The following is a 57,671-nucleotide window of genomic DNA, read 5'->3' on the forward strand; positions in this document are numbered from 1 at the left end:
TATAGCGTCCAAGTTTCGGGGCGCAGTTCAAAAACTCAACGGGGGCTTTTTGTATATATTTGGCCTTTCAGAAGCCTATTGGCTCACCGGCTTCCGAGCTGGCAACATACCGATTACTGACCGGGAATCAGACCGCCGGGAGTAATCAGGAACGGCGGGTTGTGGTTAACAGCCGGGTTGGTCACGTAACCAACACGTGCCGCACGGGTCGGGTGCTTGGGTGCACGCTTCGGCCAGGGCTTCGCAACAGGGTTCGGGTCCTTCTTGCCCTGCACCATAGCCAGCGCGCTCGCCGCGTTCACAATGCCGGAGCCGCAAGCGTTCACATCGCAGGTGAGCGGCTTGGAGCTCTGCTTCAGAATCTGCTTTGCACGCTCAGCGGTCAGCGAGGGATCCACCGACTTCATCAGCGCAATCACGCCAGCAACCTGGGGTGCAGCCATGGAGGTGCCGTCGTACTCGGTGTAGCCTGCGCCGGTGGACACGGTGGTGCCCAGATCCACGGTGGACATGATGCCGCTACCGGGGGCGCTCACATCAACGAGCTTGCCGTAGTTGGAGAAGTCGCTACGCTTACCGTCCTGGTCGGTAGCACCCACCACGATCGAACCGCCACAGTTAGCCGGAGCAACCTTGGAGGTGTCCTGACCGTCGTTGCCGGCAGCGACAACGAGAATCGCGCCGCGCTTGTTCACCTCAGCAATAGCCTTGGAGTAGGTAGCGGGGCAGGTGCCCTCGCCACCGAGGGAGAGGTTAATGATCTTGGCGGGGTTGGAGTTCGCGGGAACGCCCTCAACGGTGCCGCCGGCTGCCCAAACCATTGCATCCGCAATGTCGGAGTCGTAGCCGCCGCACATGCCCAGGGCACGCACCGGCAGAATCTTGGTGGAGGGCGCCACGCCGACGATACCGCGCTTATTGTTCATAATCGCCGCGATGGATCCTGCAACGTGGGTGCCGTGCCAGTTCGACTCGCTTGCCTCAGAGTAGGCATCGCAGACGCCCGCTTCTTCCCAGTTGCCCTGGTCGGTCGGGTCGGAGTCGCGGCCGTTACCGTCGCGTGCGATGGAGGGCTCGGTGATGAAGTCGTAGCCGGGCAGAACGTTAGCGTCCAGGTCGGGGTGCTTGACGATGCCGGAGTCAATCACGGCAACGGTCACGCCAGCGCCCTGGGCGGTCTTCCACGCCTCGGGGGCTGCCAGGCCCTTGGTGCCGTGCAGGTTCCACTGCTGCGGGTAGAGGGTGTCGTTCGGTGCCACAACCTGGTCCGATGCCTGCGCAGCCTTGGCAACCTGAGCCACCTTGGAGGTAGCGGCGCCACGAGCGCGTGCGTTCGAGCGGCGCAGCAGGTCGGGCTCAACCGATGCGACGGAGGGGTTGGAGCTCAGAGTCGCCATGTACTTCTCCGCCTGCTCTGCGGTGAGCTTGGAGGAGACGGTCACCACGGTCGCCTTCTGGGCGGTGGTGCGTACGTAGCTGGTCTTGACCTTCAGCAGCTCGTCGATGCTCTTCACATCGGAGCTGATGCCCGCATAGAGAGCATCGCTCCAGGTGGCGACCTGGGTGCCTGCGGGGCTTGCCCAGTTGATGCCACCGGCATTCAGGGCGCTGTCGGTGTAGGTGATGACGAAGCGGTTGAAGCCTGCCTTCTGCTGCTCGGAGCTGAGGGAGGATATGGTGGTGTGTGCCTTGGCACGTTCGGCGCCGTTAGCCTTGGCGGGTGCCGCGAAGGATGCGGGGGTGCCCAGGGTCGCGACGAGTGCTGCGGCGGTGCCCAGGCTCAGCGCGGCGCGAGCGATGCGGCGCGGTGAGGGGTGAGTGGTAAAAGACATCGGGGTCCTTTGCGTATGTGAGTGCCGGAAGCGGCAAGTGGGTTGGTCATCCACTCACATAAATGCACCTTTGAGAAAATATTTGTATTCTTTTGTGTATTTGCTTGTGAGGAGCGAATAGAAAAAGAAAATGCACATCACTGCATTGATGTGTATTTTTCTCTAAACTCCCGTGCGGGAGCTCTTCGGAAGTGGTTTATGTGGTGAGATATCGCTATCCTAGCACCTTTTCCTATGTTTGGCGGGGCTAAAACTCGATAGTGTGGCGTAAATAATGAGATTTTTCTTTCATGTAAATGCAGATAAAGAAATGCCTAGTCGGAATATTCTCGCGACTTAAAGTAGTGATTTAAGTTTTACTCATCTATGCATAAAATGACCTGCATCACAAAGGTTATTTTATTCATAAAGTAACTGAAAAAGGGTGCTAGAGTATCTCACGGTGCGTACCCGTGCACGCACATTGTGGAACCACTTCACAGCACACACAATGCACCAACACCTCACTCTTCCGTATTCACTCGTACCGAGCACACGCCCTCAACGCGAGACGGCAACGCTACGCCGCATCGTGCGCACCCGGTACCACTCACCTCAAGGACGTCCATGCTTCGCATTGCTCGCCCCTCGCAGGCACGCTCCTCACAGCGTTCCCTGCTGAGCTTCGTCACCGCAACCTGCCTGCTCTCGGCAAGCGTGATCCCCGCCGTGGCGGCACCCACCGCGCAGGCCACCCACGCAACCCAGGCTTCTGCGGCGGCACAGGCTTCTAACACCACCCAGTCCGCGCCCGTGGCATACAACCGCTTCATCATCACTTACACCGATGAGGCGAAGAACGCCGCCTCCACCGATGCCACCGCAGATCAGATTGACTGGTCCGCAGCCGCCGGTACCCAGCAGGCAACCTGGAACGACGCACTCTACGCGGGCATCACCTCCGAGGTGCAGAGCATTGACGAGCTGCTGAACATTAAGACCAGCTACGTCCGCTCCACCGCGCTGGACGCCAGCGTGGTCACCACCTCCGCAGAGCTCACCCCCGCTCAGGCCCAGCAGTACATGGACGCCCTGAGCGCGAACTCCAAGGTCGCCTCCGTGTCGCCCGATATGCGCCGCTACGCTACCGTGGATAACACCTCGGAGACCGTCAAAATCAACGACCCGAAGATGAACCGCATGTGGTCCCTCACCGGTGAGAAGGGCGTCTCCGCGCTGGAGGCGTGGGGCACCACCCGCGGCAAGGGTGTGACCGTGGCGGTGCTGGACTCCGGCATTACCGCCCACCCGGACCTGGACGCTAACGTGCTGCCCGGCTACGACTTTATTGCCGAGTCGGCGTTCTCCAACGATGGTAACGGCCGCGACTCCGACCCGACCGATGCCGGCAACTGGACCGTAGATAACCAGTGCTTCACCGGTTCGAAGGCGACCGCCTCCGACTGGCACGGCACCCACGTGGCGGGCACCATTGCCGCTATCGCGAACAATAACGAGGGCATTGCCGGCGTGGCACCCGAGGCGAAGATCGTGCCCGTGCGCGTTCTGGGCGCCTGCGGCGGCTTCGACTCGGACATCACCGACGGCATTATTTGGGCTGCCGGTGGTAGTGTGCGCGGTGTCCCCGCAAACCAGAACCCCGCCCAGGTCATTAACATGTCCATCGGTAGCGAGGGCACTTGCACCACCCCGTACCGCCAGGCGATTGCTCAGGCGAATAAGCGCGGCTCCATCGTGGTCGTCGCAGCGGGTAACAACAACTTTGATGCCTCGAAGTCCAGCCCCGGCAACTGCGAGGACGTCATTAACGTGGGCGCAACCGATAAGAACGGCAAGCGCTCCTACTTCTCCAACTACGGCTCCCGCGTGGACGTGAGCGCGCCCGGTGGCGACCGCCGCTACTGGGGTGGCGGTATTCTCTCCACCCTGAACGCCGGTAAGACTGCTCCCGGTAAGGCTGATTACGCCGAGTACCAGGGCACTTCCATGGCGGCACCGCATGTTGCCGGTATTGTGGCGCTCATGAAGTCGGTCGACCCGAAGCTGACGTACGCTCAGGCGAAGAAGGCCCTGCAGTCCACCTCTCAGGGCGTTGAGTGCGACCAGTCCGCGTGCGGTTCCGGCATTGTGAATGCGGCACGCGCGGTTCAGCAGGTCCGCTCCGACCGTGAGGCTGCGGATGCTGCCGCGGCACGCAAGAAGGCTGAGGAGGAAGCCGCACGTAAGAAGGCGGCTGAAGAGGCGGCACGCAAGAAGGCTGAGGAGGACGCTAAGCGTCAGCAGGCCCCCGCACCGAAGGTAACCCCTGCACCGAAGGTGACCCCGGCTCCGAAGGCCAGGACCCGCCCGTCCCGCCCGGTGACTCGCCCCTCCTACCCGTCGCGTCCGCGTCACGGCCACACCCCGCGTTACCGCTCCTGGTACGGTGCATCTGCGAACACCTACCCGAGCAGTACTTACCCGAACAATGGCTACCTGAACAATGGTTACTTGGGCTTCGCGACCGGTAATCACCGCTAGTCAAAACTGATTTTAGATACGAAAAGCCCCCGATGAGTTCTTTCATCGGGGGCTTCGCTCTGCCCGTGAACCGGGTCTGGCTACGCTATGGGTAGCTTAGTGCTGCTCGTCTGCCTCGCGGGGCTTCTGCGCGGGGTTGGTGACCAGCGGTTCGTCCTGGGTGACGGGCTCGGCGTCACCGTTCAAGTCGTAGACCTGGGCATCTTCGGGGATTTCCATGGCGGGCGCGCCGGGAATTCGGTCGTAGTCGCCGGTGAGGCTCTCGCCGTTGGCTCCTGCCGTGAGAGCTTCTGCTGTCGCCTCGGCTGCCTCGTCGGTGGCGGCCCTGTCTGCAATCTTGGTGTTGGACGCTCCGGCGCTCAGGCCCTTAGAAATAATCTTGCGCGGTCGCAGGTAGGTCACCCTACCGTTCGCGTCCAGGTTTCCAGCCTTTTTAGCCAGGTTGAAGCTGTTGATAATACCTCGGCTGCAGAAATACTTATCGCACTTGATGCGGTTTCCCCCCGCGAGGGTGAACGCCTCCTCGACCTGCTTAGTGGTCATGGAGGTGCCGTTGACCAGCTGCTGCGCCAGCAGAGCGGAGACGTGCGGTGCCGACATGGAGGTGCCGCTCTCATAGTCGTAGCTGAACTTAGTGTTATCAGGGCGGTCGAGGCTGTTCATGGACAGGGTGAGGATGTTTTCACCCGGTGCCGAGATGTTAACCCTCGTGCCGTAGTTCGAGAATGATGCTCGCGTGCCAGCCTTGGTGGTTGCACCAACCGTGATGACGCCCATGCAGTTGGCGGGCGCGTACTTGGACGCCTCCGTGTTGCCGTTACCTGCCGCAGCGACCACGATTGCGCCCTTGGAGCGTGCAATGTTGATGGCGCGCTGGTAAGCGGCGGGGCACGTGGTTACGGTGCCGATGGACATATTGATGATCTTGGCGGGGTAGGCGTTGTCCGGTACTCCGTCAACGTGTCCGCCGGCAGCCCAGATGATGGCGTCGGCAATGTCTGAGGTGCGGCCACCGCATCGGCCCAGTACGCGCACAGGCTGCACGCGGGCGAGGTCGGCAACGCCGACGATGCCCATGCGGTTATTGCCTCGGGCACCGATAATGCCGGCAACGCTGGTGCCGTGCCAGGTGGAGGTGTGGGCGTTCGCCTGGTCCTTGCAGAGGTTGTAGGGCGCGTAGTCGCCTTCATCCCTGGGGTTGGGGTCGCGGCCGTCGCCGTCGCGGGCGCTGAGCGGGTCGCTGACGAAATCGTAGCCGTTCGCCATGCCGGTGACCAGGTCGGGGTGCGGCACATAGCCGGTGTCGAGTACGGCGACCTTCACGTATGCGCCGCGGCGCAGGCGTGCGTTACCGGTGTTCTGAACGCCGGTGGTGGGGTTGGTGAGGTTCCACTGCTTGCTGTACTGCGGGTCGTTGAACTGGAAGGTGATGTCGCCCTCTGCGGCGGGGTAGTTGATGTAGTCGGGCTCGACGGAGGCTACGTCCGGGTCGGAGGCGACCTTCGCCATGAACTCCTTCGCCTCGTTTTTGTTGAGGGTTTTGGAGGTCTGGATGACGGCGTCATCGGTGGAGGTGTTGTGCAGGAACTTGGTATCGACGTTCAGCGCTTCGCTGACGACCTCGACGGTGTCCATGATGTCGTCAACAATGCCGCGGACTGCGTCCCAGTCGCCGTCGCGCTGCATTTTACGCTGCTTGGCTTCGTTGGTGTAGGTGACGATGAATCGGTCGAACACCTGCTGGGGGAGCGTTCCGGGTGCCGCCGCGGTGGGGGTGTTGGGGCGTGCCGCGCCGTTGCGCGCGAGGGTGAGGGGGCTGACGGGACCTTCGATCTGGGGTGCCGCCTGAGCTGCTGCCAGGATGGCTTCGTCGCTGGGTGCCTGCGCGAGGACGGCGGGCAGGTCGCCTCCGAAGAGGATGGCGCTGGCGGCGAGCAGGCTCAGTGCTGCGCGTGCGGGGTGCTTGCGGCGGCGGTTATCGGTGCGGCAGTTATCGGGGTAGCGGCGAGGAGGTGTTTCGGTGCGCTGCGCGCCGAAGTATGGAAGCCTCATCTGGTTCTCCTGATGTAGGTGGTATGCGGACTGTGTGATGTGTACTGGTGTTTCCGTCTGTAGGTGCGCGAGGTGCGTATAGGGTTTTTACGGGGCAGTAAAAGAGGCCTTTTTGGGCGCGCTGAAGTAATGAATGGGGTGAGGGAATAGCGTTTCTTTGACCCTTTTTGCGTACCGGAAGAACTCTTTTTGGACGGTGTGCAACGTACATTTCTAAGGTATCACTTCAAGGTGAACTTGAGGGATTTTTGAGGTGCTTTTCACGGGTTAATGTACAGAAAATCAACCTCTGGAGGCTGAATAGCACCCAATGAATGAGAGTTTATATAAGTAAAGCTTGAGGGTTGGAATATGCGAGGCAGGATATGCGGTACCTCTTGCTGATAGGGGAGAAAAATAAATGTTTTAACACTATGGTGTAAGCACTAGAATGCATTAAAAATGCAATTGATAGCAAAAAATAAAAATAGCCCAAAATACGCGTGAAAATAAATAAAAAGCTGGCATCAAACACACGGGACAACGCGCACCGCCGGTAGACACACACAGACCGGGGCGGCCACCGCATGGGTGACCGCCCCGGTCTATAGAATCATCAGCACCAGCAAGCTGGCGCTCGCTACCTACTGGAGAAAGCGTCCTTAGGAAGCGTAGGAGCCCAGCAGGCGAACCGCTCCGCCGTCCACGCCCTTAGCTCCCTGAACGTAATCGGGGTTGTTAGCCTCGGGCTCGCCGGCGGCAACAACGTCACCCATAATCCAGGAGGGGATGCCGCGGTCGTTCAGGCGCTTGGTAGCGGCCTCAGCCACGGAGGGATCAACGATAGCAATCATGCCCACGCCCAGGTTCAGGGTGCGCTCCAGATCGGCCAGGGGCACGTTGCCCAGCGAACCGATCAGGGAGAAGATTGCAGGAATCTGCCAGGTGGAGCGGTCCACGCGACCCTCCAGGCCCTGGGGCAGAACGCGAGCCAGGTTAGCAGCCAGGCCGCCGCCGGTCACGTGGGAGAAGCCGCGTACACCGCTGCCGGTGGTTCCGTCTTCGCCGTTGACGGGGAATGCTGCCGCCAGGTCCAGGCAGTCTGCAGCGTACACGCGGGTGGGTTCGAGCAGCTCTTCACCGATGGTGCGGCCCAGCTCGTCCACCTGACGCTCCAGACCCCAGCCGGCAACGTTCAGGACCTTGCGGACCAGGGAGTAGCCGTTGGAGTGAATACCGGAGGATGCCATAGCAATCAGCACGTCGCCCTCACGTACGCGCTCGGGACCGAGCAGCTCGTCAGCCTCGACCAGACCGGTTGCTGCGCCCGCAACGTCGTACTCGTCTTCTGCGAGCAGGCCGGGGTGCTCAGCGGTTTCGCCGCCAACCAGGGCGGTACCAGCCTGTGCACATGCGCCAGCGATACCGCGCACAATGTCAGCGATACGTTCGGGAACGACCTTGCCAGTGGCAATGTAGTCGGTCATGAACAGCGGCTTCGCACCGCAGACCACGATGTCGTCCACGACCATGCCGACCAGGTCGTAACCGATGGTGTCGTGAATATCGAGTGCCTGCGCGATAGCGACCTTGGTACCCACACCGTCGGTGGAGGTAGCCAGGTAGGGCTTGCGGTACTTGACGAGCTCGGAGACGTCGTACAGGCCCGCGAAGCCGCCCACGCCACCAACGACGGAGGAGTTGTGGGTCGCCTTGATAGCGCCCTTCATCAGCTCAACGGCGCGATCGCCAGCCTCTACGTCAACACCTGCGCTCGCGTAGGTTACGGTGGTGGTGTTCTCGCTCATTAGGATTCCTTCGGGGTAGCGGTAGCGGAGGAGTTTGCGGGGATGCGGTCCTGCTCGGTGAGCAATGCCTCGAGGTCGGCGTCGGGGCCGGGGTTGCACATGCCCATACCGGCGTCGTCTGCGGCAACCTGTACTGCGGAGAGATCGAACTTCGTTTCGAGAGTTTCGGTGCCTTCGCGGGTCTCAATGGAGACGGCCTCAGCATGCTCAGGCTTGGAGGGGACGGGGCGCTCCACGGTCACCTCAGCTGCCTTACCGGCGAGGGGTCCGCCCTTGCCCTTCTCCGAGGAGTCGAAGAGGGACTTGCCGCGTCGTTCCTCGCTCGGCAACTCAATCGGGTATTTGCCGGTGAAGCATGCGGTGCACATGTTTTCGGCGGGCTGCTCGGTGGCTGCCATCATGCCGTCCTGAGAGATGAAGCCGAGCGAATCGGCACCCAGGGAGGACGCGATTTCGTCCACGGACAGACCGTTCGCAATCAGCTCCGCACGGGAGGCGAAGTCAATACCGTAGAAGCAAGGCCACTTCACGGGCGGGGAGGAGATGCGCACGTGCACTTCCTTCGCGCCAGCTTCGCGGAGCATACGCACGAGCGCGCGCTGGGTGTTACCGCGAACGATGGAGTCGTCAATAACGACGAGGCGCTTGCCAGCAACCACGGACTTGAGCGGGTTCAGCTTCAGACGGATACCGAGCTGGCGGATAGTCTGCGAGGGCTGAATGAAGGTTCGGCCCACGTAGGCGTTCTTGACCAGGCCGTTACCGTAGGGAATGCCGGACTCTTCGGCGTAACCAATAGCAGCCGGAACACCGGATTCGGGAGTGGGCATGACCAGGTCAGCTTCAACAGCGTGTTCGCGGGCAAGCTGACGGCCCATTTCTACGCGGGATTCGTAGACGCTACGGCCGGAGATGGTGGTGTCCGGGCGAGCGAGGTAAACGTACTCGAAGACGCAACCGGCGGGCTTAGCTTTTGCGAAACGCTGGGAACGCAGACCGTTCTCATCAATGGTGATGAGCTCGCCGGGCTCCACTTCACGCACGAAGGACGCACCGACAATATCAAGTGCCGCGGTTTCGGATGCGACAACCCAGCCACGCTCCAGACGACCGAGCACGAGGGGGCGTACACCCTGCGGGTCGCGTGCAGCGTAGAGGGTGTGCTCATCCATGAAGGTGAGGCAGAAAGCACCGCGAAGGGTCGGCAATAGGTCGAGTGCTGCTTCTTCGAGGGAGTCGAAGTCGTGCTCCGCCAGCAGGGCGGTGACGAGTGCGGTGTCGGTGGTGTTGCCCTGGGCGAGTTCGCCGTGCTTGGGGGGCTTGCCGCCGTTCTTTTCAATCAGACGCTCGTAGAGGTCTGCCGAGTTGGTGAGGTTACCGTTGTGCGCCAGGCAGAGCGTACCGTGCGGGGTGGTACCGAGAGTCGGCTGTGCGTTAGCCCAGTGGGATGCGCCGGTGGTGGAGTATCGGGCGTGGCCGATAGCGTGGTCGCCGGGCATGGAACTGAGGGTGGCTTCGTCAAAGACCTGGGAGACCAGTCCCATATCTTTGTACACGTGGATGCGTTTGCCGTTACTGGTTGCGATACCTGCTGATTCCTGGCCGCGGTGCTGGAGCGCGTACAGGCCGTAGTAGGTTAGCTTTGCCACGTCCTCGCCGGGAGCCCAGACACCGAAGACGCCGCAGGCGTCCTTGGGGCCGTGGTCAATTGGATCGAGGTCGTGAGTGAGTTTTCCGTCGGGGCGAATCAATTCACTTCTTTTCGACGATGGGACTGCGGATGCGTCTGTGCAAGCGCAAGATTAGGGCGTGTTGCCGCACTCACACCTGCCTGTGTGTGCCGTAGCATACACCAGACCTTTAAAAGTGTACCGGGTTTCGGAGCCGATGCGGTGAAAGATGCGCTAAATACCTCAGGATGGACCACTAGAACAGGCACCAAACACGCCAAATCACGAAAACTGCGTGGACCTGTGAGCTCGTAGCGAATTCTAGAAGAGCGGCAACAAACCCGAAAGGTCACTACGCTCACCCGACGCATCCAGCGCACCGGCACTCACCGCCTGCGCCCACGAACAGGCACCCAGAACCAGCGCCGCCCACACGAGTGGACGCGCCTCCACCACGGACGGCGGGGTACCGCGCGTATGGCGAGGACCCGCCACGCACTGGGTCACGCCCAGCGGGGGTACGCGCACCTCCACACTATTGCCGGGGGCGAGGGTTGCCAGCTCCTCCAGGGTGAAGCGCACAAAGGTAGCGCGCACCGGGCGGGGGAGCGCGGCAAACGCCTGCTCCACCTCGGGGCTGTTCAGCAGGTACTCGCCTCGGGCATGCGAATCTGCAAGTTCACCGGCTGCCGCACGCTGCGCCTCAAAGAAGGCACGCACTTCGCGTACCGCCGCCATGCCCGCTTCTTCGCTAGTCTTACGTCGAATCGCCACAACTAGTTCCCTTCCTGGGTACCGAGAGTCAGATTCTCGCGAGTGAAGAGCTCCTCATGTACGCGCAGCTCACCCACCACAACAGGCTTGCCGTCCACGTAACCGCCGGTCACCGGGCGAACCACCAGCGCGAGTAGGCGCTCGCATTCCTCGGCGCTCAGGTAGCCGCCAGCAACAAGAGCACGCAGAGCCACGACGTACATGGCGCGGTGCGAACCGTCGCTCATCTTCACCACCACGGACGCGCCCGAACGCAGACCAATGCAGAGCACACCCTCCGCGCCGCCCTTGACGATTGCGTCCAGTTCTTCGCTGAGCACGGTGTCGGGGGAGCCGGGCGCCTGAATCAGTTCGGGGTAATCCACCATGGCGGTCGCGACCGTGGAGGCGCGCGCATCCGCCCCGAGGTTGCGGATTGCCGAGCCGAGGGTCGAGTAGGCGCGTGCGGCACCGGCCAGGGAGACGGCGTGCACGGGTGCGCCGCAACCGTCAACGCCGATGGCGACTACCGGCTCGCCGGTGAACGCCTCAATTTCTTCGGTGATGACCTGCTGCAGCGGGTGTGCGGGGTCGAGGTAGTTGTGCAGGGTCCAGTTCTGCGAGCCCTCTTCAAGGTCGCCGCGCTCAAGCTTGGCGGTGCACGCCCACAGGAATGCGGCGTGCTTGCCGGAGCAGGGGTGCGCCAGGGCAGTAGCGGCGAGGTTCGCCTGAGTCATTGCCTGGCGTGCCTGCTTATCGGCAGGGAGCGTGGGCTTGAGCGCCAGGTTTGCCGGGGTGAGCGGGTTGGTTTCGGTGCTGCCCTGGGTGAGCACGTCCTGTACGGCGCGCATCTGCTCGAAGGTGCCGCGGTGCGAACCGCAGGCGATGGCGACCTGGGAACCGCGCAGGGGTGCGCCCGCCTTCATAGATCCGATGGCTTGCAACGGCTTAGCGGCGGAGCGCAGGTAGAAGGGCTCGTGAATATCACCGAGGGCAAGCTGTACATCGCCGTCGGGGTTGAGCAGGATGAGGCGGCCGCGGTGTCGTGCCTCAATGAGGTTGTTGCGGGTGAGTTGCGCGAGTTCTACGTCGAAGGCGCTACTGGGGTTGGTGGTGTGAGTGGTTGCCTGTGGGGTGGTGCTGTTGGTCATTCTTCTAGTTTAAACGGGGCATGCGGCTTGACCCTATTCGTGCTTAGTGGTGCGGAGCTAGGATGGGCTGGCGCGGTCGAAGGAGAGCCGTGTGAAGAGATTCACGCCCACTACGGGTTGAAGCTATGAGTAACTCATTTTTATAATTGAAGGGTGCTCAAGCGCAACAGGAAATACTAAGGTACGTGAGCGAGGCACAGCCCGCACGAACCGAAAGACCTGACCCGCGCACCGCATAGGACCGACCACGATTGACGCCCGACGAACCATTCTGGCGCCTCGACGTACCGCCTCATGAACATGGCGATGACCAAGGCAGCGGCAGATGAGCAAAACCCCACCCCGTCAATCGATGAGCTATGAGTGTATCCACGGTTCATCATCTCTGACATGCCCCAATATGCAGTCTGAGAACGGGCGTAATGTATCCAGTACGCAATTGATGCAGTCCCGGGGCCTCTATATCTAGGCGAAACTAGTTAGACGTGACCCGGTACGAGTATGCATCGCTTAATGCCCCTTACCCCTCAACTCACTCTTGATTGGTGAGCGGCAAACCATGTAAAGGAGTACATCCATGGCAGAGCAGAACAACACCTCCGCAAACACCTCCGCACAGAACGTCTCCCCCAAGGGTGGCGTGGGCGTGGATTCTGAATTCCACGCAAAGTTCTTCCCCATCCTGGCTCGCGTTGCTTCTGTGACCGCAGTGCTCATGTATGTCTTCTACTTCCCGCAGATTATCGGTAACCTGAACGGTCACAAGGGTGACTGGATCCAGCCGCTGGTCGCTGCGGTGAACTGCACCCTGTGGGTTCTGTACGGTCTGTGGCGCCCCAAGAAGGATGTTCCGATTATCATCGCGAACCTCCCGGGTATTGTCTTCGGTGGTGTGGCTGCCATTACCGCCCTCATCTAGTGCTTTTAGCTTGATTCGGTAGCTTCGGTTACCGCGCTGTGCGGCTCTTCTCTAGCGTGCATTCTTACGAATGTGCCGCTACATGAGAAGAGCCGCATTTTTAGTGAGCCCAGCTCACGTTTTTAGAGTGATACCGGGTACCCTGAATAGCATGAAGGTTTTGGTACTGGGCCCCGGCGGCCGCGAACACGCAATTATTCGAGCGCTTCTGCGCGACCCTGAGGTAACCGAGGTGCACAGCGCCCCCGGCAACGCCGGCATTGCCCAGGATGTTCCCGTCCATGCAATTGATGCGAATGACCCCGCCCAGGCAACCGCCCTGGCACGCGAACTGAACGCCGACCTGGTCGTTATTGGCCCGGAGGCGCCCCTGGTCGCCGGTGTTTCTGACGCGCTGCGTGAGGCGGGTTTTGATGTTTTCGGCCCCTCCGCAGCTGCTGCACAGCTGGAGGGTTCTAAGGCTTTCGCTAAGCAGGTCATGGAAGAGGCTTCCGTGCCGACTGCCCGCGCTTACGTGGCAACGAACGCCGCTGAGGCGCAGGCGGCACTGGACGAGTTCGGTGCACCCTACGTGGTGAAGGACGACGGCCTGGCTGCGGGTAAGGGCGTTGTGGTGACCGAGGACCGCACCGCGGCACTGGAGCACGCTCAGGCTTGCTTCAACGCCGGCGGCACCGTGGTCATCGAAGAGTTCCTGGACGGCCCCGAGGTGTCCCTCTTCGTCATCTCTGACGGTAAGAACGTTCTGCCGCTGTCCCCGGCGCAGGACTTCAAGCGCATTTTCGACAACGACGAGGGCCCGAACACCGGCGGTATGGGCGCCTACACCCCGCTTCCCTGGTTGCCCGAGGGCTTCGTGCAGGAGGTCGTGGAGAAGGTTGCCCGCCCGACCGTGGCTCGTATGGCTGAGCGCGGCACCCCGTTCGTGGGTGTGCTCTTCTGCGGCCTGGCTGTGACCAGCCGCGGCGTGCGCGTTATCGAGTTCAACGCCCGCTTTGGCGACCCGGAAACCCAGGCGGTTCTGGCGCGTCTGCGCACCCCGCTGGGTCAGCTGCTGCGTGCGGCTGCTCGCGGTGAAATTTCTGAGGGTACCGAGCTGGATTGGGATCCCCGCACCGCAGTGGACGTGGTTATGGCTGCTGAGAACTACCCTGACACTCCCCGCAAGGGTGATGTTATCTCCGGTCTGGATGAGGCGAATGCTCTGGAGGGCGTGCACGTGATTCACGCGGGTACCGTGGTTTCCGGCGAAGAGATTCACACCGCTGGCGGTCGTGTGCTGGCTGTTGTGGCGCTCGGTGAGAACCTGGGCGCTGCCCGCGCCGCCGCCTACGAGGGTGTTCGCGCTATCTCTTGGGCTGGCGCGCAGTACCGCACCGATATCGCGCTGAAGGCTGTGGAGAATCGCATCCAGATTCCCGCCCCGCGCGGCTAAAACCTAAGGTGACCGGCTTCCCCGCTTGAGGGTGGGGGAGCCGGTCGCTTCTTTGCCACTCGCTTCTTAGCTTTGTGCCGCCTCAGCTTTTCCCGGGTTCATTTCCTCAGCTCGGGGTGCTGTCGGCGGCGACCGGGGTAGGTTGGGCTCTCAAGATTGTGCCGTATTGATGACTGATGGCACTATCGGGAGCCGTGCCTGTCGCGGTATTGTAATTACACAGACTTTTTGCATCCACATCACACCACCTCATCAGGAGAAATTCTCATGACTTCTCGTTCTAACCCCGTGGAAATCCCGGGCTGGACTCACATTTATTCCGGTAAGGTCCGCGACCTGTACGTTCCGAATGAGGAACGTTTTGACGCTACCGGCTTGACCGTCAATGATGACGCTGAGCTCCGTGCCGGTTCGGTCATGGTTGTTGCCTCGGACCGTATTAGCGCTTTTGACCGTATTCTGCCCACCGAGATCCCGGATAAGGGCAAGATTCTGACTCAGATGTCCCTGTGGTGGTTTGAGCAGCTTAAGCAGGTTCCGAACCACGTGCTGTCCACTGACGTTCCGGATGTTGTGGCTGGTCGAGCAATGATTTGCCGCTCCCTGAACATGTTCCCGGTGGAATGCATTGTGCGCGGTTACCTGACCGGTTCGGGTTTGGCTGTGTACAACGAGACTGGTGAGATTGCTGGCGTGAAGTTGCCTGCGGGTCTGGTGGATGGTTCCCGCCTGGACACCCCGATTTTCACTCCGACCGGTAAGGCTGAGGTGGGTGAGCATGATGAGCTGGTGACCCGTGAGGAGCTGTACGCTGAGGTGGGTCAGCCGGTGGGTGAGCGCCTGGAGGAGCTGAGCCTGAGCCTGTACACCACTGCGGAGAAGATTGCTCGCGAGCAGGGCATTATTCTGGCGGATACCAAGATGGAGTTCGGTACTGATTCGTACCGTGGCGAGATCACCCTGGGTGATGAGGTTCTGACCCCGGATTCTTCGCGTTTCTGGGACGCTCAGCAGTACGAGCCGGGTCACGCTCAGCCGAGCTTTGATAAGCAGTATGTGCGTGACTGGCTGCGTTCACCGGAGGCGGGTTGGGACGGTTCGGATAACGTGCCGCACCTGCCTGAGGAGGTTGTGGAGAAGACTCGTGCCCGTTACGTTGAGGCGTATGAGCGTCTGACCGGCACGAAGTTCTAAACTCAATATTTCGGGCTGAAATAAGTCTTTGAGATAGCTAAAGGGCGGTGCCCCGGAAGGTCATTCTTCCGGGGCACCGCCCTTAGCTATGTGGGGTTATGGGGTTGAGGGGCGAAGCTTAGCCGTTGCGCTTGTCTTTGTTGTGTGTATTCATCGGGAGTGCCTTTAGAAGACTAAATTTTCCTGGATTTATCTTAATACGGTACGAACAACCATATATATATGTGATTTAAATCACTGCTAGGCGATGCAGATTTTCATTGCATCTAAATATAGAGCCTTGCTATGATTCTTTTACCGTCTAACAAGTTGCGTTTTTTATATAAAACGCAATAAGTCACATATGCAAGTTGCATGATCCCCTTTATGCGGTGAATCGATGTAAATAGTTATATGTCGACAAGATGGTATATCCACTCATGGGGGTCAGTAATTTCAGACTCCTACCTAAGCAATAAGGAGATTCGCTATGTCGCGTTCTACTTTTGTCCGTGCGGTGTCCGCAATCGGCGTTGCTGCCGCTTTGTCGGTTGGGGCAGCTCTGCCCGCTGCTCACGCTGATTTTCACGCATACGACCATGTTGGTCTCAAGGGTGAACTGGCTCGTTCTGGTTTCAGCAATTTCATCGATGTCCCCGACAATATGCTTTCATCAGCAGCTAACTGGACCGGTGGCCGTCTGAAGGGTGTTAACACTAATTGGTGGGGCAACAATGATACCTTCCGTCTTGGCGCAGGACAGGTGCTTTACTATGTTGGTGATAACGTCAATGACACTACTGATTTTGTAGTTTCCTGGTAATAGGGCACTACATCTGTCAGAGGGTGGGAGCCTACTCATAGGCTCCTACCCTCCCTGTTCCTTACTGTTGAGAAAGGTGAAGTCCATGGCAAAGAAGCCCTTCGCATCCCTCGCCCTTATCGGTATTGCCTGTTGTCTGGGCGTATCGAGTTGCTCCACCACTGTTGAAGTTAAGCAGGACATTCGTAATGTCCTGGCAAGCTACGAGAATCCCTCCCCGGACATTAACGTGGCCCTCGTCAACGAAGTCAAAAAGTGCATGAGCGAGAAGTCCTTCACCTATTCCGGTAGCCAGAACATTATTTACGGTACCTCCATCCATGAACTTGCGATGAGTGGCGCCCACCTCCCCAACGAAGAAGCGGCCACCCAAGGGTACTTGTCCACCCGGCAGGACAACGCTAGCTCCAGCAATGCACCTGCGATGGAAAACCCGGCATACCGGAAAGCGTTCCAAGGTGACCCCCAAGCCGCAGACAGCAAGACCGTCACCATCACGATGAGTAACGGTGCCCAGGTCGGTATGGCAACAGATTCTTGCATCGGACGTGCGGCAGAGGCTGTCTTTGGCTCAGCAGAAAACTACCTCAAGTACACTAACTTCATTAACGAGCTCATCACGGGCGGCTCGAAGAACAACGCGGTAGAAGAAATGGGGAAATACTACCGCGATGACACCACCTACGGTGCCTGCATGAAAGAAAGCGGATACGCAGATATCCAGCACTTCGGAGATGCTCCCAGCTACGCAGAGAAAACCTGGGGTAAGTACAAGGCAGCCAATGCCGCCGCCAATGCGGAAGAGCAGTCCCTCGCTCACGCCGACTACAACTGCCAAAAGTCCACTGGGATTCTGACTAAGGCACAGAATATCTACTACGAAAAGGCCGCGACCTGGCTCAATGAGCATGAGCCGCTCATCCTTGAAGTACGCGATATCGAGCGTCAGGCGCAGGAGCGCGCCGCAGCTCTAGTCAACGGCAACTAGCCGACGGTAACCAGTAAACGCTGATTCCTTGTTGGACATTTTCTAGCGAGAATTTTCTACCGGTCCTCTGCTCTCAACCGCTTTCACCCGCGGATGAGGGCAGAGGATACACCCCTTTATTCAGTCCCCGCCACGTTGTTTCCCTCAGCAATTACCTCTAATCCCGCCCCATATTTCACCGCAGAAAGGTGAACCCATGAACACGCAGCAGAGTTCAGAAAACCCCCGCCGCGCCGCCACGACGGCAACCATACGCGCCTACCTACTTCCGGTGCTCGTCATTCTGCTCGTCATCACCGGCGGGTTCTCCATCTACGCACTCAACACGGGGCTACGCACCAATGTTGAATCCAATGCGCAGCCGTCCCGAGCCGCGCAACTAACAACCCGCATCAGCACGCAGACTGTTACCCGCACCTACTCGGGAGAAGTTAGCGTGTCACCCGCCCGAAGCTACACCGTAGGAACCCCTCAAGGAGTGGTGACCAGGGACGGCGCCAAGGCGGGTACCCAGATGAGTAACGGCTCAATTATCACCACTATCAACGAGCGTCCCATCATTGCGTTCAAGGGTAGTATTCCCGCCTACCGCGACCTTGCCGTAGGCGCTCGCGGCGATGACGTTAAACAGCTCCAAGAAGCTCTAGAATCGCTCGGCTACAGCATCTGGGATGAGGAAGGAAACTACGGCGAAGCAACCGCCAACGCTGTCTACCGTTTCTACCTCGACCGAGGCTACTACCCTCCCGGGGATACTGACCGAACCGAAGAAGGACGCTACAACACCGCCCTGCCGCTCTCTGAATACCTCTTCGCTGATGGCAATGAATACACCGTAGACAACAGCTGCGGCACCAAAGGCCAAACCTCAACTCCGGCGCTGTGCACCCTATCCGCGGGTGGGTACCGTCTGGTACTCTCCGCGGACGGTAGCGCTCTCAGCAATGAACTCGCTGAGGGACAGAAAGTCCAGATTCTTACCGATAACGGAAGTCCGCTCGAAGGCACCCTGGGCGCAGCCCTCACACCCGAAGGCTCAACTAACGCTGACGGCGGCGCTAACGCAGGTGCCTCCAACGGTGCGCAGAACAACGCGCGACCTAACAGCGATACCTCCGCGCAGGGAGCTACCGCACGGAAACGCTACCCCATCACAATCAACTTGCCGGAAAACACGACGGCATCAACACGTTTTCAAGCCACCGTCACCCTCAACCGAGGCGCTGAAAACGCCCTCGCGGTGCTCGAAGCAGCCGTCAAAACCGAAGAAAACGGAACGCACTCCATCACCCTGGATAACGGTCAGAGCGTTCCCGTCACCCTTGGCATCTGCTCCGCCGGAATCTGCGAGCTCGTCAACCCCGCTGCAGAACTCAAGGCAGGTACCGTCGTGAAGCTGAAGGAGCGCTAAAATGCCTCATCACGAGACAGAACGTGCCCTCCCCACGAGCGCTACCGCCACAAAACCTAATATCGAGTGCCACAATATTGCGCGTTTCTTCCCGCCCTCCACCTGGGCACTAAAAAACGCGACCCTCAGCATTCATGAAGGCGAATCGGTGGCCATTACCGGCGCCTCCGGAAGCGGAAAATCTACGCTCCTCTCTATCATTGGGCTACTCGATCAACCCTCCGAAGGTGAGCTGAAAATATTGGGCCAAAACATGGGCACCGCCAGCGACGCCGAGCGAACTGTAGCACGCCGTGAGCACATCGCTTTTGTCTTTCAGGCGTACCACCTCATTGCTCATCTGAACGCCACCGAGAACATTGCCCATACACTCCGGATGCGTGGCGTACCGGGCCGTCAGGCACATCAGCGTGCGTTGCAGGCGCTCGAACAGGTGGGTTTGGGGCACCGTCTGGAGGTTCTGCCACGCAATATGTCCGGTGGTGAACAGCAACGAGTCGCGGTCGCACGCGCGTTAGCCTGTGCCCCGCGCATCCTGCTGTGCGATGAACCTACAGGAAACCTCGACACTGAAAACTCTCACAAGGTGTTGGATCTGCTCCTCGCCGGCCGTGAGGAGAAGCAAAGCCTGGTCATCATCACCCATGAGCCCGATATCGCGGCTCGTTGCGACCGGCAGCTACATATGGTCGATGGGATGCTCGTGAGCCCCGAACTCACTCGTCCCGAAGAACCTGCCCATCAATCGCTCAAAGAACCCGTTGTCAGGGGAGGATAGATGCTAAGGAACAACCTTCACTACGCTCTCCTTGCAGTTGTTCGCCGTTGGCGCCGCAACCTGCTCACGGTACTGGCGATGCTCGCGGGAACAACCACCATCATCATGCTGGTGGGCGTCAGCGAGTCATCGGCGCTCAATACGAGCTCGCAGCTGGCCAGCTACGATTCCACCCGGCTCGGTGTGCGCCTCCAGCCGCAGACCTGGGATATACCGGAGGATGAACTGCTCTGGCGCGTTAACCAAGTTCCAGAGGTCAAAGCTGCCGGTACAGTCACCATTGATACGCAGACAACGCGTCCACAGGTCAACAGGCCGGGGCATGAGGGCCAACAGACACCCCTCGCAATTGTTTCAGAAGCAGGTTTGAAAGCACGAGGCGCGCACATTGTCGAAGGGCACTTTTCGGAGCCTGCCCGCGAACGCCCTGGTGAGCCTACCGTCTATCTGGGCGTTGCCCTCGCAAAAGAGCTAGGGGTCAGCACTGAGCCCGGGCGGAACATGATTGAGGTCAACGGAATGCGAGCCTACGTGCTCGGCATTATCCGTGACGGCGGTAAAAACGCTGCTCTCAGTAGCGCTCTTATCCTGCCGACCACCTCCACTTTCTTGCCGCAAGCCCACACCCTGCAACGCGGTATGGACGTCATCGTGAATCCAGGAAGCGCAGATACGGTCGCGGAACAGCTCAAGCAGGTACTCGATCCGCAGCGCGCCCCCGTTGATACAAACATTGAGATTCCGCCTTCACCGGTGACTCTTCGTGCTTCCCTGACGAAGGATAGCCGAGCTCTTACGACTATCATCCTGGTGGTTCTTATCGCCTCGACAAGCTTCGGCATTGTGATGACCATGCAGATTTCGGTCTGGGAACGCCGCCGGGAAATCGGCATTAACCGTGCATTAGGGTTGGGACGGCGAGATGTGGCGGTCAGCTTCCTTGCAGAGGCGGCTCTCCTCGGGGCCCTGGGCGCTCTTGGAGGCTTCATCCTCGGTATTCTCGGTTCCTGGGTTGTGTGCCTTCTCAACGGATGGGCGCTATCTCTGCCGCCCCTTATCCTAGGGATTCCTTTCCTCGGCTTGGGTGTGGGCATCGTGGCGGGTGCATTGCCCGCCTACGCGGCAACGAAGGTTCAGCCGCTTGAGCTCCTGCAATAATTGCCCCGCTGAAATAATTGCTCGGCGCATAAGGGCGGTGCCCCGGAAGGTCATTCTTCCGGGGTACCGCCCTTTAGCTATATGAGGTTATGGTATTGAGGGGCGCACCTTAGCCGTTGTGAGCGTCTTCATCGTGTACGTTTGCGTGGCACAAATCCTCGTGCAGAAGATCCCGCGCCGGGTGCAACCGCGCCCGCTCCTCCGCTGCACGGTCAGACAGCGAATAGAACCACGTAATATGCTCGCACACCCGCTCGTAGGCCGCCTGCTCATCGTGAGAGGCAATCGCCTCAATAATGCCGTAATGCTGCCGCTGCAGCGTGCGCTTGACCGCCTCCCAATCCTTCAAGAAAGGAACCGCCTCCTGCACATAACTCATTGTCGCCATGTGCAAAGAGTCAATCACCGTATCAAGCACAATATTGCCGCCAAGCTTCGACAGCTCATAGTGAAAACGCGTATCGCAGAAATGGAAGCGCTCATCGCTGATCTGCTCATCCATCTCCGCCAAATGCGCACGCGCCCGCTCCAACGCCGCTTCACGCTCCGGGGTGTCCGGCGCTGCGGCTGCCGCACGTGCCGCGGGGCCCTCCAACAGCAGGCGGGTTGAGACAACGTCCTTCACCGGCAGGCTACGGGTCGCAATGTGCATGCGCAACGCCCAGCTGAGCGCATCCGACGGCTCCGAAATGATAATCGCGCCCGACTTCGGTCCCGAACCGGTACTGGAACGAATCAGACCCAGCGCGTTCAGAACGCGCAGGCCCTCACGCACCGAAGGGCGGGAAATACCGTGCCGCGCCGCCAGCTCACGCTCGGAGGGGAGCTTATCGCCCACACGCAGCTCACCCAGGCGCAGGCGCCGCTCAAAGTTCTCCAGGATGATGCTGTAGCTGCGGTCCGCCAGAATCGGCTGGCGGTCAACCGCAGGGGGCGCCTCAGCAGGCTGGGTATCGTCATAAGAACGAGGCATAATCTCTCCTGATAACGAGGCGGATAACGAAAAGAAATACTCTGCGCCTGAGATATCTCAGAGCTAATTCAGAGATATTTCGGGCTATTCGTTGAGTGGTCAGGACATAAAAAGCGGGGCGGCGGAACCGAGAAGGTTCGCCGCCCCGCCGTGGCCTCCGGAAAATACCGGGGCGAATGTCCTATGGTCCTTGAGGTTTTCACCTCAAGAACTTTCTAAGGGGTGAGCCTCAGATTAGGGAATCATGAAGGACAGCACGTTGGTCTGCAGGAAGACCAGGACGCAGACGAACAGGAGCATAGCGAAGGACCAGGGGAGGACAGCCTTGAGGATGTCGGATTCCTTGCCTTCCATGTCCACGGAGGTAGCAGCAATAGCCAGCGACTGCGGGGAGATCATCTTACCGACCACACCACCGGTGGTGTTAGCAGCCAGCATGAGCTCGGGGGTTGCTCCGTGGATACCTGCGTGCTGCAGGTTCTCAGCGGCAGACACCTGCAGCTTGGAGAACAGTGCGTTGGCGCTGGTGTCCGAACCGGTCACAGCGGTACCGATCCAGCCCAGAGCCGGTGCGAGGAACGCGTAGACGGTGCCCAGGCCTGCCAGGAAGGTACCCATGGCAATGGTCTGACCGGAGAAGTTCATGACGTATGCCAGTGCCAGAACCGAAGCAATGGTCAGGATGGACCAACGCATGCGGTAGACAACGGAACCGAACTCGGTGAAGATTGCCGGGAACTTGAAGGCGTAGCGGCCCTTCTCGTTGAAGAAGAAGTAGACGACAGCAACAACCAGACCGGAGATGATCAGCAGGGTGCCGGGGTTGGACATCCACGCGAAGTTGTAGACAGCGTCCTTGACGGGCTTGCCGTCAGCGGTGACGAGGCGGGAGCTCAGAGCCTGGATATCAATCTTGATGACGAAGCTCTTCAGCCATGCCTTCAGGCCAGCGTGCAGGTTAGCAACACCGAAGATTGCAACGACGATGACGTAGGGCAGCAGTGCCATCCAGACACGAACGGCGGGCAGAGCTTCCTTCTCTTCAGCCTGTGCGGGCAGACCGTAGCGTTCACGAACGCCTGCGACGCCGCGCGGCTTCCAGAACTGCAGGAAGACAACAGCAACACCCATGGAGACGATGCAAGCAACAACGTCGGTCAGGTTGTATGCGGGGGTAGCAGCGGTGACCCACTGTGCAATTGCGAAGGAGACACCGATGATCAGTGCGGGCAGCCATGCATCCTTCAGACCCTTCATACCGTCAAGGATGACGAGCAGGATGAGCGGAACGAGCATTGCCAGGAACGGAGCCTGGTGACCAACGATGGTTGCGATAACGTGTGCGTCCTTGCCGCCAACGTCAGCTGCGGTGGTAATCGGGACAGCAACCGCGCCGAATGCCACGGGTGCGGTGTTAGCGATCAGAACGGTGACAGCAGCCTTAAGGGGCTTAACGCCCAGGGAGAGAATCATGGTTGCGGTAATTGCAACGGGAGCGCCGAAGCCAGCCAGTGCCTCGAGCAGACCGCCGAAGCAGAATGCGATGAGGATAGCCTGGATGCGCAGGTCGCCGCCGCCGAGGCGGTCGAAGACGCGGCGCAGATCTTCAAAGCGGCCGGAAAGGACGGTGATCTGGTAGAACCAGATGGCTCCCAGAATCACCCAGCAGATGACCAGGCCGTAGATGCCACCGCGGATGGCGCTCAGACCGGCGAGGTCAGCGGGCATGTGGAAGCCCAGGACTGCTACGAGGATAGATGCTGCCAGTGCCACGAGTGCGGACCAGTGAGCGCGTGCCTTGACGCCCAGTAGCATCACGAAGAAGGTGAGGAGGGGAATGGTTGCCACGAGTGCGCTGAGGCCGAGGCTACCTCCCACTGCATTGGTTACAGCGGTATAAGTTTCCACTGGAACTCCTTTGGTTCAGGGTGTGTCTTGTATGTGGTCAGACCATAGATAATTCCGCCGGGGAACGAGTCATTGTTTCCCATACGGGGATGTGGTCAGACCATTGATCGCATGTTTAGAAGAGTACCGGATAGTGCGGCGTTTCACCAAAAGTGACCTGACTCATTTTTGTGGAAGGCGACCGGAACCTGGGCTCGCTTCCAGTAAAACTGCCGAAATATTGCGGTTCTGATAGTTAATTCCAGGTTCTGAAACTCGAATATTTTCAGATACATCACGAGTTGGGTGTATGGGTCATTGGTTTACCCAGGGGAGAGTCTTCATTTGGACGTATATACCCGAAAAGAATGTTGTTTTAAAAAGGAAAAGCCCCATAAAACAACCATAAAATCTTCAGAACGGCGGATTTCTAGGGGGTTTATGGTCCACTTCTGTGTGTTTGATAAATGTTCAATCTGCGAAAAGAATATAGGGGTCTTACGGGGGGTGCATGGGAGATGAGGTCACATGTACCGGAAGGTAGGGAAATATACCTTAAGGTCAGGTCGACCTAACCGGTTATTTAACAAGGAAAGTATGTGCTATTCCAACTAGAGAAAAGCCGCCCAACGGTGTTAAATGGCTAGAAAGATAAAAGACATCACCACGGTTTCTGATCCCACCGCATCCCACCTCCACTTGGGGCGCGCACATTAGCCGGAACCATCCGGCCCAGCTTCCCCGACTCAATACATCTGAGTCGCCTCTTTGGAAGACCGAACTTATTCGGACTGTGCCCCGCCTGCCCCAGACGCAGGCGGTGAGACCGAGAAACTCTGAACACAGAGGAAAGGACGGACAAGTCATGCGCATTGCACTCTTCTCCACGTGCATCGTTGACGGCATGTACCCCCGCGTAGCACGCGCCACCGTCGAAATTCTTGAGCGCCTGGGCCACGAGGTTGTCTTCCCCCCGAACCAGACCTGCTGCTCCCAGATGCACGTCAACTCCGGTTACTTCGATGACGGCTACGAAGTCATCAAGAACCACGTCGAGGCATTCGACTCCTGGGACTGGGACGTTGCTGTTGCACCCTCGGGCTCCTGCGTTGCCTCCCTACGTCACCAGCAGGCAATGGTTGCTCGTAGCCGCGGCGACGAAGCGCTGGCTCTGAAGGCAGAGCAGATTGCTTCCCGCACCTTCGAGCTTTCCCAGCTGCTAATCGACATCCTGGGCATCACCAACGCTGCCGAGCAGCTCGGCTCCTACTTCCCCGAGCACGTCACCTACCACAGCTCCTGCCACGGTATGCGTATGCTCGGCCTGGGCACCCGCCAGCAGGACCTGGTCCGCACCGTCGAAGGCATCAAGTACACCCAGCTCGAGGGCATGGACCAGTGCTGCGGCTTCGGTGGTACCTTCTCCTTCAAGAACGCTGACGTCTCCGGCGCAATGGTCAACGACAAGGCAGACAACGTTGAAGCAACCGGTGCTTCCGTCTGCACCGGCGGCGACTGCTCCTGCCTGATGAACATCGGCGGTGCGCTGATGCGTCGCGGCTCGGACGTTCAGACCATCCACTTCGCTGAGATCCTCGCATCCACCAAGGAAAACCCGCTCAAGATTAACTCCGAGCGTGTTGAGCTCTCGATCGGCTAAGGAAAGATAAGACCTCATGACCGCTATTCAGCTTGGTATGCCCAAGGTCGTTCACTACGGCGAGGGCAACATTTTCGAAGAAACCCCCTTCCCCAAGTACGCGAAGGAAGAGCTCAAGAACGAGCAGCTACGCGCCAACCTGCGCTTCGTGACCCACGCGATCCGTAACAAGCGCGCACGCGTCACCGCAGAGGTGCCCGACTGGCAGGACCTGCGTAACACCGGTGAGTCCGTCAAGAACTATGTTCTGGCGAACCTGCCCGAGCTGCTCGAACAGTTCGAGCGTAACTTCACCGCCGCAGGCGGCCACGTGCACTGGGCACGCAACGCCACCGAGGCGAACCAGATTGCTCTGGACCTGATTCGCGAGCAGGGCGTGGACGAAATCATCAAGATTAAGTCCATGGCAACCGCAGAGACCGGCCTGAACGAATTCCTCGAGGAAAACGGCATCAACGCTATTGAGACCGACCTCGCGGAAGAAATCGTCCAGCTCGGCCACGACCGCCCCTCCCACATTCTGGTGCCCGCAATTCACCGCAACCGCCGCGAAATCCGCGACATCTTCCTGCGCGAAATTGAGGGTATTAACCCGGACATCACCGATGAGCCGGCAGAACTGGCAGAGGCATCGCGTAACCGTCTGCGTAACAAGTTCCTGAACACCACCGTGGCAGTCTCCGGCACCAACTTCGGTATTGCTGAGACCGGTACCCTGACCATCGTGGAGTCCGAAGGTAACGGCCGTATGTGCCTGACCCTGCCCGACACCCTCATTACCTTCATGGGTATTGAGAAGATTCTGCCCACCTTCCAGGACTACGAGGCATTCCTGCAGCTGCTGCCCCGTTCCTCCACCGGTGAGCGCATGAACCCCTACACCTCCATGTGGACCGGTGTGACCCCCGGTGACGGCCCGCAGAACATGCACGTCATCCTCATCGACAACGGCCGTACCGCCGTTCTGTCCGACGAGCTGGGTCGCCAGGCACTGCGTTGCATCCGCTGCTCCGCTTGCATGAACGTGTGCCCCGTGTACGAGCGCGCAGGCGGTCACGCCTACGGCTCCACCTACCCGGGCCCCATCGGCGCGATTCTGTCCCCGCAGCTCTCCGGTATCGAGGCTGCAGAGAACAACTCCCTGCCGTACGCATCCTCCCTCTGTGGCGCTTGCTACGAGGTTTGCCCCGTGAAGATTAACTTCCCTGAGGTCCTCGTGCATCTGCGCGCTAAGGATGTTGAGTCCCAGCACGCTGTCCGCGAGTTCGAGGGCAACAAGAAGGCTCCCTTCTCGCAGATGGACGGCATGATGCTCGGCGCGAAGAAGCTCTTCACCTCCGGCAAGATGATGTCGATTGCAGAGCGTGGTCTGCCCATGTCCCGCCTTATCAGCGGCCGCAAGCACAAGATCACCGCTGTTCCCGGTATCGTCAGCGGTTGGACCGCTTACCGCGACATCCCCGAGCCCCCCAAGGAATCCTTCCGCAACTGGTGGAAGAAGGAGAAGGGTCAGGCTCCGGCACGCGATAACGCACAGCGCGTTGACATTCAGGCCCTCATCGAGGCAAACAAGGGTAAGGTCGCTGAGGCGGCAGCAAACGCCAAGGCAGCTATGGACGCCCAGGCAGCCCGTGAAGCTAAGGAGAACAACTAATGTCCTCTGCTAAGGAAGATATCCTCGCACGTATCCGCTCGTCCCTGGCTGACGCACCCGTCGCCCCCGAGCCCGTACGTAACTACCGCCGCGTCAGCGAGCTGAACGAAGAGCAGACCATTGAGATGCTCGTCGACCGCCTCATTGACTACAAGGCAAACGTGTTCCACGCGAACAAGGAGAACATCTCCAAGGTCATCGCAGAGCGACTGGGTGAAAAGTCCACCTACGTGGTTCCCGAGGGCCTGAACATGGAGTGGCTGCCGGCTGACACCGCTGACCGCAAGCGCGTCACCGACTCCGGTAGCACCCTCAAGCCCGGCTGCCTGAGCCTGGAAGAACTGGACGCAGTTGACGCTGTGGTGACCGGTTCGACCGTCTCCTGCGCAGAGACCGGCACGATCTTCTTGAACACCAACCCCGATGAGGGTCGCCGCGCCATCTCCCTGGTGCCCGACCACCACATCTGCGTGGTTCCCCGTTCCACCGTGGTGGAGCTGGTTCCCGAGTCGATTGAGCGTATCACCTACACCCGCCCTGTGACCATGATTTCCGGTCCGTCGGCAACCAGTGATATCGAGCTGATCCGCGTGGAGGGCGTGCACGGCCCCCGTACCCTGGACGTCATCATCTACGACGCTTAAGGTGCAGCGCCAGAAGGCAAACCTCTAAAGAAACCGCCCGAGAGCTAAGGCTCCCGGGCGGTTTCTTTATGCCCTCGAGGCTCCTAGTCTTCAGAAGCATATGCACCAGTCATGAGGATGCAAAAACGGTGGCGGGCCCATGTACCCGCCACCGTTCGGTGCTTTATATGGTTGCTTATCGACGCGCTACCTAGCGGAGCGCTGAAGGCTCTACCGTAGCGATGCCTCCGCGTTGGCGCTTAGGCACGTGCGTCGAAGTGCTGCAGACCGGAGTCCTCGCGGCTACCGCCCTGGCCATCGCCAACATCGTGGTAGTCCTTGATCCACTCGATCTTCTGAACCCACTTGACCATCTTGTAGCCGTGCATGGAGTCCGCACGCAGACGGAGCGGGCCACCGTACACATCGGGCAGGGGCTTGTCGTTCATGCCCCACGCCAGGATGGTCTCATCTTCCATTGCCATGGAGATGTCCAGGCACTCGTAGTAGGGTTCGGTCGGGCGGCCGTCGTAGGTGTGGCCCACGTGGCCGAAGGAGGTCACCATAACGTAGCGTGCCTCGTCGGTCTTCTCGACCAGTGCGAGAACGTCGCGCAGGCGTACACCCTCCCACTTGGCAATGCCGGTCCAACCCTGCATGCAGGTGTGCATGGTGATGTTGACTTCCTTGCCCAGCTGCTTGAGCTCGTCAATGCTCAGGGACTTGGATTCCTTCACCAGGCCGCCCAGCTCGAGGCGGTAGTCAACGAACTCGTGCTCCTTCAGACGGTTCCACTCGGTGCTCTCACGCTCGGTCGGCGGGCGAGTGTTGACCCAGTGGAAGGGCGAAATATCGGCATCGGTGAAGGTCTTCTTCTGCACCTGACGGGAGGTGATACGGTCCAGCAGGACGTTACGAATCGGCTGGGTCAGACCCCAAATGAAGGTCTGGGTGAATCGCAGGTCGCGCAGGGACCAGTACGAAGCAAAGATCCACAGAGCGACGGCAAAGACAATACCGCCAATGAGCATGGTGACTGCCTGAGCGAACTGTGCTGCGTCCACCTCGTTATAGGGCTTGTTCAGCATCATGTGGGCGATGTTGTACTGGGGGTGAACCACGAACACCAGAGCCACGTGAATGACGGTGAATACGCAGTAGAAGGCCATACCCAGGAAGTGGATGGAACGTGCGGTCTGGCGGTTACGGAAGAGACGCACGTAGCCGGGGAAGCGGCCGCAGAATGCCGGGCTCATGATCGGACCGGTTGCAATCATCAGCGGTGCCACGATGAACACCACGGTGAAGTACATAATCTGCTGCAGAGCGTCGTACGGCTGGAAATGCTCAATCGAGGGAATCTGGAAACCAGCGTAAATCTGGATGGATTCCCACGCCTGGGGGATGATGTCCCAGCTGGTCGGGACGATACGGCGCCACTGACCGGTCAGGAACAGCAAGGAGACGTAGACGAGACCGTTAACGATCCAGATGACGGTGACCAGTGCGTGCCATGCGCGGCCCAGACCAATCTGAGCCTTACCGGGCAGAGAAATCAGGGGAGACAGGGTGCGCTGGTCATCGCGCGCAGTAAATGCGCCGGGGGTGGTAGGGACCTTGTCCTTGGTGAACTTAATCCACTCAGAACCCGGGGTGCAGTGGTTGTTCCAGTACAGGCGGGGGTGAGAGGCGAGAACTTCCCAACCTGAACGAATCAGGAAGCCCATCATAATGAAATTGATGAAGTGCGTAATTCGGAGCCAGGCCGGGAAGTCCAGCTCTACGCCACCAGTGCTCGCGGTGAGGAGTAGTTGGTGCATGATATTTCCTTCGGAAATGACTGTGTGTGCAGACAATCTTTAGGATTCAGTGCGAGGCCTTGAGATAAGAGGTTAGAAATAATTACCTTTCTGACCCATATGATCCTCCTCCGTGGTTGGGAGCCGCCGGGGGTATCGTCACGGATACTCCCGAAAGGGGCGCCTCCCGTGTGTGAGAGGGGAGGTGCTCCAGCTCCCGCTGGGGCGGAAGCGACTCTGTGTATGTATGTTGGTTTATGTGTGTTTTAGGGAAATTCCCTGTCCGCTTTCAATTTTATAGGACAAAGTGTCAGTCGTGAAAGCTAAGACACGTCATGTTCTGTAATATTTGCATAAAAAATCCGAATTTAAGGAAGATTCTCATCTTTCCGCGGTTTATAGGGTCTTTCGGGTGCAAAAAACCCACCGCAGCCTCAAGAGGGGATGCGGTGGGTTTTGATCCTATATGTGGGATGCATGTTGGTTTGCAGGGCTTTAACTGCCTGGTATTGTGTGGTTTTATAAATTCAATCCCACATAAGGTTGCGGTGACTGTAAGCGAGATACCCGCTCAAACCGGTTTGTAACCCGACCTTGAAAACGCCGAAGGCAACCGTACCGTAGCCGCTACTAGATCTCTGCAGAACCCGTATTTTCCGCAGAACCCTTACGCTTCTTTGCCTCAGCCCGAGAGGCTGCTCGGGACGCAACACTAGAACCAGCGGAAGTGTCCGTAGCCTCGGCAGAGCCGGGCTGAGCATCGGCCGGGGATTCAGAATCGGGCTGGGACTCAGAATCGGGCTGGGTCTCGGAATCAGCCTGCGACTTCAGCTGAACCACCGGAATCATGCCCGTGGCAAGCTTCGCCTGCGCATTACGCTGAGCCTTCAACGCATTCATCTGCTCCTTACGGCTCGGCTCCTGCTGAGCCGGCTGACCAGAACCAAACGCCTGACGAATACCCAACGCCCACAGCGGGAACAGTAGAACCGTCAGCGCGCCACCGGCAACCAGCAACGATGCCGTGGACTCCTCCAGAAGACCCGAACTGGTCGCAACCTCCGTCACCGCCACAATAATCGGCAGACCCGCAGCTGAATACAACGCCAACTGCGCCTTCTGTGCGCGAGTAGTCAACCCCGAACGGGTATCGAAGAAATGCTCCGCCAAAAGCACCGGAACACCACGGCACAGCAGAATACCCACCACCACGGCAAGCAGACCCAAAGGCTTAGCCACCACGGCAGAGACATCAATACCCATACCGCTGACCACAAAGAACAACGGAATCATGAACGTAAAACCAACCACCTCAAGGCGGCGAGTCATCATATGCAAAGCCGCCGGAGGGGTCAGAGTACGCAGAATCAGGCCCGCCGCGAACGCGCCCAGCACCGCATCCAAATCGAAGAGTGCGGTGCACATGATCAGGGTCGCCAGCAGGAACATCGCAAGACGCAGAACCGTCTGACCGGTAGTGTTCGCCTCCGCAGCCATAATCTGACGCAGACCCGGCACATGCGCAAACAGACGGTGAGGAATCAGCGCCACAATCACCGCAACCACCATAAACGCCAGCAGCACCACAAACGCCATACCCGGCGAACGCGAAGACAGCAGCAACGAAATAGCGAAAATCGGCAGAAGCTCACCCACAGCGCCGTGCACCAGCACCGCATTACCCACCGGCGTGCCAGCGGCACCGTGAGACTTCAACATCGGCAGCAGCGTACCCAACGCCGTGGAACTCAGCGCCACACCCACCGCAACATACGTATTCAGCTCACGCGAGAACGACGTAATCACCGCCGCACCCGCCATACCCAAGGCAAAACACACAAACCACGTGGCAATAGCGCTATAACCCTGGCGGCTACGCAGCGAGGACACGTTAATCTCAAAGCCCGCAATCAAAAAGAGCATGCCCAGACCAAGCTCCTTCAGCAGCGGGATGCCGCCCTCACTGCTGGCAAGATTGAACATATTCGGGCCAATGAGCAGACCAAAAATGAGCAGGAAGACCACATCCGGAATCTTCTTACCCGTCACGCGGGAAAGAATCGGGGAAAGCAACGCAACCAACGTAATCCAGAAAATGGACACAAACTGGCCGCTATCGTGGCTCGACCCTTCCGAGAGGGTCGTACCCGAGGCAAGAAGAGCACCAGACGCCCCCAAATCCGTCAAGAAAAGCGGGGAAAAAGTCGAAAACATAAAACCTCAACGTGGTGTGTGCAGGTGGGGCGCGTTTGGGACAGTAAAAGGAGCGAAATCATGCTCCCGCGGGATTGCCCCACCTTTAAGAACGTACCAATGGTACACACCTAACCTCGTGAACAACACTTGAACAGCACGTATCGAGCGCCTGAACACCGAAAATAACCGCACGAGGAAACCACATGAGAGCAAAACCTCCGCGCCACCACCGGACCAGACACAGCTTCCACCGTTACACTTAACACCTATGCCAGAGCATCCGACACACACCACCGGATGCGGCAGATACCCTGGCAGCGCACATCCCCTGGCACGGGCACACACCCCTGGTAGGGCGCGCAGACTCTCAAACACGGCACTACAAGGAGCGAGGACATGGCAGCAGGGCGCACTCAACCCATCCCCACCGTCAGCAGCGGGGCACGCGCCGCCTCCCTCGGAGGCACCCGACGCGACCTCGGGCTCGACCTTGCCCGCGCCTTCGCCGTGCTCAGCCTGCTCATCCCCTTCGGATACTGGCTGCAACTGATCCCGGTGTCCTGGAAGTTCTGGATCCCTCAGACCCTCGTACCTGCAGAACCGCTCTTCGCCGCAATCCTGGGTGCCGCCGCCTGGCGCTACGCCCGCACCGCAAACTTTCCGCAGCTCTTCGCCGGAACCATCGTGCGATTCCTCGCGCTACTCCTGCTGGGCGTGGCACTCATGCAGGGCATCACCTACCTGCCGCAAGCTGACGTGACCGTACCCGCGCAGGGCTTCTCCTACTCCCTGCCCTTCGACATGCTCGTGCACCTGGCGCTACTCACCCTGCTAACCCTATTCGTCGTGCACCTGCCCCTGTGGGCAATCGCAGTGCTAGCGGTAGTCACCAGCCCCTTCATTACCTGGACCTACACCCTCCTCATGGACGTAGCCGCTCGGGCCGACCAGTGGACCGCTACCCAGCTGCCGTTCCTGGCAAACCACGGCGTCAACCACGCGCAGAGCGCCCAGCTCATCTGGGTCATGTGCCTGGGCATCGTGCTCGTGCGCCTCTACGACAACCTGCAGGCAAAGCTCGCAATCCCCGTAGTACTCGCCGTGCTGGCGCTCGCCGTCTACCGCACCTTCAACCCCTACACCGAGCTCGGCTTCCTCAACAGCCCGCAGGTGCTGCTAACCCTAAACCTCGCGGCAACCCTCTACTTCTGGGCCGAATGCGCGCGCCTGCTCTCCGCACAGGCGGGAATGCTCACCCCCATCGCCCGCCTGGGCCAGATGTCGCTGAGCGCCTCCATTGTGCTGAGCGGAATCATCATCTACGCCGGACCCACCATCAAGGCATTCACCGTCGGCGAGCACTACGTCGCCACCGGAGGCTGGGGAACCGCCGTGTACTGGAGCGCCTTCCTGCTGCTCGGTACCGCAATCGCCCTGGGCTTCTGCACCCTCTGGGCGCGTATGGCGCGCTCCATTGCCGGACGCGGCCCTCTGGAGGCGATTCTCGCCCTCATCTCCGGGCGCGGCTAAACGGAACTGAGCTCGATACGAAAGCGACCCCCTCGCCCGAGTTCCTGCGCGGGTAGGGGGTCGCCTCTATGTGCTCAACATCTGCAACAGAAATACTGCGGGTACGACAAAGCCCCGGTCCAGAGGACCGGGGCTAGCTGTCGGGATGACAGGATTTGAACCTGCGACCTCGTCGTCCCGAACGACGCGCGCTACCAAGCTGCGCCACATCCCGATGTTGACCTATCAGCGAATACCGTAGGCAACTCACCTAGGATAGCCCAAAAAAATTCAGAACGCAACACAGCGGCACGCCACCGGTCGAGGAGTGGCAAATAAAGGTTCTAGGCTTCAGCCTCCTGAACCTGATTCAGCTCATCCCACGAGGCGTACATCGCCGCAAAACGACCGCCAGAAGCAATCAGCTGCTGCGGGGAACCGTCCTCCACTACAGAACCCTCATGAATCACCAGCACACGATCAGCACCCAGAACCGTCGAGAGACGATGCGCAATCACCAGCGCCGTACGCCCCGCCAAGACGGTTCGCAGCGCCGCCTGCACCGCACGCTCACTCGGAATATCCAGCGAAGCCGTCGCCTCATCCAGAATCAGCACCCGCGGGTTAGCCAAGAACACGCGAGCGAAGGACACCAGCTGACGCTGACCCGCCGACAGGGTAATACCGCCACGACCTAGCTGCGACTCGTAGCCGTCGCGCAGACGCTCAATGAACGCGTCAGCGCCCACCGCCTTTGCGGCAGCCTTGACCTGCTCATCGGTCGCTTGCGGGTTACCCATGCGGATATTCTCCAGAATCGACGCGGAGAACAGGAACACCTCCTGGGTCAGCATGAGCACCTCACGGCGCAGCTGCACATCCGCCAGCTGGCGGACATCCACGCCGTCAATACGCACCTGACCGGCTGAGACATCGTAGAAACGAGCTACCAGCTTAGCGATAGTCGACTTACCGGCACCCGTAGCACCCACCAGCGCCACGGTCGTACCCGGCTCGATGCGCAGGGTCGTCTCCTTCAACGCGTGACGATCCGACGTGTACCCAAAGACCGCCGAATCCAGCTCCACCAGGGCGCCCTGAACTTTGCCGGACGCGCCCTCAGCAGCACTAGACTTAGATGCAGACTCGGCGGCAGACTCTACAGCGCGCTCATGCGGATGCTCCGGCTCAGCAACCTCCGGCTCCTCAGCCAAGAACGACGACAGCTTCTCCAGCGCGGACATCGCCGACTGGAACATGTTGTAGAACTCAGAGAGCTGCATGACCGGCTCAAACACACGGTTCGCGTAAATCACCAGCGCCAGCAGGGTACCGATCTGCATGGTGCCGCCCAGCACCGCATAACCACCCAGCACCAGCGCACCGGCAATAAACACATTGCCCAAAAGCATCAGCACGGGTGAGTAGACGCCGAAAATCTTAATGGAATCCATCACCGCAAGGCGGTAACGCTCCGACGCCTGAGCGTACTCATAACGCATCTGCGCCTCCGCACCAAACGCCTTCACCGCACGGATACCCGTAAAAGTCTCCACAAAACGGCTCGTCAAATGCGCAGACTCGGTACGCATCGTACGGAAAACCGGCACCGCGGTCTTCTGGAACCAGCGCGTCAAGAAGTAAATCGGTACGCCCATGACCAGCATGAACAGACCAATACGCCAATCCAGAAGGAAAATAGCGACCGCAGAAATCACCATGGACAGCAAGGTAATCGCCAACTGGCTGATGCCGCTGTCCAAGAAGCTGCGGACCGTATCAATATCGCTGGTCAAACGCGAAATGACCTTGCCCGAGGTGTACCGCTCATGGAACGACACGCTCAGCGACTGCGCGTGGCGGAACACCCGCTTACGCAGGTACACCACCACGCCCAGCGACACACGCACCGTGTACGCCACGTTGACCCACGAAAAAATCGCGGTCACCGCGGTAGCCGCCACAAAAAATACCAGCAGGGTCAGCAGGGGAGAAACGTCACCCTGCTTGAGCGGCTCAATGGAACTATCCAGGACGCGGGCAATCAGAATCGGCGCAATCGCCGAGGAACCCGAGACCAAAAGCACCGAAATAATCGACAGAGCCAACGCCCCACGGTGCGGGCGCAACATCTGGCGCAGTAGAGCCATCGAGCGTTCACGGGTCTCCGCGCGCTCCTGCGGGCTCATCTGCTCCCGCGGCTCCGCCGGACGATGATGGGCCATTAGCCCTCCTCCATCGTCATCAGCTGACGGTACTGCTCCGAAGAGTCCATCAGCTCAGCGTGAGTGCCCTCAGCGACCACGGCACCATCAACCATCAGCAGCACGCGGTCAGCCAGAGCTACCGTGGAGGGGCGGTGCGCCGTCAACAGGGTAGTAGCGCCACCCAGGCCCTCCAGACCCTCACGCAGGCCGGTAATAATACGCTCCTCGGTGTTCACATCCAACGCCGAGAACGGGTCATCCAGCAGCAGCACGGAGGGGCGCTTCGCCAAAGCACGCGCCAACGACAGACGCTGACGCTGACCACCCGAAAGGCTCAGACCCTCCTCACCAATGACGGTATCCAGACCCTGCGGAAGCTCCGCCACGAAATCGCACGCAGCCAGCTGCAGTGCGGTCTGGAGGGTCGCCTCCAGCTCTTCTGCGGCGGGGTAGTCCTCATCCTCGGTGCCGCGCTCGTACTGCTCGGCAACGCCCATCAGCACGTTCTCGCGGACCGTGCCGGAGAAGAGCACCGCCTCCTCAAAGACGAACGCGGTCTGGGCGCGCACCTCCTCAATGGACATGTCGGCGGTATCTCGGGTGCCAAAACGCAGGGAACCGGAGGTCGGCTCGTAGAAACGCGGCACCAGCGACAGTACGGTCGACTTGCCGCTACCTGTTGCACCCACCAGCGCCAGAATCTCGCCCGGGAAGACCTTGAAGTTTACGTCCTTCAGCACGGACACCTCGGGTGCCTTCGTCTCAGAAGCAACTTCAGAATTCGCCTCAGTGGTAGACTCAGCCGGCGCCTTGGCAGCATCGTAGCTGAACTGAACGTGATCGAAAGTGACAGATACTGCGCCACCGCTGGGGTACTGCATAGTTTCCTTCCCGGAGCCGCCCTGAGCGGACACTCCAGCTACTGTTGACGAATCAGAAGCACCCTGCGGATGCCCGGGCACAGACACAGCCGCGGAGCCACGAACCAGCGGCACCGCCTCAAAACCGGGCTCGTCCATAACCTCGTTGTGGCGTTCCAACGCCACCTTATAGCTCAAATAGGCAGACATCAGCGCGGTCGAGCGCGTCACGTGGCTGAGCACGGTCGTCTGCACCGCAAAGTAGGCGGTCATCGCGCCCAGGCTCAAGGTGCCCGCCGCAACCTGCGAAGCGCCCACAGCCAGCGCCACCGCCGTAGAGACACCCACAATCATGCCCTGGTACAGGGCAACACGAGCCACCAGCATCGACCTGCCGTACTCGCGCACCTGTAGGGCGTCCACCGACTCGGAATATTCCTGAATCTGCTCGGGGGAGCGGCCCAGCGCCTTAATCACGCGGATGCCGCGCACCGACTCCTCAATACGGGTGGAGAGGTCGCCCGTCATCTGCTGAATCTCATGTGAAGCGCGGTAGTACTTGCGGGTGAAGTTCACCAGCGACAGCACCAGAATAGGCACGGTCACCACGAACACCAGCGCCAGAGACGGCGAAGAACGCAGCATGAAGAAGCCACCGACCAGGAACATCACCGCAACAGTCAGTATCTGAACGATACCGAAAGACAACCAACGGCGAATCGTCCCCAGATCGCTCATGGAGCGGGTCAGCAACTGACCGGAGGGCCAACGATCCAGCAGAGAAAGCGGGGCGCTGAGCAGGCGGTCAAAGAAATTCATGCGCATGGACAGCTCAATCGTGGAGGTCGGGTCCACAATCAGCCAGCGCCTCCAATACATGAAGGAGGCGTGCGCAATACCCAGCAGAAGCACCAGGCCGCCGGCAATCCAGATGGCGCTCTCGGTGGTGCTCTGCGAGAGATGATCCACAATAATCTGCAGTACCTGCGGGATGGAAATCTCAAGGGCACCGGCACCGAACGCCACGAGCAGACCCACGCCCCAGCGCACACGAATCGGACGCGCATACGCGGCGAGAGTGTGCGGGGCACGCTGACCGTGCGCGTAGTCGATCGGGTCGGGGGTCGGTGCGCTCGCCGTCTCTAAGAAAGGGTTACGGCGGCGCTTAGTCGTGCGTGCTGTAGAAGCCTCAGACATTAGCGGCGGCCACCTTTCGAAGCGTCGGCTTCACCCTTATCGCGAGCCGTGAGGGTCACCAGGATTGCCTCCGGCGGGCAGAACAGACGCACCGGCGCAAAACGAGAGGTGCCCAAACCGGCAGAAACCTGAACCGGAATACCGGACTGCTCACTGACACCCTTCGCACGCGAAGGCGGCAAATCGCAGTTGCTGACCAGGGCATGACCGCCGGGCAGACAGACCTGACCGCCGTGCGTATGACCGGCAAAAATGGCCTGCGCACCGTCCTGCACGAAGCGGTGCAGGGTACGCATATAGGGGGCGTGCGCCACGCCGATACGGATGCTCGGCTCGTTCCCCTCATCGAAGGCGCCGGGAGCGAATCCGGGGTGCTCATCGTAACGCAGGTGCGGGTCATCCACACCGGAGAACTCCAGGCGCAGACCCTTGAGGTTCAGCGTGTCGTAGCGGTTAATCAGGCCCGTCCAGCCGCGCGACTCAAAGGCGTCGTGCATCCGCTCAATGGGCAGGGCTACACGCGAGCCTTCCTCAATCATCTGCGGGGTGCGCGGCTGCCACAGGTAACGCGCCGGGTTCTTGAACACTGGCGCGAAATAGCAATTCGAGCCGGGCACAAACACGCCGGGGAAGTACATGAGCGGGTCGAGCGCCTCCAGCAGTGGGCCCATACCGTCCACGTGGGAGAGGTTATCACCCGTGTTCATCACCAAATCCGGCTCCAGGGCAGCCAGCGAGTGCATGAAGTCAATCTTCTTCTGCTGGCCCGGAATCATGTGCATATCCGAAATATGCAGAATCCTAAAGTCGGGGCTCCCGGCGGGCAACACCGGCAGGGACTCGGTGCGGAGCTGAAAATTATTCAGCTCAATAAAGTGCCCATACGCCGCCGTGGCGGCCCCCAAGGCTGCAGTGGCGGCTACCGCCCCCGCTACCTTCTTCAGGAGCGGGGAGGAGCCGCGTGCGCCGGGGACCGCCACGGGGACGCGGGCGTTGACAGCGTTTTCACACATTATCAATCGCCTTTCAGGCTTCAGCTGGTGAGCTGTGATTCTAGCTGTACGACAGAATCTTATCGCTGGGGGTGGTGAAGTCCTTCGTGTTGTACTTCGGAGCCATCGTCTTCATGAACGACTGCCACTGTGCACCCGCGTAGGTTGCACCATCGACGTACTCGAGGACTCGACCGTTAATGCCCACACCGTTCAGGGAGCGGAAGCCGAGGTTGTTAGAACCAACCCAAGACGCGGTGGACAGGCCACGAGTGTAGCCAACCTGCCAGGTCTGGGAGGAGTTATCGTTCGTACCGGTCTTCGCAGCCGAACCGTTCGGCAGACCAATACCGCGCTGAGAAGCGGAACCGCCAGGCTGGATAACACCCTTCAGAACCCAGCTGACACCGTTCGCGATGTCCGGATCCAGGACCTGCTCGCACTGGTTCTGGTATTCCTTCATGGTTTCACCGTTGGTCTTGGTGATCTTCTCGATGGGGCGCGGGGTGCAGTACTTACCCTCGGAAGCGAAGATAGCGTACATGGATGCGCTGGTCAGCGGGGAGATACCGTACTTGGTACCACCAATGTTGGTACCCAGGTCGGGGATGCTGTGTAGCGGTTCGCCGGTACCGTCCAGGGCGTGCATCTTGATGGACAGGTCGTGCACATCGCACAGGTCAATCTGGGAGAGCATGCCGTACAGGTACGAGTTCAACGACTGGCGAATACCGTACGCAGCGGTACCGTAGGTCAGACCGCCGTTGACTGCGTTCTTATAGGACCAGCCGTTCGGCTGACCGGTGTAGTAGTACTTACCGCCGTCGTAGCACTTGGCGTTCCAACCGAAGCTGGTGGGCCAGAACAGCTGGGTACCGTTCACGGTAGCGTTAGCGCCGCGGCCGCTGATGAGCCACTGAGCCAGAATAATCGGCTTGAACGTCGAACCGGGCTGGAAGCCGCGGGTACCACCGTAGGCGCTATCAACGTTGTAGTTGTACTCGGTCTTGGAATGGTCGTTTGCGTCAGCCGGGGTGCCGAGCTCGGTGTTCTGTGCCATCGCGATGACGCGACCGGTACCGGGCTCAACACTGGTCAGGGCGGAGTTCACGTCGTTCCAGTTGGTTGCTGCCGGCTGGGTGGAGTCCACAGCCTGCTTAGCCGCGGTCTGAGCCTCGGGGTTCAGGGTGGTGATCACCTTCAGGCCGCCACGCTTGATAGCGGTGTTACGCAGCTCAGCGGTTGCGCCGAGGGACTCATCCTGCAGCAGGTAGTTGACCACGTAGCGGCAGAAGAACGCCTTATCGCCTGCCAGGGAGCAACCCTGGGACTTGGTGTGGACGTTGAGCTTAATATCGCTGGCGATAGCGTCGCTGTATTCCTTATCGGTAATCTTGCCGTCGCGGAGCATAGTGCCCAGAACGATGTCGCGGCGTTCACGGGCGAGTTCGGGGTTCACGGTCGGATCGTACACGTTAGGTGCCTGCACCAGACCGGCAAGAAGCGCGGACTGTGCCACGTTCAGGTCCTTAGCGGAAATACCCCAGTAGTACTGTGCAGCAGCCTCAACACCGTAGTTCGAACCACCAAGGTTCACGATGTTCAGGTAGCCTTCAAGGATTTCGTCCTTGGACTTGTTCTGCTCCATAGAGATCGCAAGCTTCATCTCGCGAATCTTTGCGGCGTAGGTCTTGTTACCGTTCAGGGTTGCGGTTGCGTCCTCACCACGAGCCACAGCAGAGTCAACAATGAGGTTGTTAACGTACTGCTGGGTCAGGGTGGATGCACCCTGACGGCGGCCGCTGTTGGAGTTAATGATGTTGTTCAAGAACGCACGACCAATACCGATAGCGGAGACAGCACCGTGATTGTAGAAATCACGGTCCTCCACCGAAACGATAGCGTCCTTCATGTGCTGAGAAATCTGATCCAGCTTGACCGGTTCACGGTTCTCTTCAAAGAAGGTCGCGATTTCGGTCTTACCGTCAGCAGCGTAAATAGTAGAAGGACGGGAAGAGATGCCATCGGCAATGTCGTCAGGAAGGTCCTGGAACCATGACATCGACGCGTTCGTGACCATACCCAAGCTCACGGCAGGGGGTACGACAATAATTGCCGCGAGGAAACCGGCAATCACGCTGAACGCGAGGAACTGCAAAAAATCTCCCGGACGGCGACGCGAACGGGTTTTCTTAGATGAAGCCATTCATTCAGTTTATCCCATGAAACTGTGAGAGAAAGCCCGTCGCGGCACCCCACAGGGACGCGGGTGCCTCAGCCCTGAGAATAAAGCCCCCAAAAGCGCCGGACATTGACCGAAACCATAGTAAATCCCTTTTACTTATTCGACCCTGAAAGCTAGTCTAGAGGGTATGAAGAAATGGGAATACGCAACTGTACCGCTGATGATCCACACGACCAAGGCAATCCTCGACAACTGGGGTGAAGACGGCTGGGAGCTCGTAACCGTTCTCCCCGGCGCATCCGCACCTGCTGGCGCAACCCCCGCGTCGAACATGGTCGCTCCGACTCAGGGCAACCCCATCGCCTACTTTAAGCGCGAGAAGGCTGACTAAGAGCAGCGTACCCGGCGGTCACCTCGCTATCCCGACTCTCCTATAACTAGGGGATTGCGGGAATAGATGAGGCAGACCGCCGGTTAGCCGTTTAACAGCTGCCTGAATATCAGTAGCGTTTAGATTTACAGCATTTCCCCTATCACCGTTTGGGTGCCAGCACCCGCCATCCTTCTGGAGTAATCATGACTGAATCCCGTATTGAAGCACGTATCCGCGAACTTGGTTACGAACTGCCCGTAGCACCCGCCCCCGTTGCAGCCTACGTTCCGGCTGTTACTTCCGGCTCCTACGTGTACACCTCCGGTCAGCTGCCCTTCGTTGACGGCGCCCTGCCCGAAACCGGTAAGGTTTCCGACTCCGGCGCTGAAGGCTTCGTGACCCCCGAGGATGCGAAGAAGTACGCGGGTATCTGCCTGCTCAACGCCCTGGCAGCGGTCAAGTCCGTCATCGGCGACCTGGACCGCGTGCAGCGCGTCGTGAAGGTTGTCGGCTTCGTGGCATCCGAGGTAAACTTCACCGCTCAGCCCGCCGTCATTAACGGCGCCTCCGAACTGCTCGGCGAAATCTTCGGTGAGGCAGGCCAGCACGCCCGCTCCGCCGTGGGTGTTCCCGTCCTTCCCCTCGATTCGCCCGTAGAGGTCGAGATCATTGTTGAATATGTCTAAGCTGTACACCGGCGCTCTGCCGCTGTCTGCTATTCGTGCTGCCCAGGCTCAGCGGGCAGCGCAGGACGCTCCTGACAAGACTGCATACACCAAATCCGCACAGGACAACGGCACCGCCCAAAACATCAAGAATCTACCCCTGCCGGTGCAGGAACGCCGCTTCGGCACCCCCACCCCGGCTGAGGGCGTGGAGCGCCCCCGCATGTTTACCGGCCGCCAGTCTGTGGCTAACCCTCGAACCTCCTGCATCCAGCGTCTCTACACGATTCCCGAGTTCATGCGCACCGCCGCCGAAAGCTGGCGTGAAGGCGGTAACGAAGGTGCGACCGGCTGCACGATGCGCCAGGCGGCATCCGTCATTTTTGTGCGCGACGGCGACAACGGCCTCGAAACGATTCTGACCTACCGCCCCGGCACCTCTCCTCTGGGCGTGGTCGCATTCCCCGGCGGCACGGCTCTTCCCGGTGATGATGAGTCTGCCTCCTGGGTCGGCCCCGGTGCCGAATACTGGGAAGAGCAGTTCCACTTCTCCGATATTGCTCAGGCACGCCGCAGCGTCATGGCTGCCGTGCGTGAATCCTTTGAAGAGACCGGCATTCTGCTCGCTGGCGAGGACGATCAGGACGTGGTGGAGCGCTCCAGCACTCCCGAGCTCATGGCGTGGCGTGAAGCGGTTGCCGAGCAGGACAAGAGCTTCTCTAACTTCTTGGCCTCCAGTGGTCTGAGCGTGCGCGCCGACCTGTTGCGCCCGGTCGCGCGTTGGCAGTCCCCGGACTTCTTCCTCAAGCGCTACGACATCGCCTACTTCACCACGGCGTTGCCCGTCGGTCAGGACCCGAAGCTGCTGCTCGGTAAGGGCGTGTGGGGTGACTGGCTGAACGTGCGTGAACTGCTCGAAGCCAAGGACACCAGTGAACTGGGCGACCGCATCGGCCAGCCCAACACGGTGGGACGCACCCTCGACCAGCTCATCACCCCCGGCGTGATGTGCCTGCTCGAATCCCTGGCAAAGGCCCAGACTTCCGTGGCCTGGCTGTCTAAGCGCCGCAATATTGAGGTGAAGAAGCCCGTGCTCGTCACCCACAACGGTGCGTGCATGCTCTCCTTCACCGAGGTGGTTCCGGCTACCACCGGTTCCATATACACCGGCGCGATGGGTGTGCTCTAACAGGTTTGCTCCAACAGGCCTGTTCTAATGAGCTACCGCAATGCTCGCTCGTATGATGAAGCGTTAAATAGATTAGGAGCCGTTTCCCCATGCAGAGGGAAACGGCTCCTGATCTATTTAAGCTGTGCGTCTTTCAGCGAGGGCGTCCTAGAATGCCCAAGCTCAAAGAGGCTTTAGCGGGAACGCTGGCGCAGGCGGGGCAGGTCCAGAATGACAACTGCGCGTGCCTCCAGGCGGATCCAGCCGCGGGAAACGAACTCGGCAAGAGCCTTGTTCACGGTCTCGCGGGATGCGCCAACCAGCTGTGCCAGCTCTTCCTGAGTCAGCTCGTGAGCAACGAGCACGCCGTCGGTTGCGGGGCGGCCGAAGCGGTCAGCCAGGTCCAGCAGCGCCTTAGCGAGGCGGCCGGGAACGTCGGAGAAGACCAGGTCAGCCAGTGCCTCGTTAGCGTGGCGCAGGCGGCGAGCCAGAGTCTTAATAACCTGATCGGAGATAGTGGGATCGAGCTGCTGTGCACGCTTGAAGGACTCGTGCTTGATGGCAGCCAGGCGAGTCTCAGAGACAGCCACAGCGTTGGTCGAACGGGGCGAAGGATCGAAGAGAGCCATCTCGCCGAAGACGTCACCGGGACCCATGATTGCAACCATATTCTCGCGGCCGTCAGCGGCGGTGCGACCCAGCTTGACCTTACCGGAGAGTACAGCGAAGAGCTGGTCGTCCTGGTCACCCTCGTAGAAGAGGACAGCGTTGCGGGAGAGGTCAATCTCCTGAATGTCATCGGTCAGCAGAGCGAAAGCTGCGTCGTCGAGGTTAGCAAAGAGAGGGGTACGACGGAGGATCTCGAGATCCATAAAGTTCTCCTAGATGTGAGGTGATGAGCCGAAGCTCGTAAATGTTCAGTGAGTGAGCCCGAACCGGTGCCATGCGTCTCAACATCTGAAATGTGAGAAGGCTCAAGCTAGTGTGACATATTCAACTGATATGAGCGTACCCTAAAAAAGCTGTTTGTGCATTCCGATAGGGCGAGCTTTACAGCAAAAGTTATTTCTTCCGAGAAAATTCAAAGCTTACCCACAGGTTCAGCACCTAATATCAGGCATTCAGGTGTGTACTTTTTTCGGTACCAAGCACGCAGACACCCTCATGACCAGGAGGCGCACCGCCTCCACACACGGTACGATGCGACGAGGCAGAAACCCGAGCCCAAAACCCCGGGAACACAAGCCCGCCGCACCCACCACTGGGTGTTAATGCGCCGCCACACTCACCGGGCACAGCCCGCACCAACCACATGGGCACACCGTGACCACTTCTACCCACCAAGGAGGCAATTAGTCGTGACGACCGGCATCAACCTGCTTGATATTGCTATCCCCATCATTCTGCTGCTCTACTTCCTCGCCGGAGTCCGCAGCGGATTCTTCACCACCCTCGGAACCTTCCTCGGCCTGGGCCTGGGCGTCTGCGCCGCAGCCTGGCTCGTGCCCCTCGCCGTGGCATCCGTGGGATCCCAGTGGAGCCTCATTACCGCCGTCGGTGTGCTCATCATCTGCCTGACCATCGGACAGTGGCTCGGTATCCTTGCCGGGCGCACCATCCGCCGCGTCACTGACATCACCCCGCTCAAGGGCATTGAACGCTTCTTCGGCGGCGTGCTGAACCTCGCCGCCTGCGCCCTGGTCATGGTAGTGCTGACCATCTCCATGCGCACCGTACCCATCCCGCAGCTCAACACTGCGCTCAGCGAATCCAAGACCCTCTCCTGGATGGTCGCCTCCACCCCCGAGGTCGTCAAGGACCGCATCAACACGGTACGCAATGACGTGCTCGCCTTCGGAACCATTCCGGAAGTCAGCCAGCTCATCGCCCCCGAAACCAGCGCCCCCACCCAGACGGTAGAATCTGCGGCACTGGACCGGGCGGCTGCCTCCGTCGTTGAGATTCTGGGTGCCGCAGAGCAGTGCGGCTACACCTCCACCGGCTCCGGCTTCGTGGCGGACAACGGCCTGGTCGTCACCAACGCCCACGTGGTCGCCGGCGTGACCTCCCCGGTCGTGCAGGACTCCCGCGGCCGCACCTGGCCCGGCACCGTCGTCTACATGGATACCGAACAGGACCTCGCCTTCATCAGCGTGCCCAAGCTGCCGCTCGAACCGCTGACCATCGGCACCAACGCCACCGCAGGTAGCCTTGTAACCTTCATGGGCTACCCCAAGGGCGGCCCGTTCAAGGCACTGCCCGCCACCGTGCAGGGCATCGGCAACACCCAAACCATCGATGCCGACACCGGCCGCGCCAACGCCATGCGCCAGGTCTACCAACTGGCAGCCGACGTGCAGCACGGCAACTCCGGCGGCCCCGTCCTCGACGAAAACGGCAACGTGGTCGGCGTGATCTTCGGTAAGGCAACCACCGGCCAGACCGGCTACGCCATCACCGCAAGCACCCTCAAGCAGGCACTGGCTGAAGGTGGCGACAACACCGCCGCAGTCTCCACCGGCACCTGCCGCAAGTAGCTAACAAAAACATTCAGGCTCCCGAACCTCTAGCGAGGAACGGGAGCCTGAACTATTTAACGAAAGGAGGCGGCGCGCTGTTATTCCGCCAGATGCTGCGCCAGGAAATCAACCGCCATGACATAGCCGTACGCACCCGCACCGGCAATCACCGCGGTAGCCTGCGGCGACACAAACGAATGATGACGGAACTGCTCACGACGATGCACATTCGACAGATGCACCTCAACCACCGGAAGCTCAGCCGCCTCCAGTGCATCATGCAGCGCCACCGACGTGTGGGTGTACGCCGCCGGGTTGATAATAATCGCCGCGCCACGAGTACGAGCACGCTGAATCTCATCCACCAGCGCGCCCTCATGATTCGACTGCATAAACTCAACATCAAAACCATGATCCGCCGCGCGCTCACGCACCATACGCTCAATATCGTGCAGAGTGGTGTAGCCGTACACCTCGGGGCGGCGCTGCCCAAGCAGGTTCAAATTCGGTCCATTAAGCACAAAAATCGTATCTGACATAAAACCAGTGTGGCACAGCTGGCGCCCGCTGAGCGCTAGCCGGCGCGAACTGCCCAGAAAATGATGGGGAGCGGGCCAAGTACGGTGAACCTCGCTACCGCCCACACGCCCAAGCCCGGTACCCTCGCGCTATGACCGAGAACGCCACCCGCACCGAAGTAGAGAACACCGCGGCAGAAAATAACGCGGCTGAGAACAACGCGGCAGAGAACGCCGAATCGCTCCTACAGATCCGATTCGTTCCCGAATTCAAAGCCGCAGCCGCCGCACGCCGCCTCAACGCCCGCGCACCCGAAAGCCACCTCGCCACCGTGCGCCGCGCCCGCAAAATTAACCGCATCCTCGGCGAAACCTACCCCTACGCCGTCGCAGAACTCGACTTTGACAACCCCTTCGAGCTACTCATCGCCACCGTGCTCTCGGCACAAACCACCGACGTGCGCGTCAACTCCGTCACCGGTGCACTCTTCGCACGCTACCCGGACGCCGCCGCGCTCGCCTCCGCACGCACCGAAGAGGTCGAACCCTACATTCAGTCCCTCGGCTTCTACCGCGCCAAGGCACGCTCCATCGTCACCCTCTCCCAGCAGCTCGTCGAACGCCACAACGGGCAGGTTCCCTCAACCCTTGAAGAGCTCGTAGAACTCGCCGGAGTCGGCCGCAAAACCGCGAACGTGGTCCTCGGAAACGCTTTTGACGTGCCCGGACTGACCGTAGACACCCACTTCGGCCGCCTCGCCCGCCGCATGGGATTTACCACCGCAGACGCCCCCGAGATAGTCGAAAAAGACGTCGCCGAACTCATCGAACGCAAAGACTGGACGCTCTTCTCACACCGCATGGTCTACCACGGCCGCCGCATCTGCCACGCCAAAAAGCCCGCCTGCGGCGTATGCCCCGTCGCCGACCTCTGCCCGTCCTATGGCGCCGGGGAAACGAACGAACAAGCAGCACGTAAACTCATGAAATACGAAATGGCACCCGGTCGAGAAGATCTGCACCTGCGATTCCTGCAGGGCGCAACCCGCCGCGAACTCATGGCAGAAGGCTACCCGCTCAGCGCCTAACGGCGACTAAGCCGAACCGGAACGCAGCCGCGCAGAAGAGAGGTACACAGATGAGCGCACCCGAGCAGTCGGTACAACCCGAACAGGCTGGGCAGGATGCACAGCACCCCGCCCAGCAGGCACTGGCGGCTCTCGCAGAGGGCGGCGTGGAATTTGACGTCCAAGCCCTACTGCGCAGCGCACCCGCCAGCCCCCTCAGCAAAGAAGCCGCCGTGCTGATCCTCTTTGGTGTGCTTGACAACTCGCCCTCCACCGGCAAATTTGACGGCTGCCCCGAAAACGTCAGCGCCGACCTGGATGTACTGCTCCTCGTACGTGCCGCAACCCTGCGTTCACACGCCGGTCAGCCCGCCTTCCCCGGCGGCAAAATCGACCCCGAAGACTACGCGCTCGCCGAAACCACCGGCGAACCCGTCGCCCACATCGCCGCCCTGCGCGAGGCGGTCGAAGAAACCGGGCTCGACCCCGCCGGCGTGCAGATCCTAGGCCAGCTGCACACCCTGCCGCTACCCATCAGCAACTTCATGGTCACCCCCGTCATCGGCTGGTGGAACAGCCCCGTACCCGTCGAGGTCGTCGACCACAACGAGTCCGCGCTCATCGCCCGCGTGCCCGTGCGCGACCTGCTCAACCCCGCCAACCGGCACACCGCCTACGTCAAACGCGGCCGCACCTCACACCGCACCCCCGCCTTCGAGGTGCGCATGCTCGGCGGTGAAGAATTCACCGTCTGGGGATTCACCGCAATTCTGCTGGACCGGATCTTCGACTCGCTCGGCTGGACCGTGCCCTGGGATACAAAAAAGATGCGCCCGGCACCCGGCTACGAGGAGTAACTACGAGGAGTAAAACCGGCTGGAATAAATACCTGACCAGCGGATACAGGGTGCAGAATAGTGCGCAAATAGGGGCGGCAGATAGCTTGAATGAAGCTACCTGCCGCCCCTATTTTCACCCTTGTACGGTGCCGCTTATGTGCGGCTGATTATTTACCGCCGATTATTTGCCGTCCGCGTAGTTGCGCACCCGCGCCACCGACACCGGAAAATCAACCGGCACCCGACCGAAGAGCAGACGTGCCGCCTCCGCAGCGCCCTCACGCACAATACGTTCCACGCGATCGGCCTCCAGCTCGGGACCGCACAGCAGAAGCTCATCGTGCAAAAAATACACAATGCGGGTGCGCATCGGCATACCAAAAATCCGCTCCGACAACAGGCGAGAACGCACCGCGCCCATCCAACACAGAGCCCACTCCGCCGCTGTACCCTGCACAATAAAATTGCGGGTCATACGCCCGTGCGCACGTGCAGTCGACACCGCACGCGACTCAGCCGCCGGCGAAGACCGATCAGCCACAATCTCACGGAAACGCTCATCCACCGGCGGGGACGTACGACCCAAAAAAGTCGTCACCTGACCGCCCGACTCACCAATACGAGCCGCACGCTCCGTAAACTCCATCGCCTGCGGAAAAAGCGCCGCCACATGCGGCAACAGGGCACCAATCTCACCGCTGCGGCCGCCATACATAATCGCCAGCATGCCCACCTTCGCGTGGGAACGCTCCGTCAAACCCACACCCTTCAGGCGCGCCAACTCGGCAATACCCGCATACAGGTCAGCGCCACGACCCGCCGAAGCGAGCACCTCATCACGGCTCAACGCCGCCAGAATACGCGGCTCAATCTGCGAGCCATCCGTCACCGTCAGCACCTGACCCTCCGGCGCCTGCACCGCCTGACGAATCTCCGCAGGCAGCTGCAACGCACCACCGCCAGAAGCGCCCCAGCGCCCGGTCGCGGCGCCACCCACCTCAAGATGCGGGCGGAACGCGCCCTCAGAAACCCAGGTATCAGCCCACGTCCAGCCGTTAGCAGTCCAAATGCGGTACAGCTTCTTATAGCGCAGAATCGGGTCAATCAGCGCCCAACGCTTCTGCCGCTGAGCCGGAATCGCATCCGCCCAACTCTTCAACTCCCACGAACGCGTAGACTTCACCGAAACCCCCGCAGACTGCAGAGCACGCAAAAGATCCTGCGGCGAATCCGGATTCAACGACGGCATAAACAGCATGCGCTGAATCTGATCCGCCAACTCCTGCATCTTCTGCGGACGCTCCCTAGGCACCGGGCGCGGACCCAACAACTCGCACAGATGCTCATGATGCGCCTGCACATTAAACGGGATGCCGTAATAGCCAATCTCAGCCGCAACCAACGCACCGGCAGACTCAGCCGCCGCCAAAAGACGCAGCCGTTCCGGGTGCCTCGACGCACCGATAGCGCGCGCCTGCGCCAACCATTCACGCATCAGCACACGCACCACCGGATGCTCCGGAAGCAGGGTCACCGGGCCCGCCGCCAACTGCGGGGTGAAAGGCTCATGGGGCGCCGCCTCAAGGAAATCGGGGGAGGAATCTGCGGGGGACTGGGTGGCGTTGGTAGCGGGCGCACTCAAAAAATCGGCGCCGAACAGCTCCTCCTGACCCTGAATCTGCCGCGCCACCGGCAGATACCCCTGAGGCTCCACCGCCTCACGCACATCAGAAAGATCCAACACCGGGCTGTACTCCACAAAACCGCTCGGATGCGTAGCGGCAGTCACCAAAATTCGCTGCACCAGACGCAAATCATGGCACAGATGCACCCGCACCCCGCGGCGCAGAAGCAACGGGTCAACGTGGCGGGTATCAGCCCAAATCCAGCGGGGGAAACGCGCCTGCGCCGAATCTGCCGCCTGCCGCTCTACCTCTCGCACATACGCCGGAAGATTCGCCGCACTCACCCGATCCGCGCGCGTAATCCGCGGAATAAAGGTCGGGTCCTGCAACTGCTCAGCGGTTGGCGCCGAAAAATGAAAAGCACCCCACGAGGTCACCGGCTGAGCACCGCGCGAGGACGCACCCGCGGCAATAGCCGAGGTGACCGGGTGCGCGGGGGTGCCGGTCTGGGCGGTAATACCCGCGCCGGTGGCAGGACTGAGCAGAACGTACATTCTTCCATTATCGAGGATGTGTCGGTAGAACGGGTGGTGCGTGGTTATCACCAGAATGTACGAGTGGTTTGTCATAAAAGCGCCGGATGCGTGCGTTTTGTTCGTTTGAGGTGCGTGCATCGTGGATATTTCGGGGTGCGCGAGGAGTTATCCACAGAACGCTCATTCTCATAAAAATTCGGGGCGGGCGCAATGCTCTCCTAGAGCCATGAACCCCTCCAACAATCCCGCCGAGCACGCAGTCAGCCACACCGCAAACCCTAACGGCTACCCGACCCGCACTGCGCAGAGCCCAACCGCGCAGAGCCCAACCGCGTATGCGCCGGACACCCGCGCGCACTCGTTGCCCGCTCTGCTCATTCCCGAAGACTATCGCGCCCGCGCCGTTGCCCTGCACGCCCGCGAACTGATTCTGCGCTCGCCGCAGATGAGCACTATCGCCCTGGGTGGTTTTAGTGGCGGATTCGGTGGTGAGCTTAGCGGCGGATTTAGTGCCGGGGTCGAAAAGACGGTCGAGAAGGCAGGGGAGCGGCCGCCCGCAGAGGGCGTGGTTGCCGCGGGCAGTGCAAACGCTGCGAGTGCCGCGGGCGGTGGGCTACTCCAAGAATCCCAGCCCCTCCGCGAGATTCTCGAAAACGCCGTGGACGAGGCAATCTGCTCCATCGACGGCGGACACCTGGGGAACACTCGGAGGAACGCCTGGGGGAACGCGAGCGCAGAAGGAACGGGCGCAGACGGAACTAATGTGACGAAGCCCCGAAAATTCCGTGTCAAAACTGCACCGCCCGCGCCCGCCTCCTGGAGCTACCCCAGCGTGGAATACGTGCCCGTCAACCAGCAGACCGCGCTGCGCTACCTCGCCGCGGAACTCTACGGCCTCGGCGCCCTCGAACTGCTCCTTGACGAGAGGCAACGCGCCGGAACCATCACCGATATCTACGTGAACTCGCCCTGCGATATCTGGGTGGGTATCAACGGAACCACCCGCCCCGTGGCGCTGAGCCTCGGCAATGAGCGGCGCGTGCGTGACCTCGCCGAGCGGCTCATCCGCAGGCACGGCGGGCAGCTGGATGCCGCGCATCCGGCGGCTGACATCAGCGACGAGCACGGCAAGCGCATCCACGCGATTATCCCGCCGCTGAGCGAACGCACCCGGCTCTCCGTGCGCCTACCCGCCCGCGAGCGCCCCACCCTGGCGCAGCTGCAGGCCGCGGGGCTGTGCGATGAGGCGACCGCCGCCTACCTGCACCGCATGATTGCCGAACGCCGCGGATTCCTCATTAGCGGGGGCACCGGCACTGGCAAAACCACCCTGCTCAATGCCCTGCTGGGGCTGTGCACGCCGCAGGAGCGCCTCATTCTGCTCGAAGACACCCCGGAACTCGCGCCGCAGCATGAACAGGTTATTGCCCTCAAAACCCGTGCCGCCAACTCCGAAGGCGCCGGTGAAATCGGGTTGGGTGAGCTGATTGTGCAGGCGCTGCGTATGGGCCCGGATCGGCTCGTGGTCGGCGAGTGCCGCGGTGCGGAGGTGGTGCACCTGCTGACCGCCATGAATACCGGTCACCGTGGCGCCGGAACGACCCTGCACGCCAATAGCGCGCAGGCGGTGCCCCTGCGTTTGTGCGCCCTGGGTGCGCTCGCCGGACTGGATAGTAGAACGGTCGCTCTACATACGGCGACAGCTTTTGAACGCATTATCCATCTGGAACACCGGGACGGACGCCGCCGCATCGAAGGCATCTACAGCCTGCACCCCGCAGTTGAGGGGAGCGAAGAGTATCTGCAGGTCAGGCGTATTTCTGTGGGCTCCGAAGTTGGGTACTAGCCCCCGTAAAGGGGAAACGGAAAACGTGAAAGGAGGAACCATGAAAAGGGAAGAAACGAGTCGAGGAAGCCTTCGCGAACGCTGGGCTGAGCACCTCGCCGGAGCAGCCAGCGCCGAGGAAATGCGCATGTGGCCGCTCATGCTACGCACCCTCGCCCTGAACCTGCGCGCCGGCATTCCCCTGCAGGAGGCGGTGCACGCCGACCCTGGCACCGGGCAGTTTGCACAGTTCGGGCAAAACGAACCGGTGCCGGATGCGGGGAAAATGCACGCGAAGAAAATAACAGCCCGGAAAAGCGCTGGGAAAAGCGCCCAAGCTCGACGGGCACGAGGCTTCTCGCCCCTCTCCGAAGACTACGGGCACAAGCGGTGCGCCGAAGATATCCGTCGTTTCACGCAGGCGCTTGCCGCACTTGCCTCCTGGGGCGCACCCGCACACCTCGCCTGCGCCCAGCTACTCGAAAACAGCAGCCGGATGCGCCCGCACAGCCGCGACCGCCTGTACGACCTGCAGCTGAGCCTGCGTATGAGCGAGAGCGCCGGTGCGCCGCTCGCCACGAGCCTGGAACGCGCCGCAGAACACGCCGAAGAACGCATCGACGCGCTCCTGGGGCGGCAGAGCGCCCTTGCCGCGCCGCGTGCCACTGGCAGGATTCTCTCCTGGCTGCCGCTGCTCGGCCTCGGCTTGGGGGTGCTCATGGGAAGCGACCCCGTGGGCGTGCTGACCGGGTCCATTCTCGGAGCGCTCACCGGCATGCTCGGGCTGGGGCTCGCCTTCGCCGGGCGCCGCTGGACCGCCGCGCTCGTGCATCGGGCGGAGGTGGAGAGCACACGAGCTGGGCATACAGGAGGCGAGCAGGCCTTGAATGCACCGACTGTTGATACCGCCCTCGTGCTGGAACTACTCGCCGCGCAGTTGAGAGCCGGGCTTGCACCGCTCGCCGCCTTGGGTACCCTCTCTGAGGCGCTCAACAGCCGAGCGTTGCATACGGTCTGCCAGCGCCTACAGATGGGCAGTAGCTGGGGGAGCGCCTGGTCGGGCTCCGCTGCGGGAACCTTCGGTGAGCTGCGGGACGCGCTCGCTCCCGCCTACACGGGTGGCGCACCCAGCACTGCGCTGCTGCTCTCCCTTGCCGATGCGCACCGCCTCAGCGAGCGCCGCGCGGCAGAACGCGCCGCCGGAAAGCTCTCCGTAGCGCTCGTGGTACCCCTCGGGCTGTGCTCGCTGCCCGCCTTTATCTGCTTGGGTATTGTGCCCATCATCATTTCGCTACTACCCACGCTGACCGGCTAAAGAACCATGCGCATAAGCGCTGTTGACCAGCTGAAATGCCGAAAAGTTTAGACCCTCGCCCATCTGCAGCGAACGCGGATGAGCACCCACCCCGCCCCGAATGAACGGGGCACAACGAAAGGAAAACCAATGACGAACACCCTCTGCGAAGCAATCCGCCACGACCTGCACACTGCCGATGTTCCGGTCGGCACTCCGGTCAACGCCCCGGCCGGTGCTCCGGGTGGCATTCCGAGCGAAATTCAGCCCGCCGCACCCGGCGCAGAGGCGCAGACCATTCTGGGCCCCGTGCCGCTGTCCGTTGCCATCGCAACCACCATGAAGCAGTTGCGCGAAGAATGCCCCGAGCTTTTCGCCGATACTGGGCTCTTCAGCGATGCCGAGTTTTTCAATGATGCTGAACTTTCCGCCGGCGCTGAACAGAAGCATGCCGGCCCCAGGATTGACCCTAACGAAATGGAGATTGATATGAACACGAACAGCCTGAGCCCCGAGCAGGCGCTGACCATTGCCCGTGCGCTCGCCGAGGGCTGCACCCTGGACGAATGCGGCGCCACCTGCCGCAGCCTGGGTGAGCACGCGCCCGGCTGCACCGAATATGTACCAGCTGAGAGCGACGATAAGGTACTCGAAGAGTACGCCCCGGCGGGGGACCCGGAGGAAGGCGCCTCCACCGCGGAGTACGGCATTGTGATGCTCGCGGCGGTCGGTTTCGCGGGCCTGCTGGTGCTGATTCTCAAGTCAGATGAGGTGCGTTCCATGCTCCTGGATATTGTGCGTAACGCCCTGTCCATTGCGGGCAATACGGGACTGCTCTAGAGGCCTTAGTCTAGAGGTATTGGAAAACCCGCCGTAGGGTTTTGTCCCTAGATGCTAGGTTCTTTGGAAAATCAAGCCAGAAGGGAGGAATAAAGAATGAACGCTCATGTGAATTTGGGTGCTTTGCGGCGCACTTGCTCCGCAGGGAAAACCAGTGTGGACCCGACACTCTCGACCCCGCACAAGAGCCCGGCAGAAGAGGGTGTGATCACCGCCGAATTTGCGGTCGCCCTACCCGCCGTGACGGTGGTGCTCGCCCTCTGCCTGGGTGCCGCCTCCACGGGGGTTGCGCAGCTGAAGGTGGAGGAGTCCGCGCGAACGGCTGCACGAGCCGCCGCCCGCGGAGACTCCGAGGCGCAGATTCGCTCCGCCGTCAGCCGCATCGACCCTGCGCAGAGCGTGCAGATTTCTGTTTCTCCTGATGATGTAGCCGCGACGGAGGCGGGGCGCACCCGGCAGGTGCACGTGCGGGTGAGCCGCCCCGCCCCCGGTGTGATTGGTTCGGCAACCGGCTGGGTGCTGCGGGCGGACGCCCACGCCCGCGTTGAAGCCGGCGCTGAAAACGATGCTGAAAACGGTGCGGGTCATGAAGGTGAGTAGAGCCGCTATGGGTCCCACCCCGAAAACAGCCTCCGAGAATCAATACCCCGAAGCGGGTAGCGGCACCGTCCTTGCCCTCACCATTATTGCCGCGCTACTGGTGGTGACCGTGGTGATTGCCGGGCTCATTGGGGTGGTGTCCGCAAACCGCAGGGCTTCCGCGGCCGCCGATTTGAGTGCGCTCGCGGCGGCAGACGCCTACCGCGGGCTCACCGAGGGGGACCCGTGCGCGGTCGCGGCGGATCTTGCCGAACGCCACGGCGCGCACCTGGAATCCTGCACTTTTCCGGATCGCCCCGAAACGGTGGAGGTGACGGTCGCCGTCCCGGTCGCGGGGCCCATGGGTGCGCTGGGCCCGGCGAGGGTGCGTGCCCGCGCAGGGGCTGAGCATCTCGAAGAAGGGCGCCCCGAAGAAGAGCACGCGGCGGGCAACGTGGAGGAGCTGAGCCCCGATGAGGTAGCCGAGCTGGAGGAAGAGCTGGAAGCTGCGCAGGACTCAGCGCCCGAGCCTCCCGCACCAGAAAGCTCCGCAGAATCAGAGAATCCAGTTGAGCCAGAAAACCCGCCTGAGCCAGAAAACCTAACCGACTAGGCTATTTACGTTCATCGGGAGTTGTCATTCCGGTATGCTCTACCCCCCCCCCAGCACGCCCCGCGCCTCCTGTACGCCCCGTGCCTCCTGCAGTAATCTACGCCCCTGTAATAACCTACGCCTCCGCCATACTCTGCAGCATCGCCTGCAGTAGCGCCCGCGCGCCGTGCTTGCTGAGCGGCTCGTTACGGTTGCCGCACTTGGGCGAGTGCACGCAGGAGGGGCAACCGTTTTCGCATCCGCAGCTTTCAATCGCTTCGAGGGTGGCGCTCAGCCACTGCGCAACCGCGTTGAAGCCGCGCTCGCTAATGCCGGCGCCGCCGGGTGCGGCGTCGTAGACGAAAATGGTGGGCCTGCCGGTGTCCACGTGAAGCAGCGTGGAGAGTCCGCCCAAGTCCCAGCGGTCGCTGGTGGCGATGAGCGGTAGCAGCCCGATGGCGGCGTGTTCGGCGGCGTGCAGGGTGCCGGGGCCGTCCTCTTCGGTCACGCCCGCGCCGAACAGGTAGCTGGGCTCGAAGGTGAACCAGACCGCCTCGGTCATGAGCACTTCCGGCGGCATGGGTTGCGCCTCTTCGCCCAGGTATTCGCCGCCGTAGACGGAGAAGCGCCGGTAGCCGGTGACCTGGTCGGTGACCTGAACCTGCCCGCGGTGCATGGTGAGCGGGGCGAGCTGCTGTGCGTCGGTTTCGGGGGTGGAGATTGCGGGAACAGGCTCGCCGGGAACCGCCTCCCCAACCATGTTGTGCGCACCGTAGCTGACCCTCGCACGCTCTGCGAGAATACGCACCTCCGTGCTCTCAACGGCGCGCGTGTAGTAGTCCGGGTAGACGTGGCTGAGCAGAATCACGCGCTCGCCCTCGCTGAGGGACTCGACCACGTACTGCACGCTCTGGTGAATGTAGATCGCGCCGGGGTGCCCCTGACTCATGGCGTGCGCGGCGTCCATCGTGCCGACGAGGGTGCCGTCTTCGGCGTCGATGAGCTGGTAGGGGCCGCCTCCGGTGCCGCGAATGTCGACCAGGTCGGCGGCGGATTCGGCGTGTGTCCAGTACCAGCCGTCCGGGCGGCGACGCAGGTACCCCTGCTGCACCAGCCGGTCCAGTAGCGCGGCGGTGTGCGGCCCGAAGAGACTCAGTTCTTCAGCGCGGATGGGTGCCTCCTGCGCTGCGGCGCACAGCTGCGGTGAGAGCACATACGGGTTCGTCGGGTCGAATACGGTTGCCTCAACCTCCTGCCCGAAAATCGCCTCCGGGTGGTGCACCAGGTAGGTGTCGAGTGGGTTGTCGTCGGCAATGAGCACTGCGAGCGCGTCCTGACCGCTTCGACCCGCCCGGCCCACGCGCTGCATGAAGGAGGCGCGGGTACCCGGCCAGCCCGCCACGAGTACGGCGTCCAGTCCGGAGATGTCAATGCCCAGCTCCAGTGCGGAGGTGCTCGCCAGGCCGAGCAGTTCGCCGTTGCGGAGTTTGCGTTCGAGTTCGCGGCGCTCTTCGGGGGTGTACCCGGCGCGGTATGCGGCGACGCGGTGGGCGAGGCCCGCCTCCACCTCGTCGAGGTAGCGTTGGGTCTTCTGCGAGAGGATTTCTACGCTGCGGCGCGAACCGGCGAAAACCAGGGAGCGGGTGCGGGAAAGCACCAGGTCGGTGAGCATTTGCGCGCCCTGCTCCACGGGGGAGACGCGGCGCGGCGCCTCCTGCTCAGCCTTCGACTGGACCGCCTGCTGCTGGGTGCTGCGGGTGCCCTTGGCGAGCTGATCGTGCGCCTTGGGCGGCATGAATTCGGGCTCCCAGAGTGCGACGGTGGTTTCACCGCGTGCGGAGGTGGACTCGGTAATGGCGGTGACCGCCTGCTGCGGCACGCCGATGAGCTTGGAGAAAGACTCGACCGGGTTGGAGCTGGTTGCGGAAGCGCCGTAGAACACGGGCACGGTGCGGTAGAGTGCGCAGACGCGGCGCAGGCGGCGCAGCAGGTTGGCGATGTGCGCGCCGAAGACGCCGCGGTAGCTGTGTGCCTCGTCGAGCACCACGTAGCGCAGCCCGCGCAGGAAGGATGCCCACTGCCGGTGGTTGCTCAGGATTGAGTAGTTGAGCATGTCCGGGGTGGTGAGGATGAAGTTGGCGTGTTCTCGGATCCAGCGGCGTTCGCCGGTGGGGGTGTCGCCGTCGTAGCTTGCCGCGTGGAGCCCTGGCAGGTTGTAGGAGGTGAGGGCGGTAAGCTGGTCAGCGGAGAGCGCCTTCGCCGGTGAAATGTAGAGAACGTTCGCTCTATTATTAAGGTTTTTTGCCCCGGAATACGCGGAAGTTGAGCTCACCGGCTCGCCACAGGATGCACGATAAATAGCGTCCAGGGTGGGCATTAGGTAGCTCAGAGTCTTGCCCGAGGCGGTACCCGTCGCCACGATCACGTGCCCGCCGCTGCCTGCACTCTTCGCACCTTCGACGTGCGCGGGAGTCGGTGCTTCAACCCGCTCAGCCTCAATCCGCCCCGCCTGCCAGCCGTAGCGCGCCGTACTCGCCGCCAGCGCCGCATCAAGACCCGCATGGGCGGCGTCTGCCGCCTGCACCTGGTGGGCGTAGGGGTCGGCAATACCGAGCGATTCGAAGGCCTCCACCACGCGCGGATGCAACCACTGCGGCCACGGCGCGTAACTCGCCTCCCTGGCAGCAACGGTGTGAATATGGGTCACCTGCTCGGGCAGGGTTCCGGTGCGTTCTGCCTCCGGCAACAGGGACGCCAGCACCTGCTGTGCGCTCGCGGGCAGCTCGCGGTAGCGTAGCGTTTTTGGGCGCGCCGCAGACTGCCCCTGCTCGGGCTGGTGTACAGACTGGTGCGTGGGCTGCTGGTTGGCGTTCTGCGAAGGGGTGCTGTGCGGCATGGGTTCCATTGTAGAGCGGCGGGCTACACCCCGACCTGCCGCCGGTCATGTGCCGTCCTGAATCTGTGCCCCGTGCCTGTCTGAACCCCGCCTCGGCACCGCTTTTGTGCTGCCGACCCCGTAGTCAGCGCGCACATATCAAA

General features: G+C 60.8%; 42 protein-coding genes and 1 tRNA gene. 24 read left to right on the plus strand and 19 right to left on the minus strand.

What is annotated here, in order from left to right; translation table 11 throughout:
• Positions 1-113 precede the first annotated feature (113 nt).
• Positions 114-1,832 carry a S8 family peptidase gene (locus tag HMPREF2765_RS00360; protein WP_049351975.1) on the minus strand — a complete coding sequence of 573 codons (1,719 nt, stop codon included), beginning with the start codon at positions 1,830-1,832 and terminating at the stop codon, positions 114-116.
• A gap of 606 nt (positions 1,833-2,438) precedes the next feature.
• Between HMPREF2765_RS00360 and HMPREF2765_RS00365 the strand changes: the two genes are divergently transcribed.
• Positions 2,439-4,352: a S8 family peptidase gene (locus HMPREF2765_RS00365; RefSeq protein WP_070604018.1), complete on the plus strand. Its 1,914-nt coding sequence runs from the start codon at positions 2,439-2,441 to the stop codon at positions 4,350-4,352.
• Positions 4,353-4,448: 96 nt separating this feature from the next.
• On the opposite strand, the gene HMPREF2765_RS00370 is transcribed toward HMPREF2765_RS00365, so the two are convergent.
• The 5 genes from HMPREF2765_RS00370 to HMPREF2765_RS00390 form a co-directional block, all read right to left on the minus strand.
• Positions 4,449-6,404, minus strand: coding sequence for a S8 family peptidase (locus HMPREF2765_RS00370; protein ID WP_049351973.1), 1,956 nt, complete (start codon positions 6,402-6,404; stop codon positions 4,449-4,451).
• A 641-nt stretch (positions 6,405-7,045) separates the two neighbouring features.
• Positions 7,046-8,191: a phosphoribosylformylglycinamidine cyclo-ligase gene (gene purM / locus HMPREF2765_RS00375; protein ID WP_005504604.1), complete on the minus strand. Its 1,146-nt coding sequence runs from the start codon at positions 8,189-8,191 to the stop codon at positions 7,046-7,048.
• Positions 8,191-9,942, minus strand: a complete 1,752-nt coding sequence (purF, locus tag HMPREF2765_RS00380; RefSeq protein WP_049351968.1) for an amidophosphoribosyltransferase — start codon at positions 9,940-9,942, stop codon at positions 8,191-8,193. The genes purM and purF overlap by 1 nt, the downstream gene beginning before the upstream one ends.
• Positions 9,943-10,182: 240 nt before the next feature.
• Positions 10,183-10,635, minus strand: coding sequence for a sterol carrier family protein (locus HMPREF2765_RS00385; protein ID WP_065423878.1), 453 nt, complete (start codon positions 10,633-10,635; stop codon positions 10,183-10,185).
• Positions 10,636-10,637: 2 nt separating this feature from the next.
• Positions 10,638-11,765, minus strand: a complete 1,128-nt coding sequence (locus HMPREF2765_RS00390) for an asparaginase (RefSeq protein WP_070593822.1) — start codon at positions 11,763-11,765, stop codon at positions 10,638-10,640.
• Positions 11,766-12,342: 577 nt separating this feature from the next.
• On the opposite strand from HMPREF2765_RS00390, the gene HMPREF2765_RS09320 reads away from it, so the two are divergent.
• From HMPREF2765_RS09320 to HMPREF2765_RS00430, 8 genes are all read left to right on the plus strand, one after another.
• Complete coding sequence (locus HMPREF2765_RS09320; protein WP_171840176.1) at positions 12,343-12,684, plus strand: hypothetical protein; 342 nt, start codon at positions 12,343-12,345, stop codon at positions 12,682-12,684.
• Between the two features lie 151 nt (positions 12,685-12,835).
• Positions 12,836-14,119 (plus strand): phosphoribosylamine--glycine ligase, encoded by a 1,284-nt coding sequence (purD, locus tag HMPREF2765_RS00400; protein WP_070604019.1) that lies wholly within the window; start codon positions 12,836-12,838, stop codon positions 14,117-14,119.
• 267 nt (positions 14,120-14,386) lie between these two features.
• A complete protein-coding gene (locus HMPREF2765_RS00405; RefSeq protein ID WP_049343179.1) occupies positions 14,387-15,313 on the plus strand; it encodes a phosphoribosylaminoimidazolesuccinocarboxamide synthase in 927 nt (308 codons plus the stop codon).
• A gap of 469 nt (positions 15,314-15,782) precedes the next feature.
• Entirely contained in the window at positions 15,783-16,115 is a 333-nt protein-coding gene (locus HMPREF2765_RS00410; RefSeq protein ID WP_012902899.1) for a hypothetical protein, read from the plus strand.
• An 85-nt stretch (positions 16,116-16,200) separates the two neighbouring features.
• On the plus strand, positions 16,201-17,103 hold the full coding sequence (locus HMPREF2765_RS00415) for a hypothetical protein (RefSeq protein WP_044150122.1): 903 nt from the start codon (positions 16,201-16,203) through the stop codon (positions 17,101-17,103).
• Between the two features lie 196 nt (positions 17,104-17,299).
• Entirely contained in the window at positions 17,300-18,514 is a 1,215-nt protein-coding gene (locus HMPREF2765_RS00420) for a peptidoglycan-binding domain-containing protein (protein WP_070604020.1), read from the plus strand.
• A 1-nt stretch (position 18,515) separates the two neighbouring features.
• Complete coding sequence (locus tag HMPREF2765_RS00425; RefSeq protein WP_070604021.1) at positions 18,516-19,292, plus strand: ABC transporter ATP-binding protein; 777 nt, start codon at positions 18,516-18,518, stop codon at positions 19,290-19,292.
• The gene (locus HMPREF2765_RS00430) at positions 19,293-20,450 is read left to right on the plus strand and encodes an ABC transporter permease (protein ID WP_070604022.1); all 1,158 of its coding nucleotides are present in this window, start codon (positions 19,293-19,295) and stop codon (positions 20,448-20,450) included.
• Between the two features lie 109 nt (positions 20,451-20,559).
• Here the strand turns inward: HMPREF2765_RS00430 and HMPREF2765_RS00435 are convergent, their stop codons facing one another.
• Both HMPREF2765_RS00435 and HMPREF2765_RS00440 read right to left on the minus strand, forming a co-directional pair.
• Positions 20,560-21,423, minus strand: coding sequence for a FadR/GntR family transcriptional regulator (locus HMPREF2765_RS00435; protein WP_070604023.1), 864 nt, complete (start codon positions 21,421-21,423; stop codon positions 20,560-20,562).
• A gap of 234 nt (positions 21,424-21,657) precedes the next feature.
• Positions 21,658-23,331, minus strand: coding sequence for an L-lactate permease (locus tag HMPREF2765_RS00440; protein ID WP_070604024.1), 1,674 nt, complete (start codon positions 23,329-23,331; stop codon positions 21,658-21,660).
• A gap of 844 nt (positions 23,332-24,175) precedes the next feature.
• Here HMPREF2765_RS00440 and HMPREF2765_RS00445 point away from each other — a divergent pair.
• From HMPREF2765_RS00445 to HMPREF2765_RS00455, 3 genes are read left to right on the plus strand one after another with little or no spacing between them, the layout of a single operon-like run.
• Positions 24,176-24,970 (plus strand): (Fe-S)-binding protein, encoded by a 795-nt coding sequence (locus HMPREF2765_RS00445; protein WP_005504630.1) that lies wholly within the window; start codon positions 24,176-24,178, stop codon positions 24,968-24,970.
• 16 nt (positions 24,971-24,986) lie between these two features.
• The gene (locus HMPREF2765_RS00450) at positions 24,987-26,624 is read left to right on the plus strand and encodes a LutB/LldF family L-lactate oxidation iron-sulfur protein (RefSeq protein ID WP_005504631.1); all 1,638 of its coding nucleotides are present in this window, start codon (positions 24,987-24,989) and stop codon (positions 26,622-26,624) included.
• On the plus strand, positions 26,624-27,268 hold the full coding sequence (locus HMPREF2765_RS00455) for a LutC/YkgG family protein (protein ID WP_005504632.1): 645 nt from the start codon (positions 26,624-26,626) through the stop codon (positions 27,266-27,268). The genes HMPREF2765_RS00450 and HMPREF2765_RS00455 overlap by 1 nt, the downstream gene beginning before the upstream one ends.
• A gap of 239 nt (positions 27,269-27,507) precedes the next feature.
• On the opposite strand, the gene HMPREF2765_RS00460 is transcribed toward HMPREF2765_RS00455, so the two are convergent.
• Positions 27,508-29,067 (minus strand): molybdopterin-dependent oxidoreductase, encoded by a 1,560-nt coding sequence (locus tag HMPREF2765_RS00460; protein ID WP_005504634.1) that lies wholly within the window; start codon positions 29,065-29,067, stop codon positions 27,508-27,510.
• A gap of 609 nt (positions 29,068-29,676) precedes the next feature.
• Positions 29,677-31,260, minus strand: coding sequence for a cation:proton antiporter (locus tag HMPREF2765_RS00465; RefSeq protein WP_049349832.1), 1,584 nt, complete (start codon positions 31,258-31,260; stop codon positions 29,677-29,679).
• A 378-nt stretch (positions 31,261-31,638) separates the two neighbouring features.
• On the opposite strand from HMPREF2765_RS00465, the gene HMPREF2765_RS00470 reads away from it, so the two are divergent.
• Complete coding sequence (locus HMPREF2765_RS00470) at positions 31,639-32,772, plus strand: hypothetical protein (protein WP_049351947.1); 1,134 nt, start codon at positions 31,639-31,641, stop codon at positions 32,770-32,772.
• Positions 32,773-32,912: 140 nt separating this feature from the next.
• Here HMPREF2765_RS00470 and HMPREF2765_RS00475 read toward each other — a convergent pair.
• From HMPREF2765_RS00475 to HMPREF2765_RS00495, 5 genes are all read right to left on the minus strand, one after another.
• Positions 32,913-32,986 (minus strand) — tRNA-Pro (locus tag HMPREF2765_RS00475).
• A gap of 109 nt (positions 32,987-33,095) precedes the next feature.
• A complete protein-coding gene (locus HMPREF2765_RS00480) occupies positions 33,096-34,976 on the minus strand; it encodes an ABC transporter ATP-binding protein (RefSeq protein ID WP_049347176.1) in 1,881 nt (626 codons plus the stop codon).
• Positions 34,976-37,015 (minus strand): ABC transporter ATP-binding protein, encoded by a 2,040-nt coding sequence (locus HMPREF2765_RS00485; protein ID WP_049357252.1) that lies wholly within the window; start codon positions 37,013-37,015, stop codon positions 34,976-34,978. The genes HMPREF2765_RS00480 and HMPREF2765_RS00485 overlap by 1 nt, the downstream gene beginning before the upstream one ends.
• Positions 37,015-38,028, minus strand: coding sequence for a metallophosphoesterase (locus tag HMPREF2765_RS00490; protein ID WP_070604025.1), 1,014 nt, complete (start codon positions 38,026-38,028; stop codon positions 37,015-37,017). The genes HMPREF2765_RS00485 and HMPREF2765_RS00490 overlap by 1 nt, the downstream gene beginning before the upstream one ends.
• 40 nt (positions 38,029-38,068) lie before the next feature.
• Positions 38,069-40,213, minus strand: a complete 2,145-nt coding sequence (locus HMPREF2765_RS00495; protein ID WP_070604026.1) for a transglycosylase domain-containing protein — start codon at positions 40,211-40,213, stop codon at positions 38,069-38,071.
• 166 nt (positions 40,214-40,379) lie between these two features.
• Here HMPREF2765_RS00495 and HMPREF2765_RS00500 point away from each other — a divergent pair, with 166 nt between their 5' ends.
• From HMPREF2765_RS00500 to HMPREF2765_RS00510, 3 genes are all read left to right on the plus strand, one after another.
• Entirely contained in the window at positions 40,380-40,583 is a 204-nt protein-coding gene (locus HMPREF2765_RS00500; protein ID WP_005504647.1) for a DUF4177 domain-containing protein, read from the plus strand.
• Positions 40,584-40,768: 185 nt separating this feature from the next.
• A complete protein-coding gene (locus tag HMPREF2765_RS00505; RefSeq protein ID WP_049338331.1) occupies positions 40,769-41,251 on the plus strand; it encodes a RidA family protein in 483 nt (160 codons plus the stop codon).
• Positions 41,244-42,419: an NUDIX hydrolase gene (locus tag HMPREF2765_RS00510; protein ID WP_049338330.1), complete on the plus strand. Its 1,176-nt coding sequence runs from the start codon at positions 41,244-41,246 to the stop codon at positions 42,417-42,419. Before HMPREF2765_RS00505 ends, HMPREF2765_RS00510 begins: the two co-directional genes overlap by 8 nt.
• Positions 42,420-42,592: 173 nt before the next feature.
• Here the strand turns inward: HMPREF2765_RS00510 and HMPREF2765_RS00515 are convergent, their stop codons facing one another.
• On the minus strand, positions 42,593-43,270 hold the full coding sequence (locus tag HMPREF2765_RS00515) for a Crp/Fnr family transcriptional regulator (RefSeq protein WP_012902921.1): 678 nt from the start codon (positions 43,268-43,270) through the stop codon (positions 42,593-42,595).
• Between the two features lie 486 nt (positions 43,271-43,756).
• Between HMPREF2765_RS00515 and HMPREF2765_RS00520 the strand changes: the two genes are divergently transcribed.
• Positions 43,757-44,935: a MarP family serine protease gene (locus tag HMPREF2765_RS00520; RefSeq protein ID WP_049338329.1), complete on the plus strand. Its 1,179-nt coding sequence runs from the start codon at positions 43,757-43,759 to the stop codon at positions 44,933-44,935.
• 80 nt (positions 44,936-45,015) lie between these two features.
• On the opposite strand, the gene aroQ is transcribed toward HMPREF2765_RS00520, so the two are convergent.
• Positions 45,016-45,456 carry a type II 3-dehydroquinate dehydratase gene (gene aroQ / locus HMPREF2765_RS00525; protein WP_005504658.1) on the minus strand — a complete coding sequence of 147 codons (441 nt, stop codon included), beginning with the start codon at positions 45,454-45,456 and terminating at the stop codon, positions 45,016-45,018.
• Positions 45,457-45,587: 131 nt separating this feature from the next.
• Between aroQ and nth the strand changes: the two genes are divergently transcribed.
• Positions 45,588-46,523: an endonuclease III gene (nth, locus tag HMPREF2765_RS00530; protein WP_070604027.1), complete on the plus strand. Its 936-nt coding sequence runs from the start codon at positions 45,588-45,590 to the stop codon at positions 46,521-46,523.
• A 50-nt stretch (positions 46,524-46,573) separates the two neighbouring features.
• A complete protein-coding gene (locus HMPREF2765_RS00535; RefSeq protein WP_070604028.1) occupies positions 46,574-47,359 on the plus strand; it encodes an NUDIX hydrolase in 786 nt (261 codons plus the stop codon).
• A 163-nt stretch (positions 47,360-47,522) separates the two neighbouring features.
• Here the strand turns inward: HMPREF2765_RS00535 and HMPREF2765_RS00540 are convergent, their stop codons facing one another.
• Complete coding sequence (locus HMPREF2765_RS00540) at positions 47,523-49,520, minus strand: bifunctional 3'-5' exonuclease/DNA polymerase (RefSeq protein ID WP_070604029.1); 1,998 nt, start codon at positions 49,518-49,520, stop codon at positions 47,523-47,525.
• 208 nt (positions 49,521-49,728) lie between these two features.
• Here HMPREF2765_RS00540 and HMPREF2765_RS00545 point away from each other — a divergent pair, with 208 nt between their 5' ends.
• From HMPREF2765_RS00545 to HMPREF2765_RS00565, 5 genes are all read left to right on the plus strand, one after another.
• Complete coding sequence (locus tag HMPREF2765_RS00545; protein WP_049357239.1) at positions 49,729-51,348, plus strand: TadA family conjugal transfer-associated ATPase; 1,620 nt, start codon at positions 49,729-49,731, stop codon at positions 51,346-51,348.
• 40 nt (positions 51,349-51,388) lie between these two features.
• Complete coding sequence (locus HMPREF2765_RS00550; RefSeq protein ID WP_049340996.1) at positions 51,389-52,642, plus strand: type II secretion system F family protein; 1,254 nt, start codon at positions 51,389-51,391, stop codon at positions 52,640-52,642.
• A gap of 129 nt (positions 52,643-52,771) precedes the next feature.
• Complete coding sequence (locus tag HMPREF2765_RS00555) at positions 52,772-53,461, plus strand: DUF4244 domain-containing protein (protein WP_049357238.1); 690 nt, start codon at positions 52,772-52,774, stop codon at positions 53,459-53,461.
• 156 nt (positions 53,462-53,617) lie between these two features.
• Positions 53,618-54,061, plus strand: a complete 444-nt coding sequence (locus HMPREF2765_RS00560) for a TadE family type IV pilus minor pilin (RefSeq protein WP_239665160.1) — start codon at positions 53,618-53,620, stop codon at positions 54,059-54,061.
• A gap of 7 nt (positions 54,062-54,068) precedes the next feature.
• The gene (locus HMPREF2765_RS00565) at positions 54,069-54,653 is read left to right on the plus strand and encodes an Rv3654c family TadE-like protein (protein ID WP_049357235.1); all 585 of its coding nucleotides are present in this window, start codon (positions 54,069-54,071) and stop codon (positions 54,651-54,653) included.
• Positions 54,654-54,768: 115 nt separating this feature from the next.
• Here the strand turns inward: HMPREF2765_RS00565 and HMPREF2765_RS00570 are convergent, their stop codons facing one another.
• Entirely contained in the window at positions 54,769-57,537 is a 2,769-nt protein-coding gene (locus tag HMPREF2765_RS00570; protein WP_070604030.1) for a DEAD/DEAH box helicase, read from the minus strand.
• Between the last annotated feature and the right edge of the window lie 134 nt (positions 57,538-57,671).

Source organism: Rothia sp. HMSC062H08, assembly GCF_001810775.1.
In the GTDB taxonomy this organism is placed as follows: domain Bacteria; phylum Actinomycetota; class Actinomycetes; order Actinomycetales; family Micrococcaceae; genus Rothia.

Bases quoted from the DNA above. Each gene is read 5' to 3' on its own strand.
- HMPREF2765_RS00420 (WP_070604020.1), top strand. From the start codon at position 17,300: ATGAACACGCAGCAGAGTTCAGAAAACCCCCGCCGCGCCGCCACGACG.
- HMPREF2765_RS00510 (WP_049338330.1), top strand. From the start codon at position 41,244: ATGTCTAAGCTGTACACCGGCGCTCTGCCGCTGTCTGCTATTCGTGCT.
- HMPREF2765_RS00570 (WP_070604030.1), bottom strand. From the start codon at position 57,537: ATGGAACCCATGCCGCACAGCACCCCTTCGCAGAACGCCAACCAGCAG.
- HMPREF2765_RS00545 (WP_049357239.1), top strand. From the start codon at position 49,729: ATGAACCCCTCCAACAATCCCGCCGAGCACGCAGTCAGCCACACCGCA.
- HMPREF2765_RS00535 (WP_070604028.1), top strand. From the start codon at position 46,574: ATGAGCGCACCCGAGCAGTCGGTACAACCCGAACAGGCTGGGCAGGAT.
- HMPREF2765_RS00490 (WP_070604025.1), bottom strand. From the start codon at position 38,028: ATGTGTGAAAACGCTGTCAACGCCCGCGTCCCCGTGGCGGTCCCCGGC.
- HMPREF2765_RS00390 (WP_070593822.1), bottom strand. From the start codon at position 11,765: ATGACCAACAGCACCACCCCACAGGCAACCACTCACACCACCAACCCC.
- HMPREF2765_RS00455 (WP_005504632.1), top strand. From the start codon at position 26,624: ATGTCCTCTGCTAAGGAAGATATCCTCGCACGTATCCGCTCGTCCCTG.
- HMPREF2765_RS00360 (WP_049351975.1), bottom strand. From the start codon at position 1,832: ATGTCTTTTACCACTCACCCCTCACCGCGCCGCATCGCTCGCGCCGCG.
- HMPREF2765_RS00445 (WP_005504630.1), top strand. From the start codon at position 24,176: ATGCGCATTGCACTCTTCTCCACGTGCATCGTTGACGGCATGTACCCC.
- HMPREF2765_RS00405 (WP_049343179.1), top strand. From the start codon at position 14,387: ATGACTTCTCGTTCTAACCCCGTGGAAATCCCGGGCTGGACTCACATT.
- HMPREF2765_RS00460 (WP_005504634.1), bottom strand. From the start codon at position 29,067: ATGCACCAACTACTCCTCACCGCGAGCACTGGTGGCGTAGAGCTGGAC.
- aroQ (WP_005504658.1), bottom strand. From the start codon at position 45,456: ATGTCAGATACGATTTTTGTGCTTAATGGACCGAATTTGAACCTGCTT.
- HMPREF2765_RS00505 (WP_049338331.1), top strand. From the start codon at position 40,769: ATGACTGAATCCCGTATTGAAGCACGTATCCGCGAACTTGGTTACGAA.
- HMPREF2765_RS00425 (WP_070604021.1), top strand. From the start codon at position 18,516: ATGCCTCATCACGAGACAGAACGTGCCCTCCCCACGAGCGCTACCGCC.
- nth (WP_070604027.1), top strand. From the start codon at position 45,588: ATGACCGAGAACGCCACCCGCACCGAAGTAGAGAACACCGCGGCAGAA.
- HMPREF2765_RS00565 (WP_049357235.1), top strand. From the start codon at position 54,069: ATGGGTCCCACCCCGAAAACAGCCTCCGAGAATCAATACCCCGAAGCG.
- HMPREF2765_RS00450 (WP_005504631.1), top strand. From the start codon at position 24,987: ATGACCGCTATTCAGCTTGGTATGCCCAAGGTCGTTCACTACGGCGAG.
- HMPREF2765_RS00485 (WP_049357252.1), bottom strand. From the start codon at position 37,015: ATGTCTGAGGCTTCTACAGCACGCACGACTAAGCGCCGCCGTAACCCT.
- HMPREF2765_RS00515 (WP_012902921.1), bottom strand. From the start codon at position 43,270: ATGGATCTCGAGATCCTCCGTCGTACCCCTCTCTTTGCTAACCTCGAC.
- purM (WP_005504604.1), bottom strand. From the start codon at position 8,191: ATGAGCGAGAACACCACCACCGTAACCTACGCGAGCGCAGGTGTTGAC.
- HMPREF2765_RS00495 (WP_070604026.1), bottom strand. From the start codon at position 40,213: ATGGCTTCATCTAAGAAAACCCGTTCGCGTCGCCGTCCGGGAGATTTT.
- HMPREF2765_RS00500 (WP_005504647.1), top strand. From the start codon at position 40,380: ATGAAGAAATGGGAATACGCAACTGTACCGCTGATGATCCACACGACC.
- HMPREF2765_RS00410 (WP_012902899.1), top strand. From the start codon at position 15,783: ATGTCGCGTTCTACTTTTGTCCGTGCGGTGTCCGCAATCGGCGTTGCT.
- HMPREF2765_RS00370 (WP_049351973.1), bottom strand. From the start codon at position 6,404: ATGAGGCTTCCATACTTCGGCGCGCAGCGCACCGAAACACCTCCTCGC.
- HMPREF2765_RS09320 (WP_171840176.1), top strand. From the start codon at position 12,343: ATGGCAGAGCAGAACAACACCTCCGCAAACACCTCCGCACAGAACGTC.
- purD (WP_070604019.1), top strand. From the start codon at position 12,836: ATGAAGGTTTTGGTACTGGGCCCCGGCGGCCGCGAACACGCAATTATT.
- HMPREF2765_RS00470 (WP_049351947.1), top strand. From the start codon at position 31,639: ATGGCAGCAGGGCGCACTCAACCCATCCCCACCGTCAGCAGCGGGGCA.
- HMPREF2765_RS00465 (WP_049349832.1), bottom strand. From the start codon at position 31,260: ATGTTTTCGACTTTTTCCCCGCTTTTCTTGACGGATTTGGGGGCGTCT.
- HMPREF2765_RS00540 (WP_070604029.1), bottom strand. From the start codon at position 49,520: ATGTACGTTCTGCTCAGTCCTGCCACCGGCGCGGGTATTACCGCCCAG.
- HMPREF2765_RS00430 (WP_070604022.1), top strand. From the start codon at position 19,293: ATGCTAAGGAACAACCTTCACTACGCTCTCCTTGCAGTTGTTCGCCGT.
- HMPREF2765_RS00555 (WP_049357238.1), top strand. From the start codon at position 52,772: ATGACGAACACCCTCTGCGAAGCAATCCGCCACGACCTGCACACTGCC.
- HMPREF2765_RS00435 (WP_070604023.1), bottom strand. From the start codon at position 21,423: ATGCCTCGTTCTTATGACGATACCCAGCCTGCTGAGGCGCCCCCTGCG.
- HMPREF2765_RS00415 (WP_044150122.1), top strand. From the start codon at position 16,201: ATGGCAAAGAAGCCCTTCGCATCCCTCGCCCTTATCGGTATTGCCTGT.
- HMPREF2765_RS00550 (WP_049340996.1), top strand. From the start codon at position 51,389: ATGAAAAGGGAAGAAACGAGTCGAGGAAGCCTTCGCGAACGCTGGGCT.
- HMPREF2765_RS00480 (WP_049347176.1), bottom strand. From the start codon at position 34,976: ATGGCCCATCATCGTCCGGCGGAGCCGCGGGAGCAGATGAGCCCGCAG.
- HMPREF2765_RS00365 (WP_070604018.1), top strand. From the start codon at position 2,439: ATGCTTCGCATTGCTCGCCCCTCGCAGGCACGCTCCTCACAGCGTTCC.